Raw genomic sequence first — 57,671 nt, forward strand, 5'->3', positions numbered from 1 at the left:
TCAGACAAAACGCGGCGGTCTCACGTTTTTCGCTGGCAAGCCAGCTCCTACAGAAAACGAAAAGCGTATCTACGATGCGAAGCGAGTCGTTCGTGATCTTGATTTTGATCTGAGGCGCCCCGTTAAACACGCTGGCCGAACGCAGGCTTGAATCCGTGGGTAACCCGGCAGGACGCCGGGTTAGCCGCGCTGGGCCAAGGATGGCCCATCGCGGCGGCCCACGGATTCAAGCCGGAGTGAGGGCACACCGAGCCTAGGCGAGGTGCCGAGTGTTGGGGCAAGAGCGCTTTGGTTACTTTCGCGCTTTTCGAAAGTGACCCGCTGTAAGAGCGGAACCAATATCAGCCGTTACCCAAATAACGGATATGTACCCAACTCAACCCCCCCCAGCCAACCCATTGTCGCCAAAAAACCGCCACAACATTCCCCCGTTTTATTGGGTGCACTTAACCCAAGTCCCAGCTAATCTCCTAAGACCTAATATTCAATCCAAATGGATATTTTTTTGACGCCAGGTCAGCAGTCGCAAGGAATGCACATGACAAAGGGACGTAGTGGCAGAGAGAGGCGAACGCTGCCAGAGGGCACTGCAATGAGGTGGCGCCACACGTTCCAAACCCGCATCGCCGGGGTGCTGGCGCTGTTACTGCTGGTGGTGGTCGGCGCCACCTATTTCGCCGTGAAGACCGCCACCACTCGCGCCGTGGAAAACCAGGCGCAAGTCCAATTGCAAACCGGTAGCCAGGTGTTCGAACGCCTGCTCGACCTGCGTGGGCGTCGCCTGCAATACGGGCTCGACTGGCTGACCGTAGATCTCCCCTTCAAACAGGCCGTGGCCGAAGGCAATACCGTGCCGATTCTCGCTGCATTGCGTCGCCACGGTACGGGCATCCGTTCCAGCGAAGTGTTTGTACTGGGCCTGGATGGCAAGGTCATGGTCAGCACCTTGCCGATCCTCACACGCGGTCAGCTATTCCCCTATGACGACGCCCTGCGGCATGCCCGACGCACGGGCTTGCAGATGCTGGTAGTGGCCCTGGATGGGCGGCCCTACCTGTTGGTGCAACGCGAAGTGATCGACGATCTACCCATTGCGCGCGTTGTCATGGGCTTTCCCATGGACAAGCTGTTCGCCAATGAACTGCGCTCCATGAGCAACTTGGAGGTGTCATTCCTTAGCGTGCAAAACGGCACGCCCGGCCCGCTGTTCAGCACTCAACCGGATGCTTACCAGGCCGGTACGCTCAGCCTGTTGCGCGAAGGGCATGTCGACCCAGAACCGAAAATCCATGTGTTTTATGGTCAGCGTGTGCTCAGCCAGGTGTTGCCGCTGGCCAACACCGGCGATGGCGATGAAGTGCGGGTGCTGCTGCAAAGCCCGCTGGACCATGCCCTGGAATCCTTTGCGCCCCTGGACCGGCAATTCCTCGGGATTGCCCTGGCGGTGCTGTTGGTGTCGTTGGCCGGTGCGTTGTTTTTGGCGCGGCGGGTATCGCGTCCGCTCAATGCCCTGGTGCAGGCGGCCGAACGTATCGGTGCCGGTGATTACCGCACGCCGGTGCGGGTGCGCAGCCACGATGAATTCGGCTTGCTGGCCCGCGCCTTCAACGCCATGCAGAGCGGCATCGCCGTGCGCGAGCGGCAGTTGGCACACAACGCCTTGCATGACCCGCTCACCGGTTTGCCCAACCGCGCCCTGGCCATGGAGCGCCTGGGCAGTGCGATCAGTGCTCGGCGGCCGGTGGTGCTGCTGTACGTCGGCATCGAAAATTACCGGGTGATCAACGAAGGCTTCGGCCCCGAGGGCGTCGAAGAGATGCTGCGTGAAGCCAGCCGCTGCCTGTCCATGAGCCTGTTGGCCAGTGACACGGCGGCGCGCATCGCCGGTAGCGAGTTCCTGTTGTTGCTGGAAAACACTGAGGTTGACCGCGCCGTGGCCCGTGCCGACCGTCTCTACACGCTACTCACCGAGCCCCAGCGCATCGGCCATGACGAGTTGCGTCACGAAGTGAGTATCGGCATCGCCGCCTACCCTGCCGACGGCCAACAGGTGGAGGAGTTGATCAGCCGCGCCGCCATCGCCCGGCATGACGCGGCCAGCCTGCCAGGGCATTTGCAGATCTACCAACAGGACCGCGACTTGGCCCACCAACGCCAGATCACCCTGATCCGCGACCTGCGCCGTGCCGCCATCGAGGGCGAATTGTTCCTGTGCTACCAGCCCAAACTTGACCTCAAGCATGGCCACGTACGCCAGGCCGAAGCCTTGTTGCGCTGGCAGCATCCGACCTTGGGCCAGGTGTCTCCTTCCGAATTTATCCCCCTCGCCGAACGCACCGGCAGTATGAGCAGCCTGACCCTGTGGGTGATCGAGGAAGCCATCCGCCAGATTGCCGAGTGGGCGCAGCGCGGCATGCTGATCCAGTTGTCGGTGAATATCTCGGTGGACGACCTGGCCGATGATGATTTGGCGATTCGCGTCACTGCGTTGTTGATTCAGTACCAGGTGGAGGCCGAGCAGCTGATTTTCGAGATCACCGAAAGCGCGATCATGCACAACCCGCAACAGGCCCTCAGTGTGTTGGAGCAGTTGCGCGGCTGCGGTATCAGTTTGTCGGTGGATGACTTTGGCACTGGCTATTCGTCCCTGGCGCAATTGCAGCGCCTGCCGGTGCAGGAATTGAAGATCGACCAATCCTTCATACGTAACCTCGATAGCACCAGTGGCGACGGGGTAATCGTGCGTTCCACCATCGAGATGAGCCACAACCTCGGGCTCAAGGTGGTGGCCGAAGGCGTGGAATTCGCCCCCAGCCTGAAGCTGCTCAAACAGTGGAATTGCGACACTGCCCAGGGTTACCTGATCAGTCGGCCGTTGAACGCCATGGCGTTCGAAATGTGGATGCGTCGCGAGCGGGTGCCGATTTAACCGGCATAAAAAAGGCGGCTACCCTCACAGGTAGCCGCCTTTGTTTTACCGCCAGTGAAGCTTATTCCGGCAGTTTGAACGCCATCACGTAGTCACCCTGTTTGGTCCCCAGGGAACCGTGACCGCCGGCCATGACCAGCACGTACTGCTTGCCGTCTTTACCGGTGTAGGTCATCGGGGTGGTTTGCGCGCCCGCTGGCAGGCGGCCTTCCCACAGTTGCTTGCCGTTTTTCACGTCATAGGCACGCAGGTACTGGTCGAGCGTACCGCTGAGGAACGCCACGCCGCCGGCCGTGGTGAAGGTGCCGCCCAGGCTAGGCACGCCCATGGTCAGCGGGATCGGAACCGGCGCGCTGTCACGCACGGTGCCGTTCTTGTGCATCCAGATCGTTTTGTGGGTGGTCAGGTCGACCGCCGCCACATAACCCCATGCCGGTGCCTGGCACGGCAGGCCCATTGGCGACAGCATGGCTTCGAGGATCACGCCGTATGGCGCGCCTTTGTTCGGCTGCACGCCTTCGGTTTCGCTGACGCGTGGACCTTGCTTGGCAATATCGGCGGCCGGGATCAGCTTGGATTTGAACGCCATGTAGCTCGGGTTCACGAACGCGATCTGGCGTACCGGGTCGACGGAAATGCCACCCCAGTCGAACACACCGAAGTTGCCTGGGTAAACGATCGAACCTTGCAGCGATGGCGGGGTGAAGGCCCCGTCGTAGCGCATGGATTTGAAATCGATGCGGCACAGCAGTTGGTCGAACGGCGTCACGCCCCACATGTCACGCTCTTTGAGCGGCGGTGGCATGAAGTTCAGGTCGGACTTCGGTTGGGTCGGCGAAGTGTGATCGCCAGCAACAGCGCCTTGTGGCACGGCCACTTCGTGGATTGGCACTACCGGCTGGCCGGTCGCACGGTCCAGCACGTAGATGCTGCCTTGCTTGGTCGACGCCATCACCGCCTGCTTCACGCCGGCTTCGGTCTTGATGTCGATCAGTGACGGCTGGCCGCCCACGTCCATGTCCCACAGGTCATGGTGAGTGAACTGGAAGGTCCACTTCACGTGGCCACTGTCGATGTCCAGGGCCGTCAGGCCGGCGCTGTATTTTTCCGAGTCTTCGGTACGGTCGCCGCCGTATTGGTCGGGCATCTGGTTGCCCATCGGCAGGTAGAGCATGCCGAGTTTTTCGTCTACGGCGAACATGGACCACATGTTCGGCGAGTTGCGGGTGTAGGTCTTGCCTTCGGCCAGCGGGGTGGTGTCGTCCGGGTTGCCGCTGTCCCAGTTCCACACCAGTTTGCCGGTGTGCACGTCGAACGCACGGATCACGCCGCTCGGCTCGTCGGTGGAGACGTTGTCGGTGACGTGACCGCCGATCACGACCAGGTTCTTGGTCACGGCCGGTGGCGAGGTGGAGTAGTAACCGCCGGGGGCGAAGCCACCGATGTTGGCACGCAGGTCGACCTGGCCTTTGTCACCGAAGTCTTCGCACATCTTGCCGGTGTCGGCGTTGAGGGCGATCAGACGAGTGTCGGCGGTCGGCACGAAGATGCGTTTCGGGCATGCATTCGGCGCGGCAGCCGGGCTGGCGCTGCCAGTAGGGCTCTGCTCGGAGGCGTAGGCGGCATCATCGTGATACGACACGCCACGACAGGTCATGTGGGCCCAGCCCTTGAAGTTCTCGGCACCCATGCTGCTGATCTTCGGATCGAAGCGCCAGATTTCCTTACCGGTGTCCGGGTCCAGCGCAATCACCTGGCTGTGCGGCGTGCACACGTAGAGCATGCCGTTGACTTTCAGCGGGGTGTTTTCTGCGGTGGTCTCGCCTGGATCGTTCGGGCCAGGGATGTCACCGGTGCGATACGTCCACGCCGGCACCAGCTTGTGGGCGTTTTCCGCGGTGATCTGCGCCAGTGGCGAGTAGCGATCGCCGTAGGCCGAACGGCCGTAGGAGTTCCAGTCGCCATCGGCCTGGGACGGTGCAGCGCTGGCCATGCCAGGGACTGCGTCGCGGTCCAGTTGGCCGGTCTTGACCATTTCACCGGGGTTGGTGAATTGGCTGGCCAGGGCGGTAGCACCCGCCAGCACCACGGCCACGCTCAGCGCGCCAGTGCCCAGCGGGGCAGGTTGGCCACGCAGCAACGGACGGCGAAACCACGGAAGCAACATGACGATGCCCAAGGCGAACAGCAGCGCCAGGCGCGGCACCAACTGCCACCAATCCAAGCCGACTTCCCACAGCGCCCACACGGTGCTGGCAAACAGCACCAGTGCGTACAGGCCCAGCGCGGCGCGACGGGTGGCCAGCAGCAGAAGGCCGGTCAGGGTGATGCCGATACCGGCCAGCAGGTAATACAGCGACCCGCCAAGCATCGTCAGCTTGATACCCCCGGCCAGCAAGGCCAGGCCCATGATCAGCAGCAAGACGCCGAGCAGCCTGGGCAACAGGCGGCTTGGGCTCGAAGCACCATCAGTGCTCATAGTGTGTTTCTCCGTGACGTTGGAATTATGTATCCCCGTGTTTCTTCACTGTAGATGACGATTCGACACGGGCTTGGTTCAGCGTTAATTCGGTTTTTCTGGGGATAAGTGTGGTTATCCACAGGCGGGCAATTTATCCCCAGGCGCACGTCGGTGTAAGACAGCGCTGTCTTGGGCAGAGGGGGAATTCGGCAAGATGGGGTCGACCGCGGAAGTGAAACGTTTCAGTTTGTTGCGGCAAGGATAAAGGGAGAGGGCGTCGAGAGAAAGCGTCAATCGCAAGATGCATCATTTCAGATTTGGTAACAGTGACAGAACGTCGCTGCAAAGGGCCCTGCAAAACCTGTAGGAGCCGGCTTGCCGGCGATGGCGATTATAAGGACGCCATCGCCGGCAAGCCGGCTCCTACAGGTTAGAATTGCGGTGTTTTTAGAAGGTGGTTCGAACGCCGAACTGCACACTTCTACCCGGCGCCGGTGCAATGTCCCGCAAGATCGAGCTGGCATACCGCACAGTCTGGTTGGTCAGGTTTTCACCGTTCACGAACGCCAGCCACTGGCTGCCACCCATGTTGAAGTGATAACCCGCGCTCGCCCCCAACGTGGTGTAGCCATCGGTGCCACTCTCGTTATCCGGCACACGGCCTTGGCCCGCCGCATGTTCCACGTCGATGCGCGCCTGCCAGCGGTCCAGTTCCCACAGCAAACCGCTGTTCAAGCGTAGCGGTGCAATGCGCGGCAAGGCTTCGCCGGTGTCCAGGTTGGTGGCGCGGGTGTAGTCGCCCGACAGCTCCAGCGCGAACTTGCCGTAGGCGCTTTCGCCAAGTTTCCAGTGATCCTGGGCTTCGAAGCCGGCGAAACGTGCACGTACACCGGAGTAGTTGTACTCAGGTTGGCCACCTGCGTCTTCTTCACCTTCTTCGTTCAACGTGCGACCACTGCCCAGCAGGCCGATGTAGTTGGAGAAGCGGCTGTAGAACACGCCGAAGCTGCCTTTGTGAGTACCATTGTCAAAGCGCAGGGCCAGGTCGCTGGACACCGCTTTTTCTTTATTCAGGTTGGCATCCCCTCGCTCGTAAGTGTTGGTGGCAACGTGGGTGCCGTTGGCATACAGCTCGTAGAACGTCGGTGCGCGCTCGGTGTAGCCCAAGGTTGCCGCCACGGACCAGATAGGCGTGAGGGTATACACGGCGCCGGATGACAGGCTGCCGGCGGTGAAGTCATTGCTTTTGTCGGCCGTGGCAAAGCGTGCGTTGCCCTTGGCGTCCGGGTCGACGCTGGTGTGTTCCAGGCGTCCGCCGAGGCTGAGTTTCAGGCGTTCGGTGGCTTGCATTTCTTCGAGGATAAACAGCGCGCCCGCGTTGGTGTCGGTCTGCGGTACGAAGGCTTCTTCACCGAGGGCCGAGAACTCGTTGCGGGTGACTTGAGCACCGACCACGCCATCGAACGGGCCAATCGGTTGATGGCGAGCTTCAACGCGCGCTTCGTAACCCTTGTTCTTGAAGGTGGTGCCGGTTTCGCCGCCTTCGATCTCGCGATGTTCGTAGTCGGTGTAGCCGGCATCGAGTTTCACCGAGGTAAACGGGCCTTGCAGGTTGCGGATCTCCGACGCAAACGCGTAGTGATCCTGCTTCATGCGGATACGCACGTCCTGCTCGGCCGGCGAGCCGTAGTTCGCGTCGTAATTGCTGTAGGACAAACCGGCATAACCGTCGTCCCAGGTGTAGGAGCCGCCCACGGCACCGCCGTCCTGGCGTCCATCACTGTTGCCCAGGCGCCCGTTTTTACCCGGAGCGTCTTCGGTTGCCGGCGCGTGCCGACTGCGTGCCTGGCCGGGGATTTTCAGGTCGTTGAATTCCCGCGCGTTGGCATCCAGGTGCAGGGCAAAGGTGCCGTTGCCGGCTTCCAGTTTGCCCGCGCTGCTGCGCGTGGTGTCGGCGCCGCCGTAGCGCAGCTCACCGGCACCGTGGATGCCTTCGATGGCCTCGGTGGGGATGCGGTTGTCGAAAGTGTTAACCACACCGCCGATGGCGCTGCCGCCATACAACAACGCTGCCGGGCCGCGCACGATTTCAATGCGGTCGACGTTGACCGGGTCCAGCGGCACTGCGTGGTCGTAGGACAGCGACGACGCATCCAGCGCACCCACGCCATTGCGCAGGATGCGAATGCGGTCGCCATCCTGGCCACGGATGATCGGCCGGCTGGCGCCTGGGCCGAAGTACGAAGACGACACGCCCGGTTGCTTGTTCAACGTTTCGCCGAGGCTACCTTTCTGTTGCAGGGTAAGGTCATCACCTTCCAGCACGGTGGTAGGCGAGGCGAGCTGTTCACTGCCCAGCGGGTTGCCGGTGATGACTTGGGGCTGCAGCTCAAGCGCGTGGGCTTCGGAGCCGATCAACAGGGCGGCGGCAAGCGGGGACAAGCGCCATAGAGAAGAGAAGGACATCAGACACATTCCTTGGCAAAACGACTAAAAGAGTTGAAAGTTATAGTTACAATATAACATCTCTTTTTCGTTGAGGACGGGAACTTTTTTCTTCGTGCTAAAGTGAGCGGCTGTATTTCTACTTTTTGTAAAAGGCCCGGCATGACCGCGACAAGCAACGACCCACTCCACGGCGTGACCCTGCAGCACGTCCTCACCACCCTGGTGGAACATTACGAATGGGAAGGCCTGGCCGAGCGTATTGATGTCCGCTGCTTCAAGAGCGACCCCAGCATCAAGTCGAGCCTGACGTTCCTGCGCAAAACTCCGTGGGCGCGGGAGAAAGTCGAAGGCCTGTACGTAAAACTGATGCGCACCAAACGCCCGCTGGATTGATTCGATGAAGCGGTTCGTGGCGGCAGCGGCGCTGGCCGGTTGGGCGGGGTTGGCGATCCAGCAATACCTGATTTTCTATTCGCGCTGGGAATCCGGTGCCAGCCTGTTGGGCGGGTTGATCAACTTTTTCAGCTTCTTCACCGTGCTGACCAATACCCTGGCGGCGGTGGTGTTGAGCTATGCGCGGGTGAAACGTGATTCCCCGGCGAAACGGTTTTTCCTCGCGCCGGGGATCAGCAGCGGCATTGCCGTGAGCATCCTGGTGGTAGGCCTGGCCTACAACCTGCTGCTGCGCCATCTGTGGCAGCCCGAAGGCTTCCAGTTCATCGCCGACGAGTTGCTGCACGACGTGATGCCGGTGCTGTTTTTTATCTATTGGTGGCGGTGTGTGCCCAAGGGTGATTTACGCTTGAAACACATCGGCGGCTGGGTGATTTACCCGTTGGTGTACTTCGCCTATGCACTGCTGCGCGGGGATTTGCTCGGGCAGTATCAATACCCGTTCATTGACGTGAGCACCCTCGGCTATCCACAGGTATTTGTGAATGCCGGGGGGATTTTGCTGGGCTTTGTGGTGATCGCGTTGGCAGTGGTGGGGCTGGATAAACTGATCAAGCCCCGGCCCTGATCACTCTTCTTCGCTGCCTTCGGCGCGCCAGTAACCCACGGCCTTGAGGTAATCCTCATTGACCTGGTGCGTGTCCAGCAGCACACGGCGCACACGGCGCGACAACTTGGTTTCAGTGGCGACGAAGCTGTACAGCGAGCCACTCGGTAACGTCAGTTTCTGCACGGTTTCAAGCAGGTCGTCCTGACCACGGAGCACCCAAATCACTTCGACATCGGCAGCGCTTTGCAGCGTCTGCTTTTCTGCCGCATTGGCGATCTCAATCACCGCCAGTGCCTTACGTCCCGCCGACAACTCTTCCAGGCGCCGCGCGATGGCGGGCAGGGCGGTTTCATCGCCGATCAGCAAGTAGCTGTCGAAGATATCCGGCACGATCAACGAACCCCGAGGCCCGCCGATGTACAGGTGTTGGCCGACCTGCACTTGCTCGGCCCAGGTGGACGCGGGGCCGTCGCCGTGCAGCACGAAGTCAATGTCCAGCTCACCGATGCTCAGGTCAAAACGACGCGGCGTGTAGTCGCGCATGGCCGGTTGTGGGCCGTCGCCCTTGATGGTGAAGGTCGGGCTTTCCAGCGCGGCCTGCTCGGCGGCGTTCTGTGGAAACAGCAGCTTGATGTGATCGTCGGCACCCAGGCTGACAAACCCCGCCAGCTCGGGCCCGCCCATGGTGATGCGACGCATGCGCGGTGTGATGTCGACCACCCGCAACACTTGCAGGCGGCGGCGTTTGATTTCGTGGGTCACGCGGTGGATGGCTTGAGTATTCATTGGTCTTTCCCGTCGGCAATGGCTTGAGCGGTGCGATTGAGCAGCGCCGCGACACGAACGATTTCTTCCGGGCTCCAGCGCCCGTGGTGCGAGTGCAGGGCATGACGCAGGTTATGTACCGCCTCGTGGATTTCCGGTGGGCGATCATGACCGCGCAGTGAACGCTTGCTCACGTCGATGCGCATGCGCACGCCGTCCAGGGCGACCTGTTGCTCGCTTATGAAGAGACGACCGGCGTCGGTGATTGTGTAGCGTTTTTTTCCGCCATCGGCGTCGCCCTGGATCAAATCGCTTTCTTCGAGGAAGGTCAGGGTCGGGTAGATTACGCCCGGGCTGGGGCTGTAGGCGCCGTCGAACAGGCTTTCGATCTGGCGGATAAGATCGTAGCCATGGCACGGTTGCTCGGCGATCAACGCCGGCAGCAGCAATTTCAGATCGCCGGGCGCAAAGACCCGGGGGCCGCGACCGCGGCCAGAGCGCGGGTCAAAGCCGTCGCGTGGGTGAGGATGGTCTCGCATGGGTAGGAGCCTCTGTGTGTGTCTAGATATAACTTAAGATATATCTTGAGAGGCTCGCAAGGGCTTCCGACAGACGGTTTCCATTTCCTAGAGCACGCTTTGACTCGTTAGTTAATCTTGCTCAAGTACACAGGGTTGTTTTGAATGAGTGTAATCTGTTTCTTACATACACTTCCTTAATTAAACTATTCTCATTAGTGTAGTTGTAGTCTGATTCTTACGGCTGTTTTTAAAGTTTTGGCAATTTGCCATATTCTTCCTATATGTCCTGATGTAACAGGGCTACGCAACCTGTTGAATTTCCCGGCTTACATTCTCAAGGCGAATATTGAAACTTGCCTTGCTTCGAACGGGTTCCCGATTGGCAATGCAAATAGTTGGAAAAACAGTGCTGCAGTCACCCTGCGTGCATTCAACTTTTGCTGAGACTAAATCAAGGGTTACCACCTGGCCGTCGCTTAACTGATAAGTCCTTCGCACTCCTGCGGCAGGGTTTCTTTTATCAATGTGTGAGTGTTTGCTAATGAATACCAAAATGAAAACTGCACTGTTGTCTCTCGGCCTGCTGATGGGTTCGGCTTCCGTCGCTCAAGCGGCGGACGGAACCGTTACGTTCATTGGGTCGGTCCATTCGGGTGCCTGCTCTATCAAGCCTGAGTCCGTGGATCAGTCGGTTCACTTGGGCGCGATCGCAAAGCATCAGCTGCAATCCGGAGGCAAGTCTGAAGCCCGACCTGTACGGATTGAGCTTGAGGGCTGCGATCTGACGGGCCTCACCGACAACACAGTGACCACCACCTTTACAGCGGCGCCTTCCACCGTTGTGCCGGGTGCGATCGGTACCGTCGGTGGTGCAGGCGGCGTGGGCATCATGATGACCCACGGCAGCAAACTCATTGAGTTGGGCGTTCCCACCACGCCGCAGGCCATTTCTGCCGGCGACAACACGTTGGAGTTCGGTGCCTATGTACAAGGCGCAGCGACGGCTCCAATCGTCCCTGGCAATTTCAGCGCGGTCACCAATTTCACCTTGGCTTATCAGTAAGTGTTTCCCCCGCCACGTTGAGTGGCGGGGGGAAGCTGGCGGGAGATAACGGTGAAAACATTCATACACCTCGCTATGGCCTCTTCACTGACGGTGTTCATCAATCCTTGGGTTTACGCGCAAGCCGATGCGCAAGGCGAGGGCATTGTCACGCTGGGTGGACAGGTCATTGACTCTGCCTGCGGGCTGGAACTGGCCAGTGTCGATCAAACCATCGACATGACGCCCGAACCCATCGGCCGGCTGTTGCGCAATGCACTGGGAGCACCGCACCCCTTCCAGTTGCGCCTGGTCAATTGCACGCTGACTCGCCCTGATCCGTTGCGCCCCGGCGTCAACCTGCCTGATTGGGAGCACCTGCGGGTCACGTTTGACGGGGCGCCCGACAGGGACGGTCGCTCCTTTGCAGCCTTTGGTGATTCCCAGGGCGTTGCCTTGCACATCTGGGATTCGAGGGGTGAGGAGAGTGTCCCGGGGGTGCCGATGGCACTGCGCCCGCTGGCTGAGGGTGACATGACACTCAACTACACGCTTCGCCTTGTTGGCAACGGACTGCCGTTGGCGCCCGGGGCTCACGCAGCCGCCGTGCGGTTCAAGTTGGAATACTTTTGAACATTGATGGGTTGCTTTCATGTTGAATGCGTCGAAAATTAAAAAAGCGTTCCGTCCGGGTCTGCTTGTGGGTGGATTGGTGTCCTTGGCAGGAACTGCCTGGGGTGCAGGTGATATCGAGTTTAATACCGACGTTCTTGATCTCAGTGATCGCACTAATATTGACTTGTCTCAGTTTGCGCGCAGCGGGTTTATTCTGCCGGGCACTTACTCAATGGTTGTGCAAATCAATAACCAGCCGATTGCCGAGCAATCGGTGGCGTTCTATCCCCCCGATAATGATCCCAAAGGAAGTCAGGCCTGTTTATCCCAAGGGCTTGTGGAACAACTGGGCCTCAAAGAGTCCGGTGCTGCCAAGCTCACGTGGTGGAAAGGCGGGGAGTGTCTTGATATTCAAGGATTGCCAGGCATGGAAGTCAGCGGCGATCTGGCGACTTCCACGCTGAACATCAGCCTCCCCCAAGCCTACCTTGAATACAGCGCCATCAACTGGGACCCACCCTCGCGTTGGGATGATGGGGTTCCGGGTTTGTTGGTTGACTACAACATGACGGCGCAGTCGAGTTACCAAAGGAGTGATGGCACCCGCAATAACGTCAGCGGTAACGGTACCGTGGGGGCGAATGCCGGGGCTTGGCGCCTGAGGGCCGATTGGCAGGGGCGTGTCGACCAGGATCGCGATCAGCCGTCCCGGCGTTCGACGCTGGAGTGGAGCCGTTACTACGCTTACCGCGCCATTCCTGCGCTGAAAGCCCGCTTGGTGGTGGGCGAAAACTACCTGTATTCGGACCTGTTTGACAGCTTCCGTTTTACCGGTGCCGCCCTCAATTCGGACGAAAGCCAGTTGCCGCCCAACTTGCGCGGTTACGCGCCGGAAGTGGTCGGGGTGGCCAAAACCAACGCAAGGGTCATCATCAGTCAGCAGGGCCGGGTGCTCTATGAAACGCTGGTCGCGGCCGGGCCGTTTCGTATCCAGGACCTTAACGACGCCGTCACCGGCAGGCTGGATGTGCGGGTCGAAGAGCAGGACGGCACGGTACACACCTCCCAGGTCGATACCGCAGGCGTTCCCTACCTGACGCGTCCAGGGCAAGTCCGTTACAAACTGGCGACGGGACGGCCGTCCAACCTCCAGTACGGCGCGGATGGCGACTTCTTCGGCAGTGGCGAGTTTTCGTGGGGCGTCAGCAATGGTTGGTCGCTGTTTGGCGGCGGTATCACCGATAACAACTACCGTGCGTTGACGGCCGGTGTTGGTCGTGACCTGTTGGCGTTTGGTGCGGTGTCGCTCGATGCCACTCAGTCCCGTGCAACGGTGTGGAACGAGGCGCTCTCGGGCAAGTCCTACCGCCTTCAATACTCCAAGCACTTTGAAGAGTACGACAGCCAAGTCACGTTTGCCGGTTACCGGTTTTCCGAGAAGAACTACTTGAGCATGAGCGAATACCTCGATGCTCGCCATTACGGGCGCAACGGTGAACTCGCCGGGCCCGACGTGAACGGATCCTGGAAACCGATCGGCGGCAGCAAGGCCCTGTATACCGCGACGGTCAACAAGCAATTTCGTGACCTGAGCACCACCGTTTACGCCAGCTACAACAAGCAGACGTATTGGGAACGGCCAGCCACTCAACGCTGGAACCTATCGGCGTCACGCTACTTCAATGTGGGCACCGTGAAGAACCTGAGCTTGTCCCTGAACCTGTACCGCACGCTGGATTACAACTACAAGGACAACGGCATGGCGCTGACAGTCAGCCTGCCATTGGGCCGCACCGGCACGCTGTCGATGGACGCTAACAGAGGCGCAGGTAAAAACCGTTTTTCAACGCGCTACAGCGATCGCCTCGATGAACGCAATAGCTACCAACTCAGCGCCGGCAATAAGTCCGCCAGTGGTTACCTGAGTCATATCGGCGACTACGCCGACATCGACCTCGCCGTCAGCCAACAAGAAGGTAATTACACCAGCCTCAGTGCATCGGCTCGCGGTGGCGGCACGCTCACGCCTTACGGTGGAGCGCTGCATCGAACCAACAGTACTGGCGGCACCCGCCTGATGGTGGACACAGGCGGTGTGTCTGATGTGCCTGTGCGCGGTTACGGCACGCCGACGCGCAGCAACGTTTTCGGCAAGGCGGTGATTTCCGATATCGGCAGTTACCAGCGTACGGCGGCCAGTGTCGACCTGGATAGTTTGCCGAGCAACGTCGAAGCCACGCAATCCGTCACGCAACTGACCCTCACCGAAGGGGCCATTGGATATCGCTCCCTGGACGTGATTGCTGGTGAGAAGGCCATGGCGGTGCTGCGCCTGCCGGATGGCAGTTCACCGCCCTTCGGCGCGGTGGTGAAAAACACAAAACAGCAAGACACCGGGATTGTGAATGACGGCGGACAGGTTTACCTGAGCGGCATTCAGGCGGGCGAAGCAATGACCGTGAGTTGGGGAGGAAGCGAGCGATGCACCCTCACGCTGCCCGTCGTTTTGCCGGCTGACGCCTTGACCGATGCCCTGCAACTGGGCTGCCGCCTGGCCGCCACTGATCAATCTGCACCCGAGCCAGCCTCGCTGACCGGGAAGCCTACCGACACGGAGAACACATCCTCATGAAGCTCAATATTCACCTCTCACTCCAGGCTCTTGTGCTGCTGGCCCTCGGCTTGAGCCAGGGCGCCCACGCCGCTGTCGGCCTGGACCGTACCCGTGTGATTTTTGATGGTGGCAAAGATGCCACCAGCGTGAACATCACCAATAACAACACCCAATTACCGTATCTGGCCCAGGGCTGGATCGAGGATGAATCAGGCAAGAAAATCACCTCGCCCTTGATCGTGCTGCCACCGGTTCAACGCCTGGAGCCCGGGAAGCAGAGCCAACTGAAAGTGCAGGCGTTGCCGGCGGCCAAGTCGTTGCCGCAGGACCGCGAGACGGTCTTCTACTTCAACCTGAGGGAAATTCCGCCGCGCAGCGACAAGGCCAACACCCTGCAAATTGCGCTGCAAACCCGGATCAAGTTGTTCTACAGACCACAAGCCATCACGCCGAGCCAGCAAGATTTGTCGAACCCTTGGCAGCAAAAGCTGACCCTGACCCTCGCCGGCGAGCGTTATCAGGTGAACAACCCGACGCCTTACTACGTGACCCTGGTGGATGCGCGCAGCAGCAAAGACGGCAAAACCGTGCCGGGCTTCGAGCCGCTGATGGTCCCGCCCAAAGGCGTATTGACCCTGGGGCCAACGGCCAAGGAACTCGGCACCACCCCTCACCTGGCCTACGTGAATGATTACGGTGGACGCCCGCTGTTGGCTTTCACCTGCACCGGCAGCGCTTGCACCGTGAGTGCACAAGTCTCGCCTGATAAGTAGCCCCTGCTGCTGGAGAACGTCATGAAGTTGCAGATTGTGAAGGGCTTGGGTGGCCTGTTACTGGCCATTGTCGGGCCAGCGCACGCTGAGGATGTCGAGGGCATGAATGGGCGGTTGAACGTTACCGGGTCGATGCATGAAACCCCGTGCAGCCTGGAAATGACTTCGCTGCACCAAACGATCGACCTGGGCGTGGTGTCGGCCAGCCAGCTGCAACGGCCCGGTGATCAGGCAAAACCGGTGGCGTTTCAACTGCGCTTCACCGATTGCCAGCGCACGGCCGGCAGCATCCGCAGTGAGCGTACGGGGAGACTGACTTGGAGTGCCTTTCAACCGGTGTTGTCGGTGGCGTTTTTCGCGCCCGCCGATGACGAGGATTCACGCCTGGTCAAAGTGCAAGGCGTGACCGGGATGGGCCTGCAATTGACCGATGCACTGGGGCGGGATGTACAGCTGGGTTCAAGGGGTGAACCGTTGTTCTTGCCGCTGGGCAGCAACACCCAGACCTGGCTTGTACAGCCCACACGCACCGCCGCCGCGTTGACCAGCGGCGCCTATCGGGCCGTGGTGGATTTCAGGCTCAACTATGAGTAAGGGCAGAACGATGGCTAAGTTAACCCTGCTGTTCGGTGGCGGCCTGCTGTGGGTTGTCAGCCAAGGTGTGCAGGCCAACAACACCAATTTGACTATCCGTGCGGTCATCATCGCGCCGCCACCGTGCGTCATCAACAGCGGCACGACCCTCGATGTGCCGTTTGGCAATGACTTGCTGACGTCGCGGGTCGACGGGGTGAATTACCGCCGTGGCGTGCCCTATACCGTCATCTGTGATTCACCTTTCAGCAACGCCTTGACCCTGGAACTCAAGGGCACAGGGGCTGCGTTTGATAACCGCGTGCTCGTGACCCGCAAGCCGGACCTTGGCGTAAAGCTATTCGTGAACGGCGCCGACTGGCCGCTCAATACCGCCGTGAATTTTACCTATCCCAACTTTCCGGTGGTGCAGGCGGTACCCGTCAAGCGCGCGGGCAGCACACTGACGGGAGGGGCCTTTGATGCGACCGCCACCCTGGTGGTCGACTATCAATGAAGAGGAATGATCAATGACCTTTTGGCAGCCACGAGCGTTGCTCGCATTGTGCTCCATCGGCCTGTGCAGTGCAGCGTCGGCCAACCTGACCTTCAGTGGCACGCTGAACGAGCCACCGCCTTGCACCATTGACGCCGGCAACACGATTGAAGTGGATTTTGGCGATGTCGGGGTCAAGCGCGTTGACGGTGTGAAATACCGCAAGGGGCTCGCCTACACCATCAGTTGCGGCCCGGCCACGCTGCCGTGGGAACTGAAGCTGAGCGTAAACGGCACACCAACGCCGTATGACGCCTCAGCGGTGCAGACCAATGTGCCTGCGTTGGGCATCCGGGTGTATCAGAACAACGTGCCGTTTCCACTTAATACGCGCTTGGACATATCCCTGCCATCACCGCCGGTATTGGAAGTGGTGCCCGTCAAACAGCCCGGCGCAACGCTGGCCCCCGCCAGGTTTGCAGCGGTGGCCACGTTGTTGGCCGAATACGAGTAGGAGCTGAGTCGATGCGACATGAAAGCGTTTACAAGACTTGGTCATGTGCCGGGCTGGCGTTACTGCTGGCCGGGGGCCTGATGCCCAGTGCGTATGCGGCGGACAACCTGAGCCTCAAGGGCAACCTGGTTGAAGAGGCTTGCACGATTCGGCCGGGTGACGAGGCCATCACGTTGGAACTCTGGGACGTGACCAGCAAGCACCTCTACATCAACACGCGCACGCAGGGTAAGGGTTTCAAGGTGCACCTGGAGGACTGCGACACCACGATTGGCAACACGGTCACCATCCAGTTCGGTGGCAGGGAAAACCCCGCTCTACCGGGGCTGTTCGCGCTGGATGGTGGCAGTGGCGCCTCGGGGATCGGGGTCGGCTTGGAGACGCCAAGCAACAAGCCATTGCCCCTCAATAGCGTCAGCGATGCACAGGTGTTGAGCAATGGCAGCAACGTGATTGAGCTCAAGGCCTATGTGCAGGGTGAGCCGCAAGCCATCAGTGATCAGACCATCGGGCACGGCACCTATACGGTGACCTCCACGTTTACGCTGGATTATCCGTAAGCGCCTCAAACAAACCTCCACTCTCGCCTGGGCGGCTGTTCGCTACGCACGCCTGGGTAGAGGAGCAATGAGAGATTAAAATGAAACGACTGTATGGCGTCATGACGCTGCTCGTCCTGATTGGTTTTACTGCAACCGCGAACGCAGCCACATGCCGAGTGAATGGTGGGCCGTGGGAGCCGATATTCGGGGAGCTTCCCCTACAAGTTCCCGTGACCGTTACCCTGGCCGCGGATCGTACGCGGATCATGCTGGAAGGCGCACGGCTTGAGTGCGGGTTTTCCAGAGGCTCGCAAAGCCCATCTTCGCGGCAGGATTTCTGGTCAACGGGCAGTTCGGCGGGCACCCCCTGGGTACCTGGCATCAAGTTCAGCAACCAAGGGGCCGGTTTGCGAATCGGTGGAGGGCACTACAATATTCCCATTGCGAATGGCATACGGGTCGCCACGCTGCCTGATGACATGAGAGGTTATCCAATCGATGTTACGCCCTACATTCTGGTGCGTAACAATCCGTCGAACCCAATCGATGTTCGAGCAGGGGATACGCTAGGAGTCCTGCGCCTCACCCAAACGAACAACTACAACGGAGATTCGACGAGGATCTCGGTAACGTATACCGCTGCCAACAACTTTACCGTCTCCCCCTCTGCCTGCACGATCAACAATAACAACCCAATCGAGATCAATTTCGGCAACGTACACCAGCGCGGAATTGGCACGGACCCGCTGACAACGACCATTCGCAAGGACCAAAGGCTGACGTACACCTGCCCGGACCCCGGGATTACCACGCCGATTACCATCACCTACCAAGGCAGTCGCTCCTCGTTCGACAACCGCCTGTTGATGATGACCAATCCGGACGTGGGCACCTCCATGCTGCGTGCGGGTTCTGCGGTACAAGTCGGCAGTTCATTCCTGACCCGCATTGATAACAGCGTGGGTGGCGACGATGTGACGTTTACCCTGGTTCGACGAGCGGGATCCCTGCCTACCGCCGGGCCCATAAGCGGTAGCGGCGTACTCATCATGGGGGTGCCATGACCCGGCCTAGACTCAGTCCTCTGGACTGCGTCTCCAGTTACAACACCAAAGGCATGAGCAACGCCGGCAGATCCAGGATTTCGAAGTTCAACTTTTTCGCCAATCAAGTCATCCGTAAAGACTAGGCAGCACAGGGCGCGCACAAGTGGGTGGCCCATATGGGGCGTGCCCACGCCGACGTGTATGAAGGGATTCCAGGGCTGGCCTGGCGCGGAACTCGGCTCGTCCCATCATCTGAGGGCGATACGCACCGACTTCACCCTGGGGGTCGACGTCCTTGGTACACGCCCGCCCACAGCGTTTGCGCCAATAGACCGAACACGCCTCAAAAAAGCCGGCCATTATCTGGTTGATCGCTGGCCTCACCTGAAAGACAAACACTTCATCGCGTTTGAAGAGCTGCTCATCGTCCTGGGTACGGCGGGCCTGACGCGCATCGGGTAGGTCCTTTTCCAGGACTGCCTGCAACCGTTTTCCTCCCTGCCTGCGGCTTTAGGGGCGGGGTGGAAAAGGCATCGTCCTACCGCAATCACGTCCTCAATGACGACGGCCTCAACAGGTTAGTTAGGTAGACTGAACTAACTGTACTGTTTTTATTGAATGATCTGTGTGTCATTCAAATCTGACAGCCATAGTTATTGATATCGTATTTATTATATTTATTCCTCCAGAATGATGGCCTATTGACCTGCATGTTTCTCGGATTCGGACTGCTTACTTTTAATTGGAAATTATCGAGACTTTGTCGGCGTTGAAAGTTCGCTCAATCGCTGAATTTCACGCCTGCGTTAGAGCCACGCTGTGGTTTTAACCAACTTTATTTCAATTGAGAAACAGGTATTCCAGCATGATCAAGAAGTTTGCCGTTCTGCTCCCGCTCGCTGTCGCCGTCCTGGGTTCTTCGGCCGCCATGGCCGTTGACGATGCCAGCACCACCATCAACATCAAGGCCGACATTCCTACCAAGCAGTTCCATGCTCAGCCGCGAGACCCCAACTTCGGTCGGGACGAAGTCCTGAACTACAACCCGGTCAGCGGCGAGTTGAGTTCGCTGCGTGCCACCTTCGATGTGAAAAACACCGACGGTTCGGTGCATGCCTACATCGAAGGCGGCCCGACCGCGGCTGCGCTGTACAACGGCAGTGACAGCATCGCGCTGACCAATACCTTCAACGGCATCGTCCTGACCGGCACGCCGCAGGAAGTGGTGGATGATCCCCAGTCCACCCCTGGCACCCAGGCTGACTTGGTCATCACCCCAGCCAAGCCGGCTGACACGCAGAACGGCCTGTACACCGGCAGCTACGCAGTGGTCTTCGACGCCGTGCCACGCACTACCCCGTGAGTCACCGTCATGAATAAGGCCTGGCCTTATTGATAACGCCACCGGCTGCATGCCTTCAATGTGCAGTCGGTTTTCCAGATGGTCTGCCGTTAGCCAAAGAGTATTAAGTTCATGTTCCCGATGAGACCCATCGCGGCGGCGCTGGCCTTGCTTGCGTGTTCGGCTGCCTTGGCTGCGACCGATAACAGCACGACGCCGCGCAGTTTGCTGGCCCAGGCAAAAGGTTTGCCGAGCGATTTCGAAGAGCATTTTTTTGATGTACCCCTGGCTGTGCGAGTTGAGCGCGATCAAGTATTCATGGGCGAAGCGATGGTCGTGCTGACACGGGACGACCGCATTACTCTGCTGAGCTTCACCGATATCGCCGACAGTAATATCAAGTCGAGTGAGCGCGATATCTGGAGCACCTATTTGCAACAAGGCGTCGCCCTGGGCAGTTGCACGCAACAGTGCCCGGAGAAGATGTTGGCGGTGCATTACAACCTGGAAAAATCGCTGGTCTCCATCCTCACGGAGAACGCCGAGCATGGCACTGATCACCAGCGCTATTACCACCAGCCCGAAGAAGGCAGCACAGGGCTGATCGTCAGTAACCAGTTGAACCTCAACGGTGGTCAGGACCAAGAGCTTGGCGGTCGTTTCGGCATTGAAGCCAGCAGCAGCCTGGGTAACTGGAGCCAAGTGCTCAACCTGCAACTGGCACGCCTCGGCGGGCCCGACACCAAGTTGTATCACGCGCTGTATTCGCTGTATGCCCAGCGTGAATACGAAGGCAAGTTCCTGCGCCTGGGGTATTTCACGCCCACCTCCGAAGGGCTTAACCGCCAGCCGCGCTCGTTTGGCGTAGCGCCGGATATCGCCGTCGGCGTGATGGTCGGCAGTTCCGACAGCCTGGTCGTCAACAACCCCAAGCCCAGCGTCTACCCGATCTACATCACCGCCAACCGCCAGGGTTCGGTGGAGATTTACCGTGACGGCCTGCTGATCAATACCCAGGCGGTCCCCGCCGGTTTGCAGAGCCTGGATACGCGCCCCCTGCCGGGTGGCATCTATGAAGTGGAAGTGCGGCTGGTCGAAGACGGCCAGGTCACGGCCACCACCCAGGAATTGGTGTACAAGCCCAATAACTGGCGCAACCACGATGAGCGTTGGCGCTACAACCTGTTTGCCGGTCGCGAGAGCACCCTGCTCAATAACTGGGAGCAACGCGACAAGGGCGACATGACCGCCGGCGCGTCGGTCAATTACCTGCTGCATCCACGCGTGATCGTCGGGCTGTCCGGTCGCCAGGTACAGGGCCGGATGCAATACGGCACCTCGGTCGACTGGTCGTTGGCTAACTACGCGAACGTTTACGCCAACGTCTACCAGACCCAGGAACACGGCACCGGCATGGACGTGCAAGGCCTCTACAATTATGGCCCTGGCAGTGTGGTGGTCAGCCACAACCGCAGTTGGCTGGACACCCGCAGAACCTACGAAACCCTGCCCGACGGCACGCGCCTGCGCACCCGGCAAACCTTTGTCGGCCAGACCAGCACCTCGTCGCTGTCGATCAACCATCGCCTGCTTAACCAGAATGCCCTCAACGCGCGCTTGTCCCACAGCACCGGCAACCTCGAAGGCGTGGGCCTGGACCTGGGGTGGAGCAAGCACGGCACGTTGTTCGGCAGTGACGCCAACTGGCGCCTGTCGTTGTTCGACCGCCCGGCCAGCAACAGCACCGGCGATAAGCGTAACCGTGGCGTTGACCTGACCCTCAACCTGGCCCTCGGCGGGCCCGGCGAGCAGTGGTCGGGCAGCATCGGTTCGCGCACCGCTCGGGACGGCAAGCGCGACAACAATGCCTCGCTCAACTACCGCAAAAGCCTCACCGGTCACGTCCTGCAGAATGTCTCGGGCACTGTGCTCACCGACACCTACGGCGTCGGCCTGGCCGGCATGACCAACTTCCAGACCGACATCATCGCCGGCGATGCCTTCGCCCAACGTTCGTCTTTCAATGGCAACCTCACCGGCGGCCTGAACCTCAACAGCACCTTTGCCGTTGGTGGCCAAAAAATCGCCCTGACCAGCCAGTACCACGGCAATGGCGCGGGCATGATCGTCGATGTGGAAACCGATCTGGACGACATCACACTGCGCGCCGATGACTTGAGCGGTAGCAGCACCGCCCTGCGGCCGGGGCGTAACTTCGTGCCGCTCACCGCCTACAAATCCGGCTCGGTTGCGTTCGACTTCGAAGGCAACCACCCGCCGTCGGCGAATATCCAGCCTCCGCGCAGCGCCTATCACATGAACAAGGGCGGGGTGGACTACCGCAAGATCAGCGTGATGAGAACCGTCTCCGTACTCGGTCGCCTGCTTGACGCCCAGGGCCGCCCGCTCAAGGGGCATCACATCATCAATCACGCCAGCCGAGGGGTCAGCGAAGTGGACGGTTTCTTTTCCCTGGAAATGAACGCTGGCGCGCCGACACTGGAAGTGCGTCATGGCAACCAGTTGCTCTGCCAGTTCCGTCTCGACCCGAGCAAGGTTCGCAAAGAAAACGATGTGTTGATGATCGGTGACCTGCGCTGCACGCCGGACAGCTTGGCTGATGCTTCATCCACTCCGCAGAAATCTGGCTGACGCCTACAGGATTCAAACCATGAACTTCAACATATATTTACCTGTGTGGCTGTTGGCAGTGGGCGCCACGTCGCCGGCGATGGCCTTGAACCAGGACATCACAGCGGTCTTTCGGCCGGACCCCACCCAAGTACAGAACAATAAGTTCGTCAACACCACGCCGGTCAGTGGGTACTGCGCAACCTACCCCAACCAATGCGTGGGGACCTTCAGCATTCGGTTGCCGCTGACGTTCGAGTCGGTACGGCCCATGACGCCCAATGCCGAACCGCGTAACAACGCAATGATCTCGGTGCCCGCCCAGTGGCGAAGCCTGGTGGTGACGCATGCGCAAAACGGGGAAACCGAGCAGGTGGAGATACGTATTGCAGGCATCGGCTCGCAGTATTGGCTCAGCGACACGGCGCAAAACCTGACAGGCGCCTCGAATGCGCTTGGAGGGCACTGGGCCTTGTGGAACTCGACGTGGGTTTACAGCCCTGCGCCCTGCGGATACAGCGGCGTTGGGGCCTTTACACCCAGCTCCTACCAGTTTTTCTGGAGAACCCCTGTGCCGGGAGCGTGTGTCAAGTTCGCCCAATTTCCGATTCCGACCATGGGTTACGCCTATCTGGATTTCGCCTACGAACTGCGCACACCCAATCCTTTGGGCATGGCCGCCGGTACCTACAGCGGCAACCTGACGTACCGGGTGGGGCCGGGCGGTGACTTTGACATGGGCGATATGTTGCTGCCCAGCGACAGCGAGATCAGCCTGAGTTTCGTGCTGGAGGTGGATCACATCCTAAAAGTCGAGGTGCCGCCCGGTGGCTATCAGGTTGAGCTGGTGCCCCAGGGGGGGTGGCAAGGCTGGTTGCAGCAGGGGCGTAAACCCTCGCGGTTGTTCAAGGACCAAACCTTCAACCTCTATGCCTCGTCACGTTTCAAGATGCAGTTGGAATGCGAGCGCGTGATAGGAGACACCTGCGCGTTGCGCAATACCGCCAATGGCCATGAGGTGCCGGTGGATATCCGCGTGAGTCTGCCCCATGGCCTCAACAACCCCGACGGCTCGGCCGTCAACCGTCAGGCGCTGCTGCTGAGTGGAGCGGGTACGCAACTGTTTCAACCCGTGATGTACGTAGACCGCAAGCCCGGCACCTTGCATTTCGAAGTCAAGCAAGACGCGGTGGCCGAGATGCTGGACCAGGCTGCCGGCACTTATTCGGGCGCTGTCACGGTTATTTGGGATTCGGAAGTTTAATGAGGTATCAAACGATGAAAACGCTAGTTTTATTCATGAGCCTGTGGCTGATGTCGCACAGTGCCCACGCAGGGCCGAACATCAACGTGGGGGTGGTATACGACTACCTCGATGGCTCCAAGAGTTCCTACCTCAAACGAATCTTCAATGGCGGCACCAGCACGGCCTTTGTCAAAGTCGAGATCCTTGAAATTATCTACGACGCCAATGGTGCGCCTCGCGAAGTGCCGCTCCAGCCCCAGGCGGGTGCCACTGCCCGCAATGGCTTGATGGCCAGCCCCGCGCGGCTGATCGTGCCGGCCAATGGCATGCAGGGCACGCGTCTGCTGTACATGGGGGAGCGAACGAGCGAGCGCTATTTTCGCGTGCGTTACATCCCCGTGGTGCCGGAAAAAGAAGATGCCTTTGCTGTGTCCGAAGAAGAGCGTGAGCAATATCAGCAGAGCCTGGCGGCCGGGGTCAGTGTCCTGGCCGGCTACGGCACGGTGTTTTTCGTACGGCCCACCGACACCCGCTACGACACGCGCATTGACAACGGTGCCAGCCGCTATGAGGTACGTAACAACGGCAACAGTGTGATCGTGGTCGACGAGTTCAAGAACTGCGTGGCTGGCAAACCGAATGACTGCCATCCGACCACCAAGAACCATGTGTTGCCGGGGCGGGCTTTTGTCTTCGAGAAGGAAGCGGGGCGCCAATACACCTTTAAGTTGCTGGAAGGCGACAAGCAACAGAATCAAGAGGTGAAAGGATGAACCGTTGCGCGTTGCGCAGGTGCCGTCACCCGCTGTTGGCGCTGACGACATTGGGGGTATTCACCCTGATTAGCTTCATCGCTGTGGCGGCACGGGAAGAGGCGGTGTTCCAGGTCTCGGTGAAGGTGCCCACCAGTGATTTTTATGTCTTGCCGGTTAACCCAGGTTTTTTGGAACGGGAGCAAGTCATGCACTGGAACCCAGTGAGCGAAACCCTGGCGCCGTTGCGTGAGCATTTCGACGTCAAAAACGTCCTGGGCGCGGTGGATGCCTACCTCGCCTATGAGCCGGTGCTGTCCAACGGTGCCGACACGATTGCGCTCAAAGTCATCTTCAACCAACAAGAGTTGGGGTTGAGCGCCCAGCGGGTGGTGGAGGAGGGGGAGGCGCGAAATGGCAAGCGCGTCCTTCTGGAGATAGCTGCCCGCGCGCCTGAGGACGGTTATCTCCCAGGCCAATATTTTGGCAACGTGCAAATCATTTTCGATGCGTTGCGCCCATGAGCGGAGTACAGCGTTTGAGTTCCTCAAGAGTGAGCAGGTTGATGCAGCTCAAAGGCTTCGTCCTGGCCGGTGGGTTGTGGTTGGGTCTTTCCAGCACCACCACGGCAGCCACTGTGGATATCCTCGCTGCCCTACGGCATCGTCGACGCGGTGGGCCAGCCTATCGATCGACGGCCCCTGCGCCTGGACGGCACGGGCACACACTTGCTGTTGTCGACGCACTTTGTGAACCGCAAACCGGGCACCCTGCATTTCGAAGTCACGCGTGATGACGTCGAAGGCATGCTGCAACCGGGCGTCGCCAGCACCTACGAGGGCAACGTCACGGTGATTTGGGATTCCGAGGTGTAACGGCCATACCCAAGTACCGCCAGCGGGCAGGGTAGCGGTACTAGTTTGCTTGACTGCGTGAGTCACCGACTCACCCATTCAAGGAGACAACTGAGTGACACAAGCCAACCCCCAGGCCGTGCAGCGCCAAGTGCACATCGACACCATCCAGACGTTGTTCGCCGACGCCCCGACACTTCGTGACGTGGCCCAGAACAGCGCCCAGGCTTATCTGGATGAGCTCTTCGCTCCGCGTAAACTGGTCGCCGAGCATCTGCATGTGCGCACACCGTTGACCGACCAGGCCACCCCGTACGCCTACCTGCCATTGACCGATGCCGTGGTGGCGCGGATGGTCAATCACGCAGCGACGATCTATGTACCGGGCCACCACGACGTGATGCAAAAAAACGGCGATAGCTATGAGCCAAGCGAGTTGACGCTCTTTGAGTGCGAGGCGCTGGTCAACGAGCGCGGTGCGCTACTGCTGATGTCTTACCAGGAGCAGGTACAGGCCCGGTGGCAAATCCGTTGGCAGCCGCTGGTGGACGCGTTGATGGACATCGTCAGCACCACGCCTGAGCCGCCCGGTATGAGCCGGTACAGCCGTGATACGTTCTGTTCGCTGTATTTCACCAACCCCGACGGTGGGTTGGCTGCCCGGTCCGGTCCTTTGCAGGTGTCTACGGTTCATGTCCGACGCCAGGGCGCGGCGGTCGACGATGCAGGCGAGGCCTTGCCCCTCTGGCTGCTCACGGCACCCTCGTCGAATGCGATGGCACTCTACAGTCCGGCCTCGGGTGTGCAGTTGCTCGACAGCCAGGAAGATATCGCGCCGCTGCTGGCGGATCACCTGAGCCCTGCGTCGCAAGCACCGGTAACGCAGTGGTTTGTGTGCGATTACCCGGGCCTGGCGCCTGAAGCGTTGGCAAGCTGTTACTGTGCCCGCCAGTTGAGTGAAATCGCTGCCATCAACCCGGCCGTGCGCAGAACGGCGCAACAGTACCAGGCGCTGCTCGACGCGATCACCGACACCCGTCGCTGGTTTGTGTCGCCGCTGTCTGCCTTCGGCCAGAGCGTGCACGAGGCCATGCCAGCGTGGTTGTTCAATGCACCGCCAGCGGATCGGTTGCAGTGCGCGCGTCTGCTGATCGATCAGGTACGGCAGTTGAACGAGGCGGCGGGCCAGCGCTTTTTCCCCGACATCCCTAGCCTGGCGGCGTTTGCCGAAACCGCCTTGCAAGCGTGCCTCGACAGTGAGCCGCGAGCGGCGCAGCTCAAGGTTGGGGCCATTCACCTAATATTCGGCCTGCCACATGCCGAGCCGTTGACGCTGAGCCTGGTCGACTGGGCGTTGGAGACCTTGGGCGGTTTCGCCGGTGTGCCCCGTGCGATCACGCTGAACGGCGCGCAGGCCCCGGCCTGGCTGAACTGGCAGGTGCTCGGCGGCTGGCGGGTGAAAGCCGATATTGCCACCGTGTTCGGCGCGATATTGAGGCAACAGTTCGCCAAGCGAGAAGGTCAAAAAGATTGGGACCTTGGCTTGGCCGGTGATCACATGTTGTCGCAACTGAAAATGCTCACGCTGGCCTGCAAGATCCAGGGCCTGTACGGGCTGACTCAGCACGGTTATCGCATGATCAGTGACCGTGCCGGGGGGCTGCGCGCCTCGGCACGTCTGCTGCCACTGATGCTCAAGGGAACAGAGGCGGGGCAGACGGGGACGGTGCAGAACATGTATGTGTTGCAGCCCCGTGAAGCGCAGCCGGGACCGTGCCTGCTGTACCGACCGTTGTTGCACCCGATGTTGCAGGAATTTGCCACGACGGCCGATTTGCTGGCGGCGATCAAGGTGCCTGGCACCCTGCGCGACAGTCTCGTGGCATGGCTGCCTGCGGGGCGTCGGTCGGTTTTCACGCCGCTCCTGAACAGCGCCTCTGAGGCTGCGTTAACGTTAGACGTGAGCGAAGACGTTGGGGAAGTCCAGTCCCTGCGCGAGACGTTCTACCTGGCCTTGGACACATTAGGAGACTGGCCCGAGTCGGGCGGTGATGCGTTGCGTTGGGCCACGTTCAAACCTGGCGATTGGTCACTGCCCAGTGGCATGATGCCGCTGGTTCAGGGTGTGGACACCTTGAGCGGATGGCTGGGGCTCCTCAGGTCCAATCTGCGAGGCACCCCCACCAGTGTCGATGTGCTGGGCAACCTGGCGTGGGTGTTGGCGCACCGGGACTCGCCCACCAATGTGCAGCTGCAAATGGACATGGCGCCCTTGATGTTTGCGACACCGCAGTTTGCCCAGACCCTACCGCAAATGACTCAAATTCCGGTGCCCGAGGCTTTCAGCCAACCGGCTAAATGGGGCACGGTGCACAGTGTCGAGGTTTTGGCTGTGCACGGGCGACAACGGGCGCGTTTGAATAGTGAAAAACTGCAGGCTTTGTACGATGACGCGGCCCGGGACCGCGGTGAAGCCCAGGCCCGGGAAATTGCCATGTCCCAGGTGTTGGACAACGTGGTCGACACCCTTACCGAGGCACAGGGCAGGCAGGTGCGCGAGCAATACTATAAGGTCCTGATGGACAAGCTACGGGCGCTTTCAATGCAATTGGAAACGCTCAAGCTCATGCGTGCCCTGGCGCCGCGTCAGGGTTATGAGGCGCAAGTCTGTGGGCTGCTGGAGGCGCTGGTGCCGACGGTCCGTACCCTCGCCAGTCTGAAAGAGCGCGTCATCGCGGCGTTCGACGTTCAGCAGGTCTCGTTACCCGATGGGCAGCTTGCGTCAGTGCAGGAAGACAAGCGTGAGCGTTTGGCAGCCTTCAAATCGATCATTACTTGGCGCGAGGAGGAATCCCGTTGCCTCGATGAGTTGAAAACGCTCATCGGCTGTGGTGCCGAAGCGGCCAAAGCCCTCACATTGGCCATTGTGCGTCCCTCGTTGCTGGCGTTGCGGGCGCAACATTTACGCCGGCTAGGGCGCGTAGTATGGCGCGCCAGCCTTACAGGCAACGCGGCGATGTTTGTCGGGATGCTTAGCAGTACGCTCCTGCGCGCCGGGTATGCGAGTCAGTCCCACGCAGATCTCAAGGACCTGCTGCCCTCCGAGCGGATCGAGGTGCTCGAAAGCGCGCTGCAAGTGTATGGCGAGAGCCTCGACCAGCTTGAGTTCTGTCGCGCCATGACGCCGCAGGCGTTTGATCTGGAGTACCTGGAAGAACTCCAGACGTTGACCCGCGAGCTGCACGACACGGCAGAAAAACACCTGCTGGAGGCTATGGCGCACGTTGCACCTGGGACCTTGGACGCAAGTGTGTCCGGACACAGTCTGCTGCGTGCCCGCAACGGCGATGTGTATGTGGCGCGTGTGATTGACGCGACGTACGAACACACTGCGCGCCTGGCCGAACTGCGCGATGTCTCTGGAGAGCTTATCGGCAGTTTAAAACAGGCTGCCGACGGCCTATGGGAACCACTGGAGGCAGCGGCAGAAGCGATCGCGTGTAACCCCAGCGGCACGCTGGTGGAAATGATCGAGCAAGGTAAGCAAACCATAGCCGGCGTCGAGCAGATGCTCGAAAAAACACAGAGGATGGTCCCCGCGGCCCAATGTGCGCATTCCCTGCAAGTCCTACTGGCAGTGCCCGCGGCGTATTTGCTGACGTGTGCCGAAGCGATGCGGCGCAAACTGGCGAGTGCGGTCAATGACCGTTGGCCCATCACGCGGCACCTTACCGCGCAACGTATCGAAGCGGATTGGCGAGCCGCTGCAGCGCGTTTATACGAACAAGGGGCTCAAGCGCGTATCGCGGTCATCAGGGCACATGCGCCTGCCCAGCGCGGTATAGAAGCGCTCCTGGCCGGTCATGAGGTACGAGTGTTGAAACAGTCGGGGCGTTTCCGGTTGGAGGACAGCGCCGATCACTATGTGCAGGTGTACCCCGTGCTGGATGTGCACAGTGGCCAGCCCAGTGGTTACATCCACCTGCGCTACGGGCACGCTGCCGGTCGGGATGACTTGTTCACCGACGCTTGTGTGAAAACCCCCGAGCAGCACCACGTGATCCGGCAAACCGAGCCACCGCTGTCGTTCAAGCGCTGGGCGCTCCCGGATGCGGCATCAGAGCTTGCCCGCCACCGTAGCCACATCAGTCGATTGTTTGCCTGTCGCTGGATCGCTGATGTCGGCGTTCTCTTGTCGTAGGCGGGCGTAGTTGCCCTGTTCTGGGGTAACTGTGTACCGCAGGCCAGTGTGTGGTCCGCACTAGTTTCCCTGGCTTGCGTGAGTCGTCGACTCACCCCTGCAAGGAGAAAGCCCTGTGATACACCCGAACCCCACGGCGCTGCTGCGTCAGAAGCACATTGACACGATCCACACGTTGTTCCTCGATCTGCCATCCCTGCGGGCGGTGGCCCAGGCCAGCGTCCAGGCTCATCTGGACGAGCACTTCGCGCTGCGCAGGCTGACTGCCGAGCAGCTTTACGTGCGCCTGCCATCACCCGCTCAGACCGCGACAGATGAATACCAGCCATTGGCCGATGCACTGGTGACGCGGCTTGCCAATGGCGAGCCTACGCTTTACGCGCTCAACCACCATGACGTTGTGCAGTTGAAGGACGGTCACTATGAATCGGTTGCACTGAGCCTGTTCGAGTGCGAAGGGGTGGTCAATGAGTGCGGCGCGCAGTTACTGGCGTCTTATCAGGAGCAGTTGCAGGCCGGGTGGAAAGTGCGTTGGTTACCGCTGGTCGAGGCTTTGAAGGGCATCGTCAGCGATACCCCCACACAACCCGGTATGAGCGAACGGGACCTGGATACCTTCTTCTCGTTGTCTTGCACCCGTCCCGGCGGCCAACTGACGGCGCCGGCGGGCCCGTTGCACGTTTCGACAGTGCACATCCGACGCCAGGGCGCCGGGGCCGACGAGCCGGGGCAGGCTTTGCCCCTGTTGTTGCTCAAGGCAACCGCCTCCACTGCCATGGCGCTCTACAGTCCCGCCTCGGGCGTGCACTTGCTCAACGATCTGGACGCGATTGGGCCGTTGCTGGCCGATCATCTGAGCCCGCTGTTGGGCGAATCGCCGGGGGAGTGGTTTGTGTGTGATTACACAGGCCCGGCCCCTGAAGCGCTCGCGAGCAGTTACCTGGCACGGCAATTGGCCGAAATCGATGCCATCGACCTCACGGTGCGTAGAACGGCGCAGCAGTGTCAGGACCTGCTCAATGCCATCACCGATACCCGCCGCTGGTTTGTAGCGCCGTTGAGCGCTTTCGGGCAGGGGGTTCGGGAGGCGATGCCGACCTGGCTGTTCAATGCCTCCCAGGTCGAACGAGTCGAATTCGCACAACGGCTTTGCGATCAGGTGGGTCATTTGAATCGTGCGCATGGTGAGCGTTTTTTCCCCGAGATACCGTCCCTGGCGGCGTTTGCCGAGGCGGCGTTGCAAGGCTGCCTGGACAACGAGCCGCAAGCCATTTCGCTCAAGGCCCAAGACATTCACTTGGTGTTCGGTCCGCCAGACGGCGAGCCACTTGAGCTGACCCTGCCCACCTGGGCCCTGGAATCCCTGGGTGGGTTCGCACGTACGCCCACAGCCATTACGCTTAAAGGGGAGGCCGCGCCCACCTGGCTAACATTTTCCATGCTCGAAGGCTGGCGCGAACACGCTGACCTGGCCAAGGCGTACGGCGCGGTGCTGAACCAGCAATTTGAACAGGCGCAAGGCTTGGACGTAGGGGCCCGGGGCTGGGACGAAGCGCCGAAAGGGTGGGGCCTGAACAACGCGGGAGCGCAGATGATGTCGCAGCTCTACCTGTCAGCGTTGATGTACAAAATCCGAGGCCTGCACGGGCTGACCCAGCAGGGATATCAGATGATCACCGAGCTTGGGGGGGCAAGGGCCCCTTCGCGACTCTTCCCGTTGGCGCTGAGCATTGGCGAAAACAATCAGGCCGTTGTACAACACCTGTATGTGCTGACACGCAGGGACATGCAGCCGGGAAGATGCGTGTTATTCACTCCGTTACTGCACCCGGTCGTGCAGGAGTTCATATCGTTGGAAGGGGTGCTGGCGGCGATCCAGCAGCCGGGCCCCTTGCGTGACGGTGTCCTGGCGTGGCTGCCGGCTGATCGCAGGGCGCTCTTCGAGCCCCATCTGACGGATGTCAACAAAGCGCTTGATCCTTGGCTCACAGTAGAGCTGAGCCAGGATCCCACGTTGGCGCGGTCAATGCGTGGGGCGTTCTTGAGCGTCCTGCAGGCATTGGCAGAGTGGCCGGCGTCGGGCGGGGATCCTTTGCACTGGGCCAGCTTCAAACCCGGAGGCTGGTCGCTGCCGTATGGGCTGACGCCGTTGGTCCAGGGCGTGGATACCCTGACCGGATGGCTGGGGCAATTGATGAGTGACGTACGTCGGGATGTGCCTGGGTATGTGGGCGGCCCCAGGGCAAGTATGGACCTGCTCGGCAACCTGGCGTGGTTGCTGGCACATGAGGTCTCGCCGGCTAACGTCCAGTTGCACTTGAATTATTACGCGGACTTGTTATCCGCATCGAGGTTCGCGATTCCGCAGGTGACGCAGAGCCGTCCGAAGCTCACCCGTATTCCCATGCCTCGGACGTTCACGCAGCCGGATAAATGGGGGGCGGTACGCAGTGTTAAAGCGGCCATCTTGCAGGCGCGGCAACAGGTGGGCGTGCGGGTCGAGCAGCTTCAGGCCGATTACGATACCGCCAGCCGCAAGCGCGACCAGGCTGAGGCGCGTGTGACAGCGCTGTCCACTGCCGTCGACGGGTTTACCGACACCCTCACGCAGACGCAGGTCAGCCAGGTGCTCAAGCCGTACCACCATACCCTGCACGTCAAGCTCAAGGCACTGTCACAACAATTGCAGACACTTAAGCACCTGCGAGCCTTAGTACCGCGCCTGGGCTATGAGACGCAGATTTGCGCCCTGCTGGAATCAATCGTGCAAACGGCGCGGCTCCTTGCAGTCCTTGAGGCACGTCACATTGTTACACTCGACACCCAACTTGCTGGGTTGCTGGTTGAACGTGATCCCGTGCGGATCAAGGCCAGGCATGACCGTCTGGTGGCGTACAAGTGGTCGATTGCCTTGCGTGATCTGGAAACGCGTCATCTCGATGAGTTGAGGGCGGTCATCGGCTGTGGTGCCGAAAAGGCGCAAGCGCTGACACCGGCCGTTGCGCCACCCTCGGTGTTGGCGTTGCAGGCGCAGCAGCTGCGCAGGCTATGGCAGGCGGCCTGGTGTGCCGAGGCGGCGGGGAGCCAGACAATGTTCAGTGGCCTGCTCGAAAAAAACCTGCAGCGCGCTATGTGCGCCAGTCAGTCCCATGCAGGGTTTAACGTCCTGAACCGCGCCGAGCGTATCGACTTGCTCACCAGCGTGATACAGGTCTACGGCGAAACCATCGACCAGATTGAGTTTTGCACTGCCGTGACACCCCAAGCGTTTGATCTGGGATACCTCGGTGAGCTTCAGACCTTGATCGGCGAGTTATACGATGCAGCGGAACACCACCTGCTGGCGACATTGGCGGACCCTGTCAGCCTGCCCTCGGAGGCGGCGCGCGGCAGCTTGATTCGTACCCGTAGCGGCGATGTTTATCAGGCGCACATTCTCGACGCCACTGAAGAAACGCTGTCGCGCACCGCGCAAGTGCGTGACATCGACGATGAAGTGATTGCCATCTTTAGAGAAACAGTCGACGCGCTGTGGCACCCGATGGCGGAAAGTCATGCCAGGTTTCCCAGCCCTCCGGGCTCCTCCCTTGCCGATTTGATCAAACTGGGCCAGCAAACGATCGCGCAGATCGATCAACTGATCGCTCAAGTGATCAATAGTATCCCTACTGCCAAGTGCGCACATTTGCTGCCCAACTTGCTCGAAGTACCGGCCCGTCTCCTGGAGGCGCACGACGCAATACTGGTCTACATGTGGAAGGAGCTGGACATCACGCAGCAGGCCTTGGCGCAACCGCACAAAGCGGCTTGGCTGGCGGCGGCGGCACGTTTGCACGAGCAGGAGGCTCGCGTCCGTCTCGCTGCCATCAAAGCGCATGTGCCTGTCCAGGCCGCTGTCGACGCGTTGCTGACCGGTCGCGATGCCGTGTTACTCAAGCAGCCGGGGCGGTTCCGGGTTGACAGCGCCGCGGATCAGTTCGTGCAGTTCTACCGGGTGCAGGAGGTACCCAGCGGCCAGCCCCTGGCGTATATCCACCTGCATTACCCATCGTCAACCGGTTGCGATGACGTATTCATCAAGGCCTCTCTCAATACCTGCGCGCAGCACCACGCGATCAGGCAAACACAGCCATCACTGTCATTTGCTCGATGGATGATCGCGGATGCGGCCTCAGTGCTGGCCAGCCATCGCAGCGAAGTGGGAGAAGCCTTTATCTGTCGCTGGATGGACGACGCGGATAGTCGCGCCTAAGCGTGGCGCAGGCGCGAGCTAAGCCGCGCCTGCGCTGCTTTCAGCTGTTCGGTAATGGCGCTCTGTTGCGGCGCGTTTGGGCTTTCTTCAGGGCTTGACGCGTCAGGCTGCGCATCCATTCTTTTTCGTTATAGCCCAAGTCATTGAGCAGGCGATTGCAACGTTCGTCGCTCAATGGTACGTCGGCGAACACCACACTTTCGGGGACCTCCAGTTCGTAGGCCAATGCCTTCAGCACCTCTTTTTGCTGCGGTAGATGTTCTTCCAGCCATTGCGCCTGCAGGGTTTGCAGGTCATCCAGGCGGTAAAACTTCTGTGTGTAGGTATTGGCATTTTCTTGATAGAGACTGTCGTAGGTTTCGCGCAGAAAGGTCTCCCAGAACGGCTCCAGCAGCATCTGGTTGACCAGGCCGTCGCCCTGGCCCAGTTCTCGCACCATGTTGTAGGCCCGGTCGACCTGCGTCGGGCTGACGCCAGCCGTCTCGCGGTACAGCATGTGATCGGACAACCAGGGCAAGTCCAGCAGGTAGGCCAGCGAGGTCTGGTAGGACAGGTGGATCTCGACTTCATCCACCTCGCCCGCCAGGCCGTTCACAACCTGTGACCTGAGCCGCAACCCTTCGCCACCGGCCTCTACAGGACGCAGGCGGCGGGCGATATCCTCTTGGGCCACCAGGTTCAGGTGTTTGAGGCGTGCCGAGCCCTTCGCCAGGGTTACCAGCCGGCCTTCCAGTTCAGCCAGCGTTACCGAAAAGCGCCGTGCCTCGCTGGCCATGACCTCAACGCCCATCTCATTGAAGATCTGCGCGCCACCGTCGCCACACAACCCCGGAAAGCTCGACAGTTTGAACAGCCGTTCGCGCAGGGCGCTGTCGGCGTGGGCCGCTTCGATCAGGCGCCAGACCCGCTCTGTCTGTTCAGTCTGGTTGAGGGCAAAGCGCCGCTGGTCTTCAGGGGTCTCAAAAAACGTCGGTGGTTCAAGCAATTTGATGACCTCGAAGAACCCCTGTGAACCGTGCTCCGCCTCAACGGCGTCCCATAATCGCTCGCGCTTGAGGCGGGTGTCGAAGTCGTCGCCTGTCGTCCACGGGTCGCTCTTGCCCTGAGGTTCGTAGGTACGATACGGGTCCAGCCCGGCCTCGGTGCGGTAGCGTTCGTACAGGTCGCGTTGATCATTGCTCAGTGCGTTGCGCTCCAGGCGGGCCCGCGCCACGGTGCGAGCTGCGCTGGGCTCGGGTGTCAGGGCGGGCAGGTGAGTGATGGGGTTACCGCTTAGATCCAGAAAGAGCGCAGCCTCCCTGGGGTGGGCGAACAGTCCCGTGGGCCATTCACTGATCTGCGTGTGGCTCAAGTCGAGGTGACGCAATTTGGGCATCAGGCTGATGTCGGGTTGCAAGCCGAGCGGGTTATGGCTCAGGGCCAAAGCTTGCACACGTCGCAGATTGCGTAACAGCGCAACGTCTTCCGGGAATAACACCATGCGGTTGTTCGACAGGTTGAGGTTTTTCAGGGAGAACATCTGCCTCAACTCACTTGGCAAGCGCGTGACGGCGTTGTAACTCAGGTCCAGTGAACGCAAAGACGGGAACAGTTTGAGCAAGCTGCAATGAGTTTGGCTGAAGCTGCTTTGGCTCAGGCCCAGGTACGTCACGTGCTCGAAGGTGACGCTCAGTTCGGGCAGGGACTCGGGCAACGGTATGCCGTCCAGCATCAACCGGGCGCCGCTCTGGGTTCTGCCCCAATCGTCGGTGTATTCAGCGAAGCGGTCACCCCAGCAGTGTTCAAGGGTGTGCACCAGGCGTTTGCGCCTGATGCGCTGTTGGTGTTCCTCGGGGCTGCCCTTAGGGTGCAGGGTGGGTGTCTGTTTCCATGCCCGCAATTGGGCGTGCAGCGTGTATTTTTGCTCGGTCAGTTCATCCAGGGTGGCGTTCAATTGAGTGGGAGGTATTTCGTCAATGAAGCGTTTGAGCCGTTCCTCGCTCAAGCTGGGAAACAAGCGTTGCAGGACGTCGCGGGCGTGTTCGGGGTTGGTCTGCGCGCGGGTTGGCCGGCAACTGCTGAGCGTCGGCCCGCCGAGCAGTTGCTGGGTTTCGCGGGTGATGACGCGGTGCTGTTCAGGCTCGGCCAAGACCCTGCGCCGTTCGCTCATAGGTTCGAAGGTGGACATCAACCATTCCTTGAAGGCTTCGCCCTGGCCGGGCTTGAAACCCAGGTTGCTCTCGCCGGGCAAGCCCAGTAATACGGCTTCGTACAGGCTAGTGAAACTGTGCAATTGCAGACCTGCGCCGTCGTAGACCGCATACCCCAGGCTGCTGTGCACCAGCAGCCGCCGGGTGGCGGCGGTGTCCTGGCCAACTTCACTGCGCAGGGTGCCGTCCACGCTGCCCTCTCGGATTTGCACGTGCAGGTCAGCCAGCGCATCGGTATTGAAAAGCAGGCTTTTGAGGACCAGGTTTTCGGTCGCCGGGGTGGGCGCTGCCGGAGGATAAAAGCCTTCGTAGGCGCGTACCGATTCGGCAGACAGGTGCAGCTCACTGGCCTGATTGCGCAGGCGCAGAGGCCAGTGTTGTGTGTCGGCCAAGGTCTGCCGTTCGCTGGGCAGGGCGTTGTCCAGCAGGCGCTGTGCCAAGCTCAGTTCGAGATTGGGATGATCTGCTCGCAGACCAATGATGGCGGGGTCGTCGCTCGCTTCACTGGCCCCATGGAGTGCTGGCGCCAGGTCGCCGGTCTGGCTCAGTACGTAGTTGGCCAGTTTATCGCGTAGCGTTTGTACCCGTTGCTCTGCAGGGACTTCCCCACCCAGCAGGGTGGTGATGGCCGCTTCATCAAGAAACCCCAAGACCCGTTCCGGCAAACGTCCGGATAACACCTCGCCGATGCTGATGCGCAATGTGTCGGTGGGCAGTGCGTCCGAGGCGCCGTAATGGTGCGAGCTGCCGGTCAGGTCGGGCTTGAGAAACACTTCCAGCGCTTTGCCCTGGGGCCACCCGTCAAGTTCGGTGACCATTTGTTCGAACCAGTCGTTCGCCGGGTCCGCGCTCAAGGCTTGCCCTGTACGGATGTGCTCACCTGCACGTTTGAGCGCTTCGACGGCTTCCAGGCGCTTGAGGCTGGCGTCGAGCAATGGCGGCAAGGGCTCGTTATTGACATACATCCGGCGCAACACGCCGTCTTCAGTGCCGCTGGCGATTCGCAGTTGCTCCAATTGCAGATCGCTGAACGGTTGCACGCGATGCCCAAGGCGGCGCATGAGTTCGGGACGCTCCCAGGTGCGCGGGTTTTCGCCCTCATGGGTCACGACACCGTCGCCGTTCAATTGCACGCGCGGCTGGTACGCCTGCGGGCGTTCGGGGTGTACCACGCGGTGCTCTTCGATGAGCGGGTCGTATTGCACTTCCAGAGGGTGGGCATCCAGGGTCAGCAGGGTTTTGCCTTCGCGTGAGTGAAGGCCAGAGGGCGAGGGCGTAGAGCCTTCGGCAATTCTCAGGTGTTTTTGCGCGTAGGGGGTGATGTCCGGGTTCCACAAACGCCGTGTACCGTCGGCCCGTTCCACGGGTATCAAACCTTCGACAAAAGGCGAGAGTTTGAGGCGCGTCAGCGTGCCGAGCTTGGTTGCGCCGTCAAACAATACGAATTGGCCAACGCTTTCGACCACCCCGAGTGCGTGTTCCCAGGCTTCAATCCGCCGGCCCTGGGCCCAATCGACGATGCCTTCGAACACTTCATCCAGCACTTGGTAAGCACTGTAGGCGAGCATCAGTTCACCCAGGCCGGGCACGAAGGGGGTCAGCACCAGCAGGGCGGCGTTGAGGATGTCCGACAGCATCTGTTCCAGGTTGTCCCACCAGGCCCAGCGTGCGCGGCGGTCGACGTCTGCGGTAGACCAGGCAATGTCGCGGGCATCGTTGACGACTTTATTCAGCTGCGTGCGAAACAGGTAATGCCACAGCGTATCGGTGGCGGGCGTGGGGGGGCGCTGGCGATAATCGAGTTGCCAGTGCTGGACGCTGAAGTGCAGGTTGGGGTCGCTAATCGGCGTGTCCTTCCAGCTCGGCCCACTGTCTGTGCGCGCCTTCTGATGCCATTTGACCTGGCTCAGGCGCGCATTGAGCCCCGCAAAAAAAGCGCCGCGCTCGCGGTGGGGCACGAACTGGCTGAAGAACACTTGATAGCGCGCCCTGTCGCGCAACTGACGGGTCAGTTCCTCCATGAAGGCGAGCGGCGAAGGGTATTCCTTGAGCGGATGGTCGGGGTCTTCAGCGACGTAGGCGATCACTCGACTACCTGGTGTGTTGATAAACAACACGATGCCCACCAGGGCCACATTCATCAGGCTCAGGGTGTAGGCCTGAAGCGGGGCGCCATCCAGTGTCGCGCCTGGGCGATCGTCCACCAGCTTGAGTATGGCGTCATGGCCGTGGTGCTTGAGGTCGCCCCTGACCAGCGCCATGTGGGCGGCGGATTTTAACGCGGCCTTTTGGCGGCCCACCCCATCATCACGCAATGCACGGGCGACCGTCGGGTTGTTGAACCCGAGGGCATCGGTGAGTTTGCGTTGATACTGCGCGCCGATATCCAGCGTGCGACAAATGCTTTTGAAACGCTCGGCCGTGAGCCGCACGCCGGTGGTGCGGTGCGGTATCGACAGGATGTCGCGCTGCCCCCGAGCGTCTTGCGGGCCAAGAAAGGCGAAATCGAGAAAACGGTCGGCGGCGGCGAAGTTACCCAGCGCCGCATCAAGCAGCGAGACGGTTTTGCTGGCTTGTGCACCGGTCACGTTGATCGTCCACCAGGCCTTGGCGGCTTCCACGTAAAGGCGCAGGTAAGTGTTGCGTACATCAACGTCGCCGTAGTCACTCAGCGCCGCTTTGAGCAGGGGTTCGGCAAACGCATACACATCGTTCAAGCCGGTGAGCCGTTTGTCCAGAAGGTTCTGCCGATGCCAGTGGTCAGCGATGGCGGTTTTGAGTTGTTGGTGTTGCTCGGGGGCGGCATGGGGGTAAGGCGGGAAGTCGTTCAGCGGTGTGGCCTGGAAGGCGGCTATCCGGAAGGGCGCGGTCTGGATAAGCCAGTCCGGCAGGTTGTCTTGGAGATACGTGTAATGGACGCCGTTGAACGGTTCGTCGAGCGTGGCTGTATCGGGCATGGATCAAGTCCTGAACAATCGGATTAATCCATGAGTGTGTTCAGTTGTGTCACGTGGCGGTGGCAGATAGATAGTGCAGCGTGTCAAGCGGTGGGCTAGGTGCGCATGGCCGTTTGCAGCCCTTCATCCTTGAGGGTGAAGCTCGGGTTTGCCAGCGTGGAGCGAGCAAGCTCGCTCCTGCAATCAACAGCCTTGTGGATCAGACGGGAGGCTGGGACGGGCCCGGACGCGTCAGGTCTATGGGGACTCCAAGTCCCAGTCGGTTGACCCGCGCCGCAACAGTAGGAATGGCCATATTGAAGGAGCCGTCGTTACTCACGTATTTGACCCAGGAAGATGGGTGGAGGCCCCGATCAACGGCAAATTTCCAGGCCGCGGTTGTATTCTGGTACTCGGGTCGAAGGGCCAGCTGATACCAGTCTTGATAATGTGTGTCGGTGACGTGGGTGAAATACTTGTCGGAGGGTTTTGTCAGTCTTGCAAAGCGGGCTTCGCCAAATCTGTTCAACGTCCCGTTCTTCGCGTTCACGTACAAGGCAAAACGCTCTGGACGAATGTTATGTGATTTTGCAAATGCAGCGGCAGCTGCTTTGGTCGGTTGCTTCATGTTTACCCATGTCATGAACAGTTCGTCTGTCAGGTGTGTAAACGCTTCAGGATTGAGCCGCGCCTTGCCAAGTTCGCTAATTTCGCCGCGTTGCTTTACAAACTTGTTCCACGAGCGGTGCGTGATATTGCGACTCCTGAAAAAAGTGGCTGGGTCCAGATTGGTGGCCGGGCTGGGCAACGCCGCGTTGGCTTTGACGTGTGCGTCCCATTCTCTAAGTGCTACGGTTACTTTGTTGTCGCTTTTTGGTCCACCACCGGGCGCACGTTGTCATGTGTCCAATTCCCAGCGTTTGTTCGGCAGGCGCCGCAACCGGAACGGGGTCAAGCCTCCAGAGGGCGTGAGTACGGGGGCGACCAACCCATTGCGGTCATAGACGTTGAAAGAATTCTGAATGCGGTACACCTGCTCCTTGCCCTTTTCACCGACGCCGCGTACCAGATAGGTGGGTGGCGAGCCGGGGACTCGATAAATGCCTGTGCCTTGCGCCAGTTCCGCTCCGGGCGGGATGCCATTTTTCACCAGCAGGCGGGAGCTTTCTTGTTGGAAGTCTTTCTGGTACTTCGTCAGGTTCGGTCGCCGTATGTTTCTCGCGGGCCTCAGTAGCATGGGCAGTGGCTTGATACCCAGGCTGGCCGTGCGCGTCACCCCGGCGACCGTGGTGGTGGCCTTTGCAAGTTCAAACAGCATGAGCGCGCGTGGCCCGCGACGTACGACAAGCCCCGCCGCGGTTCGCCCCAGGCTGCGCAAGGCATGGACCGAGGTGCGCCCGGCCCGGCCGACGAACCTGGCGGCCGAAGAGGCCAGTTGCCCGCTCCAGGGAAGCCCGCTCAGTACGGTGGTTACCACTTCAACGCCGAACAGCACTTTATTGAGGGTGGACTGGGCGTTCAGCTCTTCGTTAGTCACGCTTTGCTCGTCGGCGTTGTTCAGCAGGTATAGATAGTTCTGCCGGTACAGCCCGGTCCAGACATCGCCTTGGTGTGCCGCCAGGCGCGGATTGAATAAGCGTGTATCGGCCGGTAAGCGTGCACGAAGATAATCCAACCAGGCGGAGCCCTGCATCAGCCAGGTCAGTTCAGCCTCGTTGGCCATTTCCCTGAGTTCCACACCGTCGGGTGCATTCGCGGCATACAGGACGCGCATGTCATCGGCAGCGGTGGAGAGAATCAAAACGCCATTCACGGTTTGTCCACCACGGCCTTCGGGGGCGTTGTTGGCTGGGTTGAACATCAGTGCATTGGCGATCACTGCGCGCCCATCGACCAGTGGGCGTGTCGCGGGTTGTGGAGAGGCCTGCACCGCCGCCATCCAAGCGGCTGCTTTCTTTTGCTTGGGGGCACTGTGTGTTTCCCTGAGGTAGATATCAGGATTCAACCGGGCCGAAAGGGCCGCATAGTCAATAACGGATGCCTGGCTCGCGCGCCACGCCTGTCTCAAGGCGCGGGCCTCGGTTGCCGTAGTCTGCGGGGCGAGGTATTTCTCGAGCACGTTTTGCGTGTACTGGTGGCCAACATTCAGCTCCTTGACCCACAGCTCTAGGCGTTGTTTGTCCACGGTGATGGGACGCCCACGCGTATCGCGCACCCAGTTTCCCTGGGGGGTGGTCAGTGTGGCATCCAGATCGTCGTTTTCGACCCAGGTGAGGCTCTTTGCCCAGGGTTTTGTGTTTTTCAACAGCAGGTTGGTCAGGCTCATCCGCTTGCTCGTGGCGCTGGTATGCGCAGTTCCAAAACCTCCTCCATCGGCTACGACCCGTGTTCGGGTGATGTGGGTGACTATCGTCTTGTCCGGGTCAATGCCCTGTTCGGGATAGTCCTGGCCTTTTTCGGCCAGGAAGGCGCGAATCTTTGGCAGTACCTGTCGCTTTGCATACTCGGCCAATGTTGGAATAAGCGCTTGCCATTGCTTGGTCAGTTCATCCTGCTTGGCCTGGGTGGTGTCGGCCTGGTCTTGCAGAGCCTTCTGGTCCGCCGAGCTCAAGCGCTTTTCCCAGTCTGGCCGCCAGTGATCCTTCAGCAGTCGGTTGCGCGCCATGAACGGCCCGGCCAAATCCACCAGTTCGGCCAGTTCCAGGCGGCCATTTTTTTCATTGTCCGATTCGCCCTCGGTCAGGCCCAGAATGGTCTCGATGTCGGACTGCTGTTTGTCGAGCAGCGCCTGGATGCTGTCAGCCACGAAGTCGTCGGTTATCGGCGCATAAGTGGTACTCAGGTCGTTGCCCCACAGCCCGGTTTTGCCATGCTGAACCGCCAGCGGCAAGCCGCTGATACACAACCTGCCGGCGTCTTCGCCAGCGTTGATGCGGGCTTTCAGCGTGTCATGCAGGGCTTGCAGGGACGCATATTCTTCAAACCCCATGTCCGGGGTATACAGCACTACCGCGCCAACCCCGGCCGTGTGAGTACTGAGGTTTTTGTGTCCATGGGGCCAATGGGGCGCGACGGGGCTGGAGCCGTCATCCAGGGTCAGGACGAAGCTGGCGGCCATACGCGCATGCGCGGCGGGGCCTGTGTCGACGGTCAACTGATACACACCGGGGCGGTTGCCATGGCTGAAGCGTGCTTCACGTCGGGCCTGGGTCGGGTAACGCAGTGCGCGATCAATCAGCAGTTTGGCTTGTGGGCTCAAGGTATTGTCGGCCACGCGCAGGCGTGCCTGTATCTCCAGGGCCTGGCGCTGGACATCGATCAGCCGAACCTGTGGGCAGACCAAATTCGGCGCTATCGGCGTACGCCAATAGGTGGTGATCTGCCTGCGACGCAGTGTCGTAAACGTACTCGTTGAGATAAACCGTATCCGGGTTCGGTGCACTGGCAGGCACACGTTTTGCCAATGCCTGGCGCAGTTCGGTGGCCATGACCGTTGACAGGTCTGGCTGTGCGTCCAGCAGGTGCTCGATGGCGCTGATACACACTGGCACACGGCGTAGCAGGTCCTCGGTAGAAGGTTGGGGTTGTGAAGGCATAGCGCGGGTTTCCTGTCGCGATAGGGGGAATCGTGCAGGCCGGTGTCAGGGAAGGGGCCGCACGCTGATGCCAAGACTAATTGGCGTCGAGCGAGCGTCAGGTCTAAATAAGCACTAGGTGATCCCTTCCTCTTACCGCAGGCACGTGGCGGAACTCCGCGGTTGTAGTAGCGGGTAGAGAATCGGAGCCATGCCTTTGAGCACCTGTACCGGCAACGCCGACGTGAAGGTGAAGTGCTGGGCGGAGGTGCCTGGCACAAAGGCGGTCAGCGTGCCGAAGTGGTGTTCGCCGATGTAGAACACAAAGGTTGCCGTGCGGTTGATGGATTTGGAATTGAGAATGTGCCCGCCGGTACTCATGGCTTGGATGCGGTTATCGCCGGTGCCGGTCTTGCCACCCATCGCCAGCGGTGTGCCGTCCGCCAGTTTGAAGCTGCCGGCCACGCGTTTGGCTGTGCCGGCGTCCACCACTTGGGACAGCGCGCCGCGCAAGGCCGTGGCGACTTCGCTCGGTAGCACGCGTTTGCCACGGTTCGGGTCATTGACTACATGGGTTTCATAGGGCGTGCCGCTGGCGAATTGCAGGCTGTCGATACGCAGCACCGGCAGGCGCACGCCGTCATTGAGGATGATCCCCATCAGTTCCGCCAGTGCGGCAGGGCGGTCGCCGGAGCTGCCGATGGCCGTGGCCAGCGATGGCACCAGGTGGTCGAACGGGTAGCCCACGGCCTGCCAGCGCTGGTGGATATCCAGGAACGCTTCGATCTCCAGCATGGTGCGGATACGGCTGTCACGGGCGCTTTGATGGCGGCTCTTGAACAGCCAGCTATAGACCTCCTGGCGTTCGAATTCGCTGGCCTTGACGACATCGGTGAAGGTGGCCTCGGGATGATTGAGCAGGTAGCCCAGCAGCCACAGGTCCAGGGGATGCACCTTGGCGATGTAGCCTTGGTCGGGCAGGTCATAGGCGCCAGGGCCATAGCCTTGATACAGCCTCTCAAGGCGCTCGTCAGTGAGTTTTTCAATGGTTTTGACGTTCTTCAGGTGCGCACGCACAAAGGTGTTGAAGCTCTCCTGACTGGCCTGGGGCAGCAGGTAGCGGTGCACGGCGGCCAGGCGAATTGCGGTGGGGTGAAGGCTGTCCATGAACGTATCGAGGCGCGCCTGGGTGTCTTTGTTGCGGTATTTTTTCCAGAACTTGAGCAGGAACGCGGTGCCTTCGTGGTCGGCGAATTTGGCCAGGTATTCCTGGCGGCGCGGGTCATTGTCGTCCTTGAGCAGTTGTGCGCTGTTGTCTTCGCCCGAATACGTGGTGTAGCGCACCAAATCGCGCATCAGACGAATGAACGGCAGGTTGATCGACTCGCGCAAGGCATCACGCAGGGTCGGGTTGCGGCTGTTGTCTTCGTTGCGAAAGTTATGGAAACGATGCAGCCCTCCACCGGTGAAAAATGCCTCGCCAGGGCTGGCCGAATAGGTGCGGTTGAGGGCCGCGTCGAGCATCTTCGACAGGTCGCGGTCGGGATTCTGGGCCAGGTAGTCCAAGGCCCAGCGTGAGAGGAGGTCCTGGTCGGGTACGTCGACTTTTTTCAGCTCAGTCGGTGTTTTTGCGCTGTAGCGATCATGCAACTCGGTGATGATTTGCAGGTAGGTGGTCAGCACCCGCAGCTTGGCGGTGGAGCCCAGCTCCAGCTTGCTGCCGTCGTTGATGTCGAAGGGCTGGTCGGTGTTGTCGGTTTGCACCCGCACGCGCGCGCCATCGGGCGTCAGCTCGAACAGGGTGAAGCTGTAGCGCACCTGGGGTGTGCTTTGCGGTGTCAGCAGGCGCGGGCCAAGCAGGCCCATTTGCGCGGCGAACGCCGGGTCGGCCAGGCGCTTGAGGTAGTCGGTGGCCTGTTGTTGCAACTCGCCCTGCAAGGTGCTGGTGGCGGACAGGTCGAGGCGATCGAGGTCATACAGCGGGCGGTTCAGTAGGCTGGCGAGACGGCTGCGGGCAACGTTGATCGCCTTGTTGGTCTCCACCGGTTGGATCGTCGGTTGCTGTTGCCAGTCGCGGTAGGTGACGTGGCTGGCGAGGGCTGCCGCCAACAGGTTGGCCGGGATCACGGCGTTTTGCGCGAGCAAGCGCAGATGGCTGTCGGTCAACTGTGCGAGTTCGTCACGGCCTTTGTTCAGGTAATGGGATGGGCGGCGCTGGGCGATCATCAGCGAGAGCACCTGGCGCAGGGCCAGGCCGCGTTTGGCCAAACTCGCCGGGTCTTGAGCTGTATCACTCAAGGCCTGGTTGACCTGGTTGAAGTCGGCGCCGTACCACACCCGCAACCCTTCGGCCATGCCGTGCACTTCGCCGTGGCCCGGCACCGCCGACAGCGGCACGCTGTTGAGGTAGTCGCGTACGATATTCTGGCGGCTGTCGAGCGTGTTCGGCCCGGCCTGATAGGCCCTGACGCTGGCGGAGAGCATCTGGCGGATTTTCTCTCCACCCGAAAGGGTCAGGCCGTCAGGCGAGTGGCGATATTTTTCCAGCTGCGTGGCCAGGGTACTGCCGCCAGCCGTTTGCCCAGGCAAATGCAGGAGCTTCGCCACCTGCGACCAGGCCGCCTTGGCAAAGCGCGGCCAGTCCACTGCCGGGTTGGCCAACGGTTGTTTGAGGTCGAGCAATTCACGGTCTTCGATAAACAGCAGACTTTGCACCACCAACGGCGGGATTGCGGCAAAGTTGGCGTAAAGCTGTTGCGGGTAGGTGAAGCTGTAGAGCGGCATGGCACGGCAATCGGTAATGGTCAGGCCGGCCTGGACTTTCTCCGCGTAGGGCACGAACAGCCCGTGCCGGGTGTAATCCATCAGTGCGGACGAGAAACTTACCTGTGCTTGGATGAGGTAATTGCGCTTGAGCAGGCGTGGCAGGAATTCATTCAGGGCGCTGTAGCCCAGGCGCTGGTCGAATGGGCCTTCGCCTGGGTAAACCATGGCATCGCTGGCGCCGGGTTTGACCTGATAGGTCAGTGACGCGGCAAACTGGCTGAGGTGTTCGGCCTGCAGGCGCGAGGTGCGCATTTCCTTGCTGGCGGCCCAACCCAGGGCCGCCAGCGCGATTACCAGAACCAGCCACACCAGCCGCCACCACAGCGTTCGCGGGCGGGAGCTTTGTGGCAATGGCGGTTGATCCGGGCTGTCGGTTGCTACCGCAGCCCTGTTCGAATCGGTTTGCCATAAAGCACCCATAGTCGATTGATCCATTCACGCAGATTGATCGGACGTATGTGAAAGCTTAGACGCTGCTGGGCGTGATCAAGGAATTTGTCTTGCGCCTAGCGGATCTGCTGTTTGAAGCTTTGGTTGAGCAAGCTGCGCCAGCGCACGTCGTTGGCCTGTGTCGTCACCACCTTCAGTGCTGTCCTGAGGGTGGAGGATCAGTCCATTCAGGATGTTGGTCAGGGTCGGTTGCCTGTTGAACTCCATTTATGGGGGAACGGGTCTCCAGTCAGCGTGTTGTCTGGAGGAACACTGTTTACCGCCACGTGAACGCAGCCCGTCAGTAAGGTGGTTTTTAGTTGTGCGGCAATTTGGCGGATGGCTTGCTGGCGCTGATGTACGACAGCTCGAAACCAGCGGGCATGGCAAGGCGCCTGTTCTGCGACGCAACATCGTGGCAAGGGTGGTGGTGAGTCGTGGCGGCCGGTGCAATGACGCTGCACCCTCGCTGTGCAATACTCGGCGCCGTTTATTGGCGACGATTCCTATGCTGTCTAGGTAAAGCGCCTCCGCAAAAGCGGCTTTTACCGAGACTTCTCGCTGAATCTTGCCGTTTATTGAGTGAAAATCCCTGGGTTGAGCTTTTTATACTGCACCCCCGCTGATCTGGCCCCGCCAGACGGGCTGGCCCATGAGGCGAGTCCGGTGTGAAGGCGTCATGGCCGATCCGTCATGACCTCCGGCACCCAGTGGCTCAATCCAATAACAAGACGAGGTTGTACCCTTATGCCAGTTGGCAACCACCTGCCCCATGGCGAGACCGCTCAGGGCGGCCCGCTGAAACGTGAACTGGGTGAACGGCATATTCGCCTGATGGCCCTCGGCGCCTGCATCGGTGTCGGCCTGTTCCTGGGCTCGGCCAAGGCCATTGAAATGGCCGGCCCGGCGATCATGCTGTCCTACATCATTGGCGGTCTGGCGATCCTGGTGATCATGCGCGCCCTCGGCGAAATGGCGGTACACAACCCCGTCGCCGGTTCGTTCAGCCGTTACGCCCAAGACTATCTCGGCCCGTTGGCGGGCTTTCTGACCGGCTGGAACTATTGGTTCCTGTGGCTGGTGACCTGCGTCGCGGAAATCACCGCCGTGGCCGTGTACATGGGCGTGTGGTTCCCCGACACGCCGCGCTGGATATGGGCCCTGGCGGCTTTGATCAGCATGGGCAGCATCAACCTGATCGCGGTCAAGGCCTTCGGTGAGTTCGAGTTCTGGTTTGCGCTGATCAAGATCGTCACCATCATTGCGATGGTGATCGGCGGCGTCGGCATTATTGCGTTCGGCTTTGGCAATGACGGCGTGGCGTTGGGTATTTCCAACCTGTGGGCCCATGGCGGCTTTATGCCCAATGGTGTGCAAGGCGTGTTGATGTCCCTGCAAATGGTGATGTTCGCCTACCTGGGCGTGGAGATGATCGGCCTCACGGCCGGTGAAGCGAAGAACCCGCAGAAGACCATTCCGAGTGCCATCGGCTCGGTGTTCTGGCGCATTCTGCTGTTCTACGTGGGCGCGTTGTTCGTGATCCTGTCGATCTATCCGTGGAATGAAATCGGCACCCAGGGCAGCCCGTTTGTGATGACCTTCGAGCGCCTGGGCATCAAGACCGCTGCCGGTATCATCAACTTTGTGGTGATCACGGCGGCGCTGTCGTCCTGCAACGGCGGTATCTTCAGCACCGGGCGTATGCTCTACAGTCTGGCGCAGAACGGTCAGGCACCGGCCACGTTCGCCAAGACCTCCAGCAACGGCGTGCCGCGCAAGGCTCTGCTGCTGTCGATCTTCGCGTTGCTGCTGGGTGTGTTGCTCAACTACTTGGTCCCGGAGAAAGTCTTCGTCTGGGTGACGTCGATCGCCACCTTCGGCGCAATCTGGACTTGGCTGATGATCCTGCTGGCCCAGCTCAAGTTCCGTAAGGGCCTGAGCCCGGCAGAACGGGCAGGGCTCAAGTACCGCATGTGGTTGTTCCCGGTCAGCTCCTACCTGGCGCTGGCATTCCTGGTGCTGGTAGTTGGTCTGATGGCGTACTTCCCGGATACCCGAGTGGCGCTGTATGTGGGGCCGGCATTCCTGGTGCTGCTGACGGTGTTGTTCTACGTGTTCAAGCTGCAGCCCACCAACCTGGCCTCGCCTTCGGCGCGTTCGGCCTGATACTGGGAATGGCCCGTTGCGCGCAACGGGCCATACAGCCTACTGCGGCTGTGCCGCCAATTTGAGCGACTGATCCAGTCGTTTGTTGAATTCCAGCCACACAGCCAGCATCACCATCAATGCCGCGCCAGCAACTGCCGTCAGTATTTGCATGGCGAATGCATCGCCTGCCAAGGCATTGATCATGTCCGCGAGTGGCGCGAGCACCACGCCAAGGCAAAACACTTCCAGCGAGTAACGGCCCATGCGACAGGTGTGCTGCGCCAACCCGTTTTCGGTCCACGCACGGCTCGGCAGCAACTTCGCCGTCACATAGGCCAACGCGAGGAAATGCAGCAGGCGCACGGGTGACAGGTCAGTCTTGCTGATGGGGTAGAGCAAGTCGCTGAGCTGCGCGGGCATCCAAGCGTCATGCACCTCGGGCCAGCGCCACGATAGCGTCAGGATCCCCGCGACCATCACATACAGGGCCGCCGCCACGAACAGGGGGCGGTGCAGGAGCGGGCGGGTGTCCACAGGACGTGTCTTCCCCGCATGGATAGCCGCCGCGCCGCCCAGCACAAACAAAAATTGCCAGGTGACCGGGTTGAAGTACCACACCCCATCGGCAATGGCCCTTAAGTTCCAGCCCATCCAGGGGGCCAACAGGTAAATCGTTGCTGACCCGACCACTACCATCCAGGTCTTGCGCAGCATCAGTGGCAACACCAGCGGCAAACCGCCCAACAGCACAATGTACAGCGGCAACGGGTCCATCAGGTTGGGCTTGAAGCGCAGCAGCAACTCATCTGTCAGGGCCTGTTGCGGATGGGTAACGAAGTGCGTCAGTCCCATCTCCTCGACAAGGTCGCGGGTTTCGACATGGCTGTTGGCGAAGAACACGATGCCCATCAGCATCGCCAGCAAGAAGATATGCACCACGTACAACACCCAGGTACGACGCAGGATTTTCAGTGAGGCAATCCAGTAGCCGTCGCGCTGCAGGATCTTGCCGTAGGCCAGTACGGCGGCGTAACCGGCGAGGAACACAAACACCTCCGCCGCATCGCTGAATCCGATGTTGCGCAGGGTGATCTGGCCGAGGGGGTTGTGGGGGACGTGATCCCAGAAAATGAAGATCAACGCCAGGCCCCGAAAAAAATCGATGCGTGGGTCGCGTCCGTTCAGCATGGCAGCGGGCTCTTGTACGAAGGGTTTATTAATGACAGGCGAACGCGGGTGTTGTCGTACGCCGCACGTCGGGCGGGCGCAGGTTGGCGGTATTTGTAATCAATTGCAAAGCTTGGGTATTACTGAATGTCTCTAGACATCCAGGATAACCAACGTGCCATGGCTGCCTGCAAGCACGGCATGGGCGGTGCCGGCTTCCATCAGGTACATCTGGCCGGCGCCGACCTTGATCGGTTCGCCGCCCAATGACAAGTACAGACACCCATCGATCACCAACAACCCTTCGTTGTAATCATGGGTTTCCTCCTCATACGCCTGCGCATCCATGCGCAGCACCTTGACCCGCGCCGGGCCAACCTGACCCAGGCGCGTTGATTTCCAAGTGTCGGGCAGTTGCTCGGCGATGGCGGCGAAGTCCAGTAACGGCATGTGAATCTCCTTGTTTCAACGATGCCGTCGGTGGTCCGGTTCAGCAGGTAGGGTTTGTTTAGAACGCATCCATCAGCAGTACTCTGCATGGCTTGGCTTGATAGGCATTGATCTTGGGTACCAGCCGAATGAAGTGCTCGGTTTGACAATGTGTATCAAGCGCCGCGTGGTCGGGCCATTGCTCGACAAAGATAAAGTGCCCTGGGTCTTTTTGATCAATGAACAGATCGTAGGCGATGCACAGCGGTTCCTGGCGGGTTTTTTCAACCAGTTCGGCGTACCACGGGCGCACGGTTTCCAAGTCCTCGGGCTTGATAAAATCTTCGGCTATCACTTTCAACACGACAGCGGTCCTTAGGTTCTGTACGAAAAGTAATGTCGTAAACACCGCATAGCACAGGCCAGCGAAACCATCGCCGCGTAACTTTTCGCGAGTTTGTCGAAGCGCGTCACGATGCGGCGGTTCTCCTTCAGCCAGCCAAACATACGCTCGATGATATTGTGCTGCCGGTACTTGGGACGGTCAAATACTCGCGGCAATCCCAGCTTAGGTTTACGTTTCATGCTGCGCAGAGGAATCACCGGCTGCATCCGATACCGCTCGCAGTACCGACGCAACGCTTCGGCGTCATAGCCTTTATCCGCCAGCAACCATCGGCAGCGCTTGCGCGGGCGACCGCGCAAGCTGGGTATGTACGCCTCATCCAGCAAGGGCTGCGTGTAAGCGATATCGCTGGCCTGTCCGCCCGATAATAGAAACTTCAGCGGGACGCCATTGGCAGCGCACAGTATGTGAATCTTGGTGGTCAGGCCGCCCCGGCTGCGCCCGAGTGCGTGGTCTTGCGGTTCTTCAGGCCCCCTTTTTTTCCACCACCAGAAGAGGCCCGGGTTGCTCGTACTGCGGTGGAGTCAATCATCCAGGTCTCCAGATCAATTAACCCTTGCTCGTTGAGCTTGATGTGAAGCCGCTTGAGCATTTGGTCAAACGATCCGCGATTGCGCCAATCACGAAAGCGCTGATACACCGTTGACCAGGGGCCGAAGCGCTCTGGCATGTCACGCCAGGTAGCACCAGAGTACCCAAAGAATGCCGTTGAGCATCAAGCGATCATCTGTTCGTGAGCGCCCGCTACGGCGCGGATCATAAAAGATATCTGCAACCAAATCCCAGGCTGCGTCGGGGAGTTCATACCTTTTGGCCATCGTGGGCTCGTCGCGGACTTTACTGAATCTCAACGGTCGTGGAATTCAAATTGGTTTCGGCTGATTTCGCACAGAGCCTAGCTTTTAAGCGAAAGGGGACGATTAATAAATCGCCCCCTTTTCCGGGTTTTCAACTTTCCTTTTCCGCAGCATCTATCGCGAAACGATATAAAAAACTGTCATATTTTACAGGTGCCTTTGTAAAAATCACCTCCTACCCTGAACTACGAAAACAAGAAAAGTGGATTGGCAGAGACAAATAGATCTGCTCTCCTTTCCCTTTTCACATCGATGAAACACTAGTCTAGTAAGCAGAGCAGGGCAGCCAAATAGTTTGGCTGCCCGCAATCGTGAAAACACCGCAGAGAGAGAAAAACCATGAGCTATACAGGCAGTTTTGCTGACGGAGTGTTCACCTTCTCAGGAAGCACCGAAGCGCAAAAACTATATACCTGCATGAGGCGGGGGCGGGAGGGGAATACGCAAGAGCCTTTACCAGAAATGGTGACTTTGTTTTGACTGCCTCTGGGCTGCCGGGTGGGCAACATAGCTTTGCACTACGCACGAGTGGTGATAACGGAAAGACTTTTTCCGAATGGTTTCAATTAATTAACTTGAATGTAGGTTACTCAGACAAAGGACAATAGGGGTGACCCTATATTTTATGGACATTCCAACGTTGTAGAAAAAGCTGACCCATTTTTTTACTAAAAAATTCTACCTTCGAGAAAAATTACAGGACGTAGCAGCCCATACCCGGGTGGTGCCCTAGGCTCTGTACGAAAATGTCGCAAACACCGCATGGCACAAGCCAGTGAGATCATCGCCATATGACTTTTCGCGAGCTTGTCGAAGCGCGTAACAATGCGGCGGTTCTCCTTCAGCCGGCCAAACATATGCTCAATGATGTTGCGCTGCCGGTACTTGGGGTGGTCAAACATTCTCGGTAAACCCAGCCTGGGTTTGCGGCTGCACAGCGGGATGACCGGTTGCATTCGGTAGCGGTCGCGATAACGACGCAGAACTTCTGCGTCATATCCCTTGTCGGCCAAAAACCAACGTCAGCGTTTGAGGTGACGACAACGCACACTCGGCTGGGGGTATAAGCCTAATCCAGGTTTCCAGATCGATTAACCCTTGCTCGTTCAACCTGATGTGAAGTCGCTGAGCATCAGGGGATCATCTGCGCGAGGCCGACCGTTTCGACAACTTCCCATAAAGAAATCAGCGACCAAATCCCAAGCCAAATCGGAGAGGTTCATACCGCTTTGCCATCCATGGATTCCTTTCCTTCTATGGCTGCGAACTCTACCGAATTTCAGCTCCCAATACCCACTGTGAGATTTCAAGGGATTTCGTTCAGATCCGACCACTTCCTTCTTAAATTTTATTGAATCATAGCGAAACAACATAAAAAACTGTCATATTTTACAGGTATCAAAACAGTTGCTGTTGCCTACCATTTCTTACGTAACAAGCAAACGGAAAATGCAGCTGAATAATTTTTCTCTTTCCTGAACTATCTTAACTGTGTAAGGGAGTACATCATATGGGCACGTCATCATACGATTTTGAAGTAGGCAAACTGTACAATGTGCAAACGTCAAACCAGACATTCAGCGGAATTGTTCAAAGCGTCACGAAGGATACAATCTCTTTCAAAGATCCTGCGGACAATCAACTAAAAGCTATTTCTCGAAAAGATATTACAGATGCAAACAAGGTTAGCCTGGGTGCGAAGGTGGTGGATGGTCTTGTAGGGATAGGCACAGGAGGCAATCAACCAAATATACCTATACCACCTGGGGCTGGAAGCCCAAAAGAAACTAACGGGGGGGTCCCAGGACGCAAGTATCACCGTCTTGGCTGTGGTTGCGGAAAATGTGGCGACGGAGGCTGCTGGATTGGTTGACAATAGGAAAAAATTCAACTCATTCAAACTTTCGCCTAAAACCGCCTTCCAAGACTTTGTGAAAATCTAGAAATCTGCGCGGTGCTCAAAAAAAATGCTCCGTATCGAAAGATGCGAAGCATTTTTGTTATAGCTAAAAGGGTACTTAGCTAGGCTCTGTACGAAATCAGCCGAAACCAATTTGAATTCCACCGACGCCGAGATTCAGTAAAGTCCACGTCCATCAAAGGCAGGAGCCCACGATGGCGAAACGGTACGAACTCCCCGACGCAGCCTGGGATTTGGTTGTGGGCATTTTCAATGAACCGCGCCGTAGCGGGCGACCGCGAACAGATGATCGTCTGATGCTCAACGGTGTACTTTGGGTGCTCTGCTCCGGCGCCGCCTGGCGCGACATGCCTGAGCGCTTCGGCCCTTGGTCAACGGTCTATCAACGTTTTCGTGACTGGCGCAATCGCGGAACGTTTGACCAGATGTTCAAGCGGCTTCATATCAAGCTCAACGAGCAAGGGTTGATTGATCTGGAAGCCTGGATGAACGATTCCACTGCAGTACGTGCAACTCGGGCCTCCTCTGGTGCCGGGAGAAAAGGGGGCCTGAAGAACCGCAAGATCACGCGCTCGGGCGCAGCCGGGGCGGCCTGACGACCAGGATCCACATGCTGTGTGACGCGAACGGTGTGCCTCTGAAGTTTCTGTTGTCGGGCGGGCAAGCCAGCGACATCGCTTATGCCCAGCCGTTGCTGGATGAGGCACATATCCCAAGTTTGCGCGGTCGTCCCCATAAACGCTGTCGGTGGTTGTTGGCAGATAAAGGCTATGACGCCGAAGCTTTGCGTCGTTACTGCGACCGGTATCGGATGCAGCCAGTGATTCCTTTGCGCAGCATGAAGCGCAAACCCAAAACGGGGTTGCCGAGACTGTTCGATCGTCCCAAGTACCGCCAGCGCAATATCATCAAGCGTATGTTCGGCTGGCTGAAGGAGAACCGCCGCATCGTTACGCGCTTCGACAAGCTTGTGAAAAGTTATGCGGCGATGGTCTCGCTGGCCTGCACCATGCGGTGTTTACGACATTACTTTTTGTACAGATCCTAGGCGGCAGCCACTTCATGGGGTTCAAAACTATCCGCCCGTGCCATCTGCCACATACGCGAGTAGAACTCGCCATTCACCTCGCCGGTCAGCAACTCACCCGGCTTGAGGAACACATGCAACTGCGAGAACAGCTTGATCTCGGTCGCCGACATGCGCCGTACCAGGTGCTTGGCCGACAACTGCGACGGATGATCCAGCCCCGCTGCCGCGAGCATTTCCGCCAGGGCCTTGAGGGTGTTGCGGTGGAAGTTGAACACGCGCTGGGCTTTGTCCGGCACCACCAGGGCGCGTTGACGCAGTGGATCCTGGGTGGCCACGCCGGTCGGGCATTTGTTGGTATGGCAACTCTGGGACTGAATGCACCCGATGGCAAACATAAAGCCCCGCGCCGAGTTGGCCCAGTCGGCGCCGATGGCCAGCACGCTGGCGATATCGAATGCGCTGACGATCTTGCCGCTGGCGCCGAGCTTGATCTTGTCGCGCAGGTTCAGGCCCACCAGGGTGTTGTGCACAAACAGCAGGCCTTCGCGCAGTGGCACGCCGATATGGTCGGTAAACTCCACGGGCGCAGCGCCGGTGCCGCCTTCCTTGCCGTCCACCACGATAAAGTCCGGGAGGATGCCGGTTTCGAGCATGGCCTTGGCGATGCCCATGAACTCCCATGGGTGACCCAGGCAAAACTTGAAGCCCACCGGTTTGCCGCCGGACAGCTCACGCAGTTGCGCGATGAACTGCATCAGTTCCAGCGGCGTAGAAAACGCGCTGTGGCGTGACGGCGAGATGCAATCTTCGCCCATCATAATGCCGCGTGTATCGGCGATTTCCTGGGTGACTTTGTGTTTTGGCAGGATCCCGCCATGGCCGGGTTTGGCACCCTGGCTCATCTTGATTTCGATCATGCGCACTTGAGGGTTCTGCGCCTGCACGGCGAAGCGTTCCGGGTCGAAGCGGCCGTCGCTGGTGCGGCAGCCGAAGTAGCCACTGCCCAGCTCCCACGTCAGGTCGCCGCCGTTTTCACGGTGGTAGGGGCTGATGCTGCCTTCGCCGGTGTCGTGGGCGAAGTTGCCCAGCTTGGCGCCCTGGTTGAGCGCGCGGATCGCGTTGGCGCTCAGCGAGCCAAAGCTCATCGCCGAGATATTGAACACCGACGCCGAGTACGGCTGGGTGCACTGCGGGCCGCCGACCATCACGCGAAATGCGCTGGGGTCGCTCAACGGCGCCGGGCGCATGGAGTGGCCGATGAATTCGAAGCCCGACTGGTACACGTCGATCAGGGTGCCGAAGGGTTTGTCGGCGGTTTCATTCTTGGCGCGCGAATACACCAGTGAACGCTGGGCCCGTGAGAAGGGCAGGGCGTCGCTGTCGGACTCCAGCAGGTACTGGCGGATTTCCGGGCGGATGGCTTCCACCAGGTAACGGATATTGCCCAGGATCGGGTAGTTGCGGCGCACGGCGTGCGGGCTTTGCAGCAGGTCGAAAATACCGATCAGGCTCAACACGCCTGTGACCAGGGTGATCGGCCACAGCCATTCGTGTTCGATGAAGGGGAGGCTGGCGAGGGTGAAAATGACGCACACGGCAAAGAAGGCGTAACGGCTTAGTAACGAAAGGCTCATACGGTTTTCCTTAGGTTCAACTCTGAAGGTCGATCCGCCATTCTGCGCCTGTAGTCAAACGGCGGACAAGGATCAACCGCGCCTGCGCTTTATTGCTGTTGAGGGTCCTAGGAGGGAACTTGTTTTGTAAAAAACGCCAATTATGGAGAGACCTGAATGACAGGGCTGCTGTAGGGCGCAGGGACGCAATCTTCATTTTATGAGTGAATTGCGAATGACTACCTCAATCTCGAACTCCCCAAGTACTTCTGTACGGAATTCTGACGGGCCTACTGCCAGTGTGTCTGTTGAAATAGAAGACACCACTCCTTGGAACAAAAACCTCTTGTCCTCTTCAGAGCGGGCGCAACTAGCCCAGGATCATAAATTAATGGAGGGTCTTGAAAAGCCCGAGCAAGATGTAAGTCGCACACCGTATATGTCCTCGGGGCGCCCTCCGGGTGATACTCGCAGCGCCGACCAGATTATCAATGACAACCCGATCCTCAAGAATCTTGGGCATCAGAAAGATATTAACCGCCTGCAGGCTTACCATAGGTTGGGTGATTGGACGAGCAACAACAAAGATCCGGATGCCCGGGCTGATGCAGCGTTCAATGCAGCCAGGGTGCTCAACTACATCGATACTTCGTTATCGTCATCAGGCGAGCACCGTGGTAAAGCGCACAATAACGGCGACCTTGAAGGTATTACCAGAAGCGGCGATGCCCGGCATGGCACTCCAGCCGGCATGTGGAAGGACTTTACCGAGCAAGGTTATCCGGCTTTGCGCGATGACCATCGATTGGATTCTACCAGCGATTCCCATGTGCGCAGCGATGGCACGAACAAGGGCAATTTCCAGTGGGGTCTCGGGGAGGCGGGTAACCACACGTGGTTTTTTCCGGGGTTGAGCAACATCCTGCTGGGGGCTGGTAACGGCGAAGGGACGCTACAAGGTGTGCTTGAGGGAGCATGGGGTGGCTTTCAAAAGACAAGGGCAGATGGGTTCGACAAAGCCCTGGAAGGTGCTCGTAACGGCAACTTTATTGCCATAGCCAGAGGCTACAAGGACGCGGTGGTAAAGAACGAGGCTACACCGCAGCAGGTCAAGGATTTCCTGTATCCGGTTACCTGACCGAACCATCGATTCAGCATTGGCCACCTATGTGCTTTGCGCTTGCAGGAAAATCGAGAACAGCTCTGACTGGGATTTGATCCCTAGCTTGCTGTAGATGTGTTTCTTATGGACCTTCACGGTTTCAACAGAGATCTCCAGCTTACGAGCGATTTCCTTGCTGGAGTAGCCACTGAGCATCAGGCGGCCTACGTCCAACTCTCGAGCAGTCAACTGCGCCCCCCAGTCATCACCTATCGGTGGCTCGGGGGCTCTGACTTGGTCGACTTCATACGGCAGACGCTGGCGCAGCAAGCTCAGCACCCAGGGTTGAATCAGCGACAGCAGAGCGATCTGCTGCGGGTCAAAGCGTTGCTTCGAGCCCAGCGACAGGCACAGGGTACGCCCATCCGGCAGGTGGCAATTAAATTGGATTTCATCGGCGACCACGTTCAGGCGGAAGTAGCGCTGGTAGTACTCAGTGAGTTCGAAGTGCTCCGGCGCGACTTCGGCCAGGCGCAAAAGCCCGGTGCGCGCGTGTTCGCGGCTAGCGATGTAGAAGGGGTCTAGCAGGTACAGGCCGTTGAGGTAGTCCTGGAACAGCTGGTCCGGCGTGCCGTCGGCCCCTGGGCATTCGGCGAACACCAGCGGGCGGTGTTCGCTGCTGAACAACAGTGCCACCCAACTGTCGGACGGCACGTATTGGTCCAGCAACCGGACAAGCTGGGTCCAGAAGTTGGGCTGGTCCAGCGCGTCTATCATTTGCCCCACCGCACGGTGCCAGGCGATGTCTTGCAGCGACATGGTCATTGATCTACCCCTATCGGGTTACCCCCGCCGCGTGATTCCCTGGTGGGTTGAGGCTGCGCATACTGCGGCACAGCTAAAGAACAAGGAATACCCATGAAGGTCGAATTTGCCCAGTTGGCCGGTCGTGATAACGATACAGCTTACAACCTTGAGCGCGCCTTGGCGGCAATTGCTGCCTGCGCCGACGATACGCAACTGATCGTATTCCCGGAAACCCATCTGACGGGGTTCCCGACATCCGAGACCGTCGCGGCCATCGCCGAACCGCTGGATGGCCCCACCGTGCAGGCCATTATCCAGGCCGCTCGTGCACGCGACGTCGCTGTGGTCATCGGTATCGCCGAAAATGATGGCGGCCAATTCTATAACGCCACCTTGTTGATCACTCCCGAAGGCATTGCCCTGAAGTACCGCAAGACCCACTTGTGGCCTTTGGAGCGAGGCGTGTTCAACCCGGGCGACCGTTATCCCACCTGCATTTGGAACGGTCTGCGCGTCGGCCTGTTGATCTGCTACGACATCGAGTTCCCCGAAACTGCCCGCGCCCTGGCGCAATTGGGCGCCGAATTGCTGATTGTCACCAACGGCAACATGGACC

Annotated in this window: 39 protein-coding genes and 2 pseudogenes (1 of these 41 only partly in view); 26 read left to right on the forward strand and 15 right to left on the reverse strand. The window is 59.5% G+C overall.

The features are described from left to right. Positions 1 to 592 precede the first annotated feature (592 nt). Positions 593 to 2,929, forward strand: coding sequence for a bifunctional diguanylate cyclase/phosphodiesterase (locus tag CI807_RS12310; protein ID WP_095014848.1), 2,337 nt, complete (start codon positions 593 to 595; stop codon positions 2,927 to 2,929). Positions 2,930 to 2,990: 61 nt separating this feature from the next. On the opposite strand, the gene CI807_RS12315 is transcribed toward CI807_RS12310, so the two are convergent. Both CI807_RS12315 and CI807_RS12320 read right to left on the reverse strand, forming a co-directional pair. Next, positions 2,991 to 5,408: a glucose/quinate/shikimate family membrane-bound PQQ-dependent dehydrogenase gene (locus CI807_RS12315; protein ID WP_016977537.1), complete on the reverse strand. Its 2,418-nt coding sequence runs from the start codon at positions 5,406 to 5,408 to the stop codon at positions 2,991 to 2,993. 429 nt (positions 5,409 to 5,837) lie between these two features. Next, on the reverse strand, positions 5,838 to 7,856 hold the full coding sequence (locus tag CI807_RS12320) for a TonB-dependent receptor (RefSeq protein ID WP_095014849.1): 2,019 nt from the start codon (positions 7,854 to 7,856) through the stop codon (positions 5,838 to 5,840). A 141-nt stretch (positions 7,857 to 7,997) separates the two neighbouring features. On the opposite strand from CI807_RS12320, the gene CI807_RS12325 reads away from it, so the two are divergent. Together CI807_RS12325 and CI807_RS12330 are read left to right on the forward strand one after the other, a co-directional pair. Next, positions 7,998 to 8,231 carry a VF530 family DNA-binding protein gene (locus CI807_RS12325; protein WP_016977534.1) on the forward strand — a complete coding sequence of 78 codons (234 nt, stop codon included), beginning with the start codon at positions 7,998 to 8,000 and terminating at the stop codon, positions 8,229 to 8,231. A 4-nt stretch (positions 8,232 to 8,235) separates the two neighbouring features. Then, complete coding sequence (locus tag CI807_RS12330) at positions 8,236 to 8,859, forward strand: Pr6Pr family membrane protein (RefSeq protein WP_095014850.1); 624 nt, start codon at positions 8,236 to 8,238, stop codon at positions 8,857 to 8,859. On the opposite strand, the gene CI807_RS12335 is transcribed toward CI807_RS12330, so the two are convergent. After that, on the reverse strand, positions 8,860 to 9,627 hold the full coding sequence (locus CI807_RS12335; protein ID WP_095014851.1) for a siderophore-interacting protein: 768 nt from the start codon (positions 9,625 to 9,627) through the stop codon (positions 8,860 to 8,862). Further along, positions 9,624 to 10,145, reverse strand: coding sequence for a PadR family transcriptional regulator (locus tag CI807_RS12340; RefSeq protein ID WP_016977531.1), 522 nt, complete (start codon positions 10,143 to 10,145; stop codon positions 9,624 to 9,626). Before CI807_RS12340 ends, CI807_RS12335 begins: the two co-directional genes overlap by 4 nt. Before the next feature lie 535 nt (positions 10,146 to 10,680). On the opposite strand from CI807_RS12340, the gene CI807_RS12345 reads away from it, so the two are divergent. The 18 genes from CI807_RS12345 (at position 10,681) to CI807_RS12430 (ending at position 33,620) form a co-directional block, all read left to right on the forward strand. Further along, entirely contained in the window at positions 10,681 to 11,190 is a 510-nt protein-coding gene (locus CI807_RS12345; RefSeq protein WP_095014852.1) for a fimbrial protein, read from the forward strand. A gap of 51 nt (positions 11,191 to 11,241) precedes the next feature. Next, positions 11,242 to 11,802 (forward strand): fimbrial protein, encoded by a 561-nt coding sequence (locus CI807_RS12350; protein ID WP_095014853.1) that lies wholly within the window; start codon positions 11,242 to 11,244, stop codon positions 11,800 to 11,802. A gap of 19 nt (positions 11,803 to 11,821) precedes the next feature. Next, entirely contained in the window at positions 11,822 to 14,416 is a 2,595-nt protein-coding gene (locus tag CI807_RS12355; protein WP_157742019.1) for an outer membrane usher protein, read from the forward strand. After that, positions 14,413 to 15,171 carry a fimbria/pilus periplasmic chaperone gene (locus CI807_RS12360; RefSeq protein WP_095014854.1) on the forward strand — a complete coding sequence of 253 codons (759 nt, stop codon included), beginning with the start codon at positions 14,413 to 14,415 and terminating at the stop codon, positions 15,169 to 15,171. Before CI807_RS12355 ends, CI807_RS12360 begins: the two co-directional genes overlap by 4 nt. A gap of 21 nt (positions 15,172 to 15,192) precedes the next feature. Next, the gene (locus CI807_RS12365) at positions 15,193 to 15,765 is read left to right on the forward strand and encodes a fimbrial protein (RefSeq protein WP_095014855.1); all 573 of its coding nucleotides are present in this window, start codon (positions 15,193 to 15,195) and stop codon (positions 15,763 to 15,765) included. A gap of 10 nt (positions 15,766 to 15,775) precedes the next feature. After that, a complete protein-coding gene (locus CI807_RS12370; RefSeq protein ID WP_095014856.1) occupies positions 15,776 to 16,261 on the forward strand; it encodes a fimbrial protein in 486 nt (161 codons plus the stop codon). A gap of 13 nt (positions 16,262 to 16,274) precedes the next feature. After that, positions 16,275 to 16,754, forward strand: a complete 480-nt coding sequence (locus CI807_RS12375; RefSeq protein ID WP_095014857.1) for a fimbrial protein — start codon at positions 16,275 to 16,277, stop codon at positions 16,752 to 16,754. Between the two features lie 11 nt (positions 16,755 to 16,765). Further along, positions 16,766 to 17,314, forward strand: a complete 549-nt coding sequence (locus CI807_RS12380) for a fimbrial protein (RefSeq protein WP_095014858.1) — start codon at positions 16,766 to 16,768, stop codon at positions 17,312 to 17,314. An 80-nt stretch (positions 17,315 to 17,394) separates the two neighbouring features. Further along, positions 17,395 to 18,360, forward strand: coding sequence for a fimbrial protein (locus CI807_RS12385; protein WP_095014859.1), 966 nt, complete (start codon positions 17,395 to 17,397; stop codon positions 18,358 to 18,360). Positions 18,361 to 18,543: 183 nt separating this feature from the next. Then, the gene (locus CI807_RS12390; RefSeq protein ID WP_095014860.1) at positions 18,544 to 18,804 is read left to right on the forward strand and encodes a hypothetical protein; all 261 of its coding nucleotides are present in this window, start codon (positions 18,544 to 18,546) and stop codon (positions 18,802 to 18,804) included. 403 nt (positions 18,805 to 19,207) lie between these two features. Further along, a complete protein-coding gene (locus CI807_RS12395) occupies positions 19,208 to 19,705 on the forward strand; it encodes a CS1 type fimbrial major subunit (RefSeq protein WP_095014861.1) in 498 nt (165 codons plus the stop codon). Between the two features lie 111 nt (positions 19,706 to 19,816). Further along, the gene (locus CI807_RS12400; protein WP_095014862.1) at positions 19,817 to 22,336 is read left to right on the forward strand and encodes a TcfC E-set like domain-containing protein; all 2,520 of its coding nucleotides are present in this window, start codon (positions 19,817 to 19,819) and stop codon (positions 22,334 to 22,336) included. A 19-nt stretch (positions 22,337 to 22,355) separates the two neighbouring features. Further along, positions 22,356 to 23,579 (forward strand): hypothetical protein, encoded by a 1,224-nt coding sequence (locus CI807_RS12405; protein ID WP_095014863.1) that lies wholly within the window; start codon positions 22,356 to 22,358, stop codon positions 23,577 to 23,579. 14 nt (positions 23,580 to 23,593) lie between these two features. Continuing rightward, positions 23,594 to 24,334, forward strand: a complete 741-nt coding sequence (locus CI807_RS12410) for a pilus assembly protein (RefSeq protein WP_095014864.1) — start codon at positions 23,594 to 23,596, stop codon at positions 24,332 to 24,334. Continuing rightward, positions 24,331 to 24,837: a CS1 type fimbrial major subunit gene (locus CI807_RS12415; protein ID WP_095014865.1), complete on the forward strand. Its 507-nt coding sequence runs from the start codon at positions 24,331 to 24,333 to the stop codon at positions 24,835 to 24,837. The genes CI807_RS12410 and CI807_RS12415 overlap by 4 nt, the downstream gene beginning before the upstream one ends. 150 nt (positions 24,838 to 24,987) lie before the next feature. Beyond that, positions 24,988 to 25,188, forward strand: coding sequence for a hypothetical protein (locus CI807_RS12420; protein ID WP_177409575.1), 201 nt, complete (start codon positions 24,988 to 24,990; stop codon positions 25,186 to 25,188). Between the two features lie 94 nt (positions 25,189 to 25,282). Then, positions 25,283 to 29,368, forward strand: a complete 4,086-nt coding sequence (locus CI807_RS12425) for a dermonecrotic toxin domain-containing protein (protein WP_095014866.1) — start codon at positions 25,283 to 25,285, stop codon at positions 29,366 to 29,368. Between the two features lie 115 nt (positions 29,369 to 29,483). Further along, positions 29,484 to 33,620, forward strand: coding sequence for a hypothetical protein (locus tag CI807_RS12430; protein ID WP_095014867.1), 4,137 nt, complete (start codon positions 29,484 to 29,486; stop codon positions 33,618 to 33,620). A 40-nt stretch (positions 33,621 to 33,660) separates the two neighbouring features. Here the strand turns inward: CI807_RS12430 and CI807_RS12435 are convergent, their stop codons facing one another. From CI807_RS12435 to CI807_RS12450, 4 genes are all read right to left on the reverse strand, one after another. Further along, complete coding sequence (locus CI807_RS12435) at positions 33,661 to 38,766, reverse strand: dermonecrotic toxin domain-containing protein (RefSeq protein WP_095014868.1); 5,106 nt, start codon at positions 38,764 to 38,766, stop codon at positions 33,661 to 33,663. Between the two features lie 199 nt (positions 38,767 to 38,965). Continuing rightward, positions 38,966 to 39,553, reverse strand: a complete 588-nt coding sequence (locus CI807_RS12440) for a hypothetical protein (RefSeq protein ID WP_095014869.1) — start codon at positions 39,551 to 39,553, stop codon at positions 38,966 to 38,968. 90 nt (positions 39,554 to 39,643) lie between these two features. Next, a complete protein-coding gene (locus CI807_RS12445; RefSeq protein ID WP_095014870.1) occupies positions 39,644 to 42,088 on the reverse strand; it encodes a hypothetical protein in 2,445 nt (814 codons plus the stop codon). A gap of 385 nt (positions 42,089 to 42,473) precedes the next feature. After that, complete coding sequence (locus CI807_RS12450; protein WP_095014871.1) at positions 42,474 to 45,566, reverse strand: transglycosylase domain-containing protein; 3,093 nt, start codon at positions 45,564 to 45,566, stop codon at positions 42,474 to 42,476. Between the two features lie 756 nt (positions 45,567 to 46,322). On the opposite strand from CI807_RS12450, the gene CI807_RS12455 reads away from it, so the two are divergent. Then, positions 46,323 to 47,741, forward strand: a complete 1,419-nt coding sequence (locus tag CI807_RS12455; protein ID WP_095014872.1) for an amino acid permease — start codon at positions 46,323 to 46,325, stop codon at positions 47,739 to 47,741. Positions 47,742 to 47,780: 39 nt separating this feature from the next. Here CI807_RS12455 and CI807_RS12460 read toward each other — a convergent pair whose 3' ends face one another. The 5 genes and pseudogenes from CI807_RS12460 to CI807_RS31770 form a co-directional block, all read right to left on the reverse strand. After that, a complete protein-coding gene (locus CI807_RS12460) occupies positions 47,781 to 48,911 on the reverse strand; it encodes an OpgC family protein (RefSeq protein WP_095014873.1) in 1,131 nt (376 codons plus the stop codon). A 132-nt stretch (positions 48,912 to 49,043) separates the two neighbouring features. Then, the gene (locus CI807_RS12465) at positions 49,044 to 49,340 is read right to left on the reverse strand and encodes a cupin domain-containing protein (protein WP_095014874.1); all 297 of its coding nucleotides are present in this window, start codon (positions 49,338 to 49,340) and stop codon (positions 49,044 to 49,046) included. A gap of 58 nt (positions 49,341 to 49,398) precedes the next feature. Further along, positions 49,399 to 49,683, reverse strand: a complete 285-nt coding sequence (locus CI807_RS12470) for a putative quinol monooxygenase (protein WP_095014875.1) — start codon at positions 49,681 to 49,683, stop codon at positions 49,399 to 49,401. Between the two features lie 11 nt (positions 49,684 to 49,694). Beyond that, a pseudogene (locus tag CI807_RS12475) lies at positions 49,695 to 50,543 on the reverse strand (IS5 family transposase). A gap of 782 nt (positions 50,544 to 51,325) precedes the next feature. After that, positions 51,326 to 51,604 (reverse strand): annotated as a pseudogene (locus tag CI807_RS31770) (transposase); the annotation flags it as partial. A 488-nt stretch (positions 51,605 to 52,092) separates the two neighbouring features. On the opposite strand from CI807_RS31770, the gene CI807_RS31285 reads away from it, so the two are divergent. Next, positions 52,093 to 52,455 (forward strand): hypothetical protein, encoded by a 363-nt coding sequence (locus CI807_RS31285; RefSeq protein WP_157742021.1) that lies wholly within the window; start codon positions 52,093 to 52,095, stop codon positions 52,453 to 52,455. 242 nt (positions 52,456 to 52,697) lie between these two features. After that, a protein-coding gene (locus tag CI807_RS12485; RefSeq protein WP_095014876.1) for an IS5 family transposase occupies positions 52,698 to 53,551 on the forward strand; the annotation gives its coding sequence in 2 pieces (ribosomal slippage) (positions 52,698 to 53,046 and positions 53,046 to 53,551; 855 coding nt in all). Here the strand turns inward: CI807_RS12485 and CI807_RS12490 are convergent. Further along, positions 53,548 to 55,167, reverse strand: a complete 1,620-nt coding sequence (locus tag CI807_RS12490) for an FMN-binding glutamate synthase family protein (RefSeq protein ID WP_095014877.1) — start codon at positions 55,165 to 55,167, stop codon at positions 53,548 to 53,550. The genes CI807_RS12485 and CI807_RS12490 overlap by 4 nt on opposite strands. Before the next feature lie 214 nt (positions 55,168 to 55,381). On the opposite strand from CI807_RS12490, the gene CI807_RS12495 reads away from it, so the two are divergent. After that, positions 55,382 to 56,284 (forward strand): hypothetical protein, encoded by a 903-nt coding sequence (locus CI807_RS12495; RefSeq protein WP_256578748.1) that lies wholly within the window; start codon positions 55,382 to 55,384, stop codon positions 56,282 to 56,284. A 27-nt stretch (positions 56,285 to 56,311) separates the two neighbouring features. Here CI807_RS12495 and CI807_RS12500 read toward each other — a convergent pair whose 3' ends face one another. Next, the gene (locus tag CI807_RS12500) at positions 56,312 to 57,073 is read right to left on the reverse strand and encodes a LuxR family transcriptional regulator (RefSeq protein WP_095014878.1); all 762 of its coding nucleotides are present in this window, start codon (positions 57,071 to 57,073) and stop codon (positions 56,312 to 56,314) included. Between the two features lie 93 nt (positions 57,074 to 57,166). Between CI807_RS12500 and CI807_RS12505 the strand changes: the two genes are divergently transcribed. Then, positions 57,167 to 57,671, forward strand: the 5' portion of a protein-coding gene (locus tag CI807_RS12505; RefSeq protein ID WP_095014879.1) for a carbon-nitrogen hydrolase family protein. 317 nt of this gene lie beyond the right edge of the window; the window shows 505 of its 822 coding nt (coding positions 1-505); the start codon lies at positions 57,167 to 57,169; its stop codon lies beyond the right edge, outside the window.

The organism is Pseudomonas sp. NS1(2017) (genome assembly GCF_002269425.1).
Lineage (GTDB): Bacteria > Pseudomonadota > Gammaproteobacteria > Pseudomonadales > Pseudomonadaceae > Aquipseudomonas > Aquipseudomonas reactans.

Bases quoted from the DNA above. Each gene is read 5' to 3' on its own strand.
- CI807_RS12310 (WP_095014848.1), top strand. From the start codon at position 593: ATGAGGTGGCGCCACACGTTCCAAACCCGCATCGCCGGGGTGCTGGCG.
- CI807_RS12315 (WP_016977537.1), bottom strand. From the start codon at position 5,408: ATGAGCACTGATGGTGCTTCGAGCCCAAGCCGCCTGTTGCCCAGGCTG.
- CI807_RS12320 (WP_095014849.1), bottom strand. From the start codon at position 7,856: ATGTCCTTCTCTTCTCTATGGCGCTTGTCCCCGCTTGCCGCCGCCCTG.
- CI807_RS12325 (WP_016977534.1), top strand. From the start codon at position 7,998: ATGACCGCGACAAGCAACGACCCACTCCACGGCGTGACCCTGCAGCAC.
- CI807_RS12330 (WP_095014850.1), top strand. From the start codon at position 8,236: ATGAAGCGGTTCGTGGCGGCAGCGGCGCTGGCCGGTTGGGCGGGGTTG.
- CI807_RS12335 (WP_095014851.1), bottom strand. From the start codon at position 9,627: ATGAATACTCAAGCCATCCACCGCGTGACCCACGAAATCAAACGCCGC.
- CI807_RS12340 (WP_016977531.1), bottom strand. From the start codon at position 10,145: ATGCGAGACCATCCTCACCCACGCGACGGCTTTGACCCGCGCTCTGGC.
- CI807_RS12345 (WP_095014852.1), top strand. From the start codon at position 10,681: ATGAAAACTGCACTGTTGTCTCTCGGCCTGCTGATGGGTTCGGCTTCC.
- CI807_RS12355 (WP_157742019.1), top strand. From the start codon at position 11,822: ATGTTGAATGCGTCGAAAATTAAAAAAGCGTTCCGTCCGGGTCTGCTT.
- CI807_RS12360 (WP_095014854.1), top strand. From the start codon at position 14,413: ATGAAGCTCAATATTCACCTCTCACTCCAGGCTCTTGTGCTGCTGGCC.
- CI807_RS12365 (WP_095014855.1), top strand. From the start codon at position 15,193: ATGAAGTTGCAGATTGTGAAGGGCTTGGGTGGCCTGTTACTGGCCATT.
- CI807_RS12370 (WP_095014856.1), top strand. From the start codon at position 15,776: ATGGCTAAGTTAACCCTGCTGTTCGGTGGCGGCCTGCTGTGGGTTGTC.
- CI807_RS12375 (WP_095014857.1), top strand. From the start codon at position 16,275: ATGACCTTTTGGCAGCCACGAGCGTTGCTCGCATTGTGCTCCATCGGC.
- CI807_RS12380 (WP_095014858.1), top strand. From the start codon at position 16,766: ATGCGACATGAAAGCGTTTACAAGACTTGGTCATGTGCCGGGCTGGCG.
- CI807_RS12385 (WP_095014859.1), top strand. From the start codon at position 17,395: ATGAAACGACTGTATGGCGTCATGACGCTGCTCGTCCTGATTGGTTTT.
- CI807_RS12390 (WP_095014860.1), top strand. From the start codon at position 18,544: ATGAAGGGATTCCAGGGCTGGCCTGGCGCGGAACTCGGCTCGTCCCAT.
- CI807_RS12395 (WP_095014861.1), top strand. From the start codon at position 19,208: ATGATCAAGAAGTTTGCCGTTCTGCTCCCGCTCGCTGTCGCCGTCCTG.
- CI807_RS12400 (WP_095014862.1), top strand. From the start codon at position 19,817: ATGTTCCCGATGAGACCCATCGCGGCGGCGCTGGCCTTGCTTGCGTGT.
- CI807_RS12405 (WP_095014863.1), top strand. From the start codon at position 22,356: ATGAACTTCAACATATATTTACCTGTGTGGCTGTTGGCAGTGGGCGCC.
- CI807_RS12410 (WP_095014864.1), top strand. From the start codon at position 23,594: ATGAAAACGCTAGTTTTATTCATGAGCCTGTGGCTGATGTCGCACAGT.
- CI807_RS12415 (WP_095014865.1), top strand. From the start codon at position 24,331: ATGAACCGTTGCGCGTTGCGCAGGTGCCGTCACCCGCTGTTGGCGCTG.
- CI807_RS12435 (WP_095014868.1), bottom strand. From the start codon at position 38,766: ATGCCCGATACAGCCACGCTCGACGAACCGTTCAACGGCGTCCATTAC.
- CI807_RS12450 (WP_095014871.1), bottom strand. From the start codon at position 45,566: ATGGGTGCTTTATGGCAAACCGATTCGAACAGGGCTGCGGTAGCAACC.
- CI807_RS12455 (WP_095014872.1), top strand. From the start codon at position 46,323: ATGCCAGTTGGCAACCACCTGCCCCATGGCGAGACCGCTCAGGGCGGC.
- CI807_RS12460 (WP_095014873.1), bottom strand. From the start codon at position 48,911: ATGCTGAACGGACGCGACCCACGCATCGATTTTTTTCGGGGCCTGGCG.
- CI807_RS12465 (WP_095014874.1), bottom strand. From the start codon at position 49,340: ATGCCGTTACTGGACTTCGCCGCCATCGCCGAGCAACTGCCCGACACT.
- CI807_RS31285 (WP_157742021.1), top strand. From the start codon at position 52,093: ATGGGCACGTCATCATACGATTTTGAAGTAGGCAAACTGTACAATGTG.
- CI807_RS12490 (WP_095014877.1), bottom strand. From the start codon at position 55,167: ATGAGCCTTTCGTTACTAAGCCGTTACGCCTTCTTTGCCGTGTGCGTC.
- CI807_RS12495 (WP_256578748.1), top strand. From the start codon at position 55,382: ATGACTACCTCAATCTCGAACTCCCCAAGTACTTCTGTACGGAATTCT.
- CI807_RS12500 (WP_095014878.1), bottom strand. From the start codon at position 57,073: ATGACCATGTCGCTGCAAGACATCGCCTGGCACCGTGCGGTGGGGCAA.